The sequence below is a fragment of the Burkholderia sp. Ax-1724 genome (genome assembly GCF_011752995.1).
Lineage (GTDB): Bacteria > Pseudomonadota > Gammaproteobacteria > Burkholderiales > Burkholderiaceae > Paraburkholderia.
Genome location: NZ_VWWL01000003.1, coordinates 1 through 56,444, shown reverse-complemented (window position 1 = coordinate 56,444; position 56,444 = coordinate 1). Strand labels below are relative to the sequence as shown.

Sequence of the window (56,444 nt, the reverse complement as noted above, 5' to 3'; positions counted from 1 at the left end):
CACCAGCAACACGGTGCTCGCCTACGCGGAAACCGGATCGCACGAGATTCGCGTGTTCGGGATCGAGCAGCTCGTGAGTCCCGGCGAAGTTGCGGCGCGTCCGCTGCTGCCGTCGGTGCGCTATCACGCGGCCGAGGGCGAGCTGAGCGCGGCCGATCTGCCACTGCCGTGGTCCGCTGCGAGCGCCGCCGCAAGCCACGGCAAGGACGCCGCGCAGCCGGTCGTGGTGGGCCGGCTCGCGCGTCTGCTCGGCGCGCAGGTGCCGGGGCGGCTCGTCGCGAGCGCGAAAAGCTGGCTCTCGCATGCTTCCGTCGATCGCGTTGCGCCGATCCTGCCGTGGGGCGCGCCCGACGAGGTCCGCAAGGTCTCGCCGGTCGAGGCAAGCGCGAGCTACCTCGCGCACGTGCGCGCCGCGTGGAACCAGCAGTTCGCCCACGCGCCGCTCGAACAGCAGGACGTCGTGCTGACGGTGCCGGCTTCGTTCGACGAAGGCGCGCGCGCGTTGACCGTCGAAGCGGCGCGGCTCGCGGGTCTGCCGTCGCTGCGGCTGCTCGAGGAGCCGCAGGCCGCGTTCTACGACTGGCTGTTTCATCATCGCGAGCGCCTGGCCGGCGAACTCGCGAAGACACGGCTCGTGCTGATCTGCGACGTCGGCGGCGGCACGACCGATCTCACGCTGATCGAAGTCGCGTTGCGCGGCGACGGCGAGCCGCAGTTGACGCGCATCGGCGTCGGCAATCACCTGATGCTCGGCGGCGACAACATGGACCTCGCGCTCGCGCATCTGGTCGAGGCGCGGCTGCCGGGTGGGGCTGGCGGTGCCGCTGGCTCCGGTGACGTCAGGCAGGCGCCGCAGCGCTTGTCGGCGGCGAGCCTGTCGCAATTGGTCGAGCGCTGCCGCAGCGCGAAGGAACAACTGCTTGGCGCGCAGGCGCCGGAGTCGGCCTCGATCACGCTGCTCGGCGCCGGGTCGAAGCTGATCGGCGGGGCGCGCAGCGCGCAGGTCACGCGCGACGAGGTCGAAAAGATCATCGTCGACGGGTTCTTTCCGAAGGTCGCGGCGCACGAACGGCCGGGGCGGCCGCGCGGCGCGATTGTCGAATTCGGTCTGCCCTATGCAACCGACGCGGCCGTCACGCGCCATATCGCGGCGTTTCTTGAGCGCTTCGCGGCGCAGTCGCGCAAGGCGCTGGCCGTGGGTGCAGAAGCGGATGCGAACGCAGATGCGCTGGCGGATACGGCCAGCGCGTCGGGCCCTGGCAACGCAACCGCCCTGCCCGTGCCCGACACGCTGCTGCTCAACGGCGGCGTGTTTCGCGCCGACGCGTTGTCGCGCCGTCTCGCCGAAACGCTCGGCGACTGGCGCGGCGCACCGCTCAACGTCCTGCACAACGACAATCCCGACGTTGCGGTGGCGCGCGGCGCGGTGGCCTATTCGCTCGCGCGCGCGGGCTTGGCGCCGAAAATCGGCGGCGGTTCCGCGCGCAGCTATTTTCTCGTGCTCGACGAAACCGGCGCGGGCAAGCCGGATTCGGCACACGGCTCAACCCAGGATTGCGCGCCGAACCCGCCACACGACACCCCACCCGCATCGCGCGGCATCTGCCTGCTGCCGCGCGGCACCGAAGAAGGCCACGAGATCCTGATCGCGGAGCGTACCTTCGCGTTGCGGCTCGGGCATCCGGTGCAGTTTCACCTCGTGTCGTCGAGCGCGGACACCGTTTATCAGCCCGGCGAACTCGTCGATCTCGCGGGCGGCGACTTCATTCGTCTGCCGCCGGTCGCGACCGTCGTGCAGCCGCGCGACGGCCAGAATGCGCGCGAGACCACCGTGCGCATCGCGACGACGCTGACCGAAGTCGGCACGCTCGACGTGCACTGTCTCGCGCTCGACCACCCCGCGCAACGCTGGCGGCTCGAATTCCAGTTGCGCCGCTACGCCGCGCAGGTGGATCTGCCGGCGGATGCCGCGCACGAACGCCATCCCGCGCTCGATCGCGCGATCGAACTGATCGACCGCTGTTTCGGCTCGCGCGCGCAAAACGTCGATCCAAAGGAAATCAAACGGCTGCGCGCGCAACTCGAACAACTGCTCGGACCGCGCGATAGCTGGAACAGCGCATTGCTGCGCGAGCTGTTCGGCGCGCTCTGGGAACGCGCGCGCCGCAGACGGCGCTCGGCCGATCACGAACGGCTCTGGCTCAACCTCGCCGGCTATTGCGTGCGGCCGGGCTTCGGCTATCCGCTCGACGAATGGCGCGTCGAGCAGCTGTGGTCGCTGTTCGACGACGGCATTCAGTACGTCAACGATAGCCAGGTCTGGTCCGAATGGTGGACGCTGTGGCGCCGCGCGGCGGGCGGCCTCGGTGAGGACGCGCAACTACGCGTGCTCGAGGCGATGGACTATCTGGAGAAGGCCGCGCAAGCGCGCCACAAGCTGCCGTTCGATGTCGCCAAGACCGGTTTTGCCGATAGGGTGCGGCTGTCCGCCTCGCTCGAACGGATTCCGGCCGAGCGCAAGATCGAACTCGGCGAGGCCGTGCTCGCGCGCCTGAAGAAGCCTGCGGAAAACCACCAGAGCTGGTGGGCGGTCGGGCGTATCGGTGCGCGGCAGCCGTTCTACGGCAGCGCGCATAGCGTCGTGCCGCCCGCGGTCGCCGCGCAATGGCTCGACGCGATTCTCAAGCTCGATTGGAAGAAGATCGACCCCGCCGCATTCGCCGCCGTGCAGATCGCGCGCATGACCGGCGACCGCTCGCGCGATCTGCCTGACGATCTGCGCGCGACGGTCGTGCGGCGGCTCGAAGCGGCGAGTGCGCCGCGCGCGTGGGTCACGATGGTCAGCGAAACGGTCGCGCTCGATAACGCCGATGAAGGTCGTGTGTTCGGCGAGTCGTTGCCGGCGGGGTTGAAGCTGATCGGCACTTGAGGCTTGAGGTTGGAAGCCTCAAGCCGAGGCGTTTTTTGCGGGCAGCGCGCCTGCGCTGTTCCGCGCCGGTTTTCCCGCGCTCTATTGACGCAATCTGAAACTCAATACCGCCTGCGCCGCGTCGAGATCGCCTCGCTCCTGGAGTCTTTCCGCGAGCAGTTCGCGAAACATCGGCAGCTTGTCTGCGTCGTGTTGCTGGCTGAACTCGCGCAACACCTCGGCAATTGCCGCATGCTGGCTTTCCGGCGTCAGCGTACTCGCGACGTACGAACTGCCGCGCGCCAATTCCAGCAGATAAAGCAACCGGCAATGCGTCTTCTCGGCTTGCCGGCCAGGTTTGCGTCCACGGGGCATCGTTATTGTTCGCAGCCGTTATTCATAAGGTTATCTCAACAGTGCAAGCTTAAGAAAACCTTATGACCGTTCGTGCAGCGGCAATTTGCGCGTACGATTTTGATCGTACGCATTAACGGGGAAGTAATGGGGAATGCGTTGCCTGCGATAGGCAGGCATGGTACGCATCGCCGGCCGGAAACGGGAAAACAGCGAACAGCAAGCGCAGGCAGCGCTCAAGGCAAGCCAACTGCGTGCCCGATCGTCAGGATCGCTGATGATCGGGCACGCCGCGCCGTACTATGGTTTTACGCTTTACGCCATCGTTACGCGGTTGCGGCCGCTATGCTTCGAACGATACAACGCCTGATCCGCACTCGCGAAACCATCGCGATGCGCGGGCCGCGACGACTCCGTGATGCGCGTCAGCGACGCGCCCACGCTGACGGTCACGATGCCGAGCGGCGACGCGCCATGCTCGATCGCGAGGTCGGCGACACCACGGCGCAGCGCTTCGAGCGTGTCTTCGAGTTCGAACGCTCGCGCCTGCAGCACGAGCAGCCCGAACTCCTCGCCGCCCATGCGTCCGGCGACGATGCGCTCGTTGTCGGCGGCGGCCTGCATGACCGAGGCGACCTTGCGCAGACATTGATCGCCGGCCTGATGCCCGTACGTGTCGTTGTACTGCTTGAACCAGTCGACGTCGACCACCACCGAGCCCATTACGTCGCCCTCTTGCGCTTCTTTCCAGCGGCGCGCGATGCTGTCGAGCAGGAAGCGGCGGTTATAAAGCTGCGTGAGCGGATCGATCGCGGTGGCGGTGCGCATCTTCAGATCGTTTTCGATCATCGCGCGCAGATGGTAGAACACGCCGCGTTGCCCGGCATCGAGCCGGCCCGGCGACGGGTCCATCGCGCACAGCGCACCGACGATCTCGCCGTTCGGCGCGCGTAGCGCAATCGCCGCATAAAACCGCACGAACGGATGACGCCGCACGAGCATGCATTCGCGGAAGCGGTGGTCGTGATGCGCGTCTTCGATCACGAACAGATCGGCGTCGCGCACCGCATAGTCGGCGAGCGAGCAGGCGCGCGTGACGAGCGGCATCGCCATGCCGACTTCGGCGCGGTAATGCTCGTGCTCTTCGTCGAGCAGCACGATCGCGGTGATCGCCGCGCCGGTCACGCTCTTGAGAATCTCCGCCGCGTGCGTGAAGCATTCGCGCATTACCTGATCGTCATGCAACAGCCATTCGATGACCGAAGACTCCACCTCGGCTTCGCCGGTCGCGGGGGGCTCGATGGGCATCCGGCTGGCCAGGCGGTCGTTACTGTAAGCGAGTTGCACGGCGAGGTTCCAGAATGGGATTAGCTCATGTCAACGGCATAGGCCGGCGAAACTTGAGCGCCGATCGAGCGATCGCGAGAAAAGATGACGAGGGGGCGTGATTGAGCGAACCAGGCCTCGTTGCGAGGCGATTTCATGCCGTATTCAGCAGACAAATACGTCGTACGAAGCTGTCGTGCGGAGCCGCTTCGACGTCGCGGCGATCAGGCGGATCGGTGAGGAATTGGCGGCGGAAAAACGCAGCAGCGAGGAGGCAAAAGCACGAACGGACGGCGGAAAAAAGAAAACGGGGAAGGACATCCCTTCCCCGTTCTTCACGAGCCTGCTCCGGATTGACGCCCGGATTTACTCTCGCACGGACTCGCGCATTGACTCTGGCAGTTACTCTTTATCCGACTTCACCTGCGGCAGCGCCGAGACGTCGTTCGACGACAGCAGACCCACCTGCGAGTAGATACGCAGCTTGTCGCGCGTATCGGTGATGTCGAGATTGCGCATGGTCAACTGACCGATGCGGTCGCGCGGCGAGAACGTCGACGCGACCTTCTCCATCGACAGACGCTCGGGCTGATACGTGAGGTTCGGCGACTTCGTGCTGAGGATCGAGTAGTCGTTGCCACGGCGCAATTCGACCGTCACTTCGCCGGTGATCGCGCGCGCGACCCAGCGCTGTGCCGTTTCACGCAGCATGATCGCCTGCGGATCGAACCAGCGGCCCTGGTACAGCAGACGGCCGAGACGGCGGCCGTTTTCGCGGTACTGCTCGATCGTGTCTTCGTTATGGATGCCGGTAACGAGACGCTCGTACGCGATGTTCAGAAGCGCGAGGCCCGGAGCTTCGTAGATGCCGCGGCTCTTCGCCTCGATGATGCGGTTCTCGATCTGGTCGCTCATGCCGAGACCATGACGGCCGCCGATGCGGTTCGCTTCGAGCAGCAGCTCGACCGCGTTCGGGAACGTCTTGCCGTTCAGCGCGACCGGCTGGCCTTCCTCGAAGCGGACCGTCACTTCTTCCTTCGCGACCTGCACGTCGTCGCGCCAGAATGCGACGCCCATGATCGGGTTGACGATCTTGATGCCCGATTCGAGGCTTTCGAGGTCTTTCGCTTCGTGGGTCGCGCCGAGCAGGTTCGAGTCGGTCGAATACGCCTTCTCCGCCGACATCTTGTAGTCGAAGCCCGACTGGCGCATGAACTCGGACATTTCCGCGCGGCCGCCGAGTTCGTCGATAAACAGCTGGTCGAGCCAGGGCTTGTAGATTTTCAGGTCCGGGTTGACGAGCAGGCCGTAGCGGTAGAAACGCTCGATGTCGTTGCCCTTGTACGTGCTGCCGTCGCCCCAGATGTTGACGCCGTCTTCCTTCATCGCGGCGACGAGCATCGTGCCCGTCACGGCGCGGCCGATCGGCGTCGTGTTGAAGTAGGTGACGCCCGCCGTCGAGATATGGAACGCGCCGCATTGCAGCGCCGCGATGCCTTCCGCGACCAGTTGCGCGCGGCAGTCGATCAGGCGCGCGCCTTCGGCGCCGTATTGCGTGGCGCGACGCGGGATCGAATCGTAGTCGTCTTCGTCGGGCTGACCGAGGTTGGCCGTGTAGGCATACGGCACGGCGCCCTTCTTGCGCATCCAGTGCAGCGCGGCGCTGGTGTCGAGGCCGCCGGAAAACGCGATACCGACCTTCTGGCCGATCGGAAGACTTTCAAGGATTGTGCTCATAAGCAGTAGCGTTAAACTCGACGTACGGGGAGATTGGGGGTAATAGCTGAGTATCGGGCAAGCCTGGCGATCAGGCAAGTTCGCGGGAGTATACCGTGAACAGGCGCTCAGCCTTGGTTTTTGCCCGCCGGCGGGGGCTTGCGCGGCCCGTATCGCCGTCTGTCCGTCGCGTCGCGAGCGGCCTGCGTTGCTCGCGCTTGAAACCGCTGTGCAATCGCTTTGCAGCCGCGTTCATCGTCCCTGTCCTCACCCTCTTCCACTCGACGCCGCCATGACCACGACCGCCACGCCTCTCACGACGAACGCCTCGCTCATCACCAACGTGCGTCTTGCCGACGGCGCGCGCGTCGACGTATCGATTGCCGCCGGCCGCATCGCCGCGCTCGGTCCGGGCCTCGCGCGCGAACCCGGCATGCGGATCGAGGACGGTGCGGGCGCGCTGCTGCTGCCCGGTTTCATCGAAGGCCATACGCATCTGGACAAGACCCACTGGGGCATGCGCTGGTATCGCAACGAGGTCGGCCCGAAGCTCACCGACCGTATCGAGAACGAACGGCGCTGGCGCGCGCAAAGCGGCCACGATGCGGGTGCGCAGTCGCTTGCGCTCGCGCGCGCGTTCATGCAGGCGGGCACGACGCGTTTGCGCACGCACGTCGATATCGATACCGACGCGGGTCTGCGTCATCTCGACGGCGTGCTCGCGACGCGTCAGACCCTGCGCGACGTGTTCGACCTGCAGATCGTCGCGTTTCCGCAATCGGGGCTGCTCGGCCGGCCGGGCACCGACGCGCTGCTCGATCGCGCGCTGGCTGCCGGCGCCGACGTGCTCGGCGCGCTCGACCCGGCGCTGATCGACGGCGATCCCGTGCAGTCGCTCGACCTGACGTTCGGCCTCGCGCAGCGGCATCAGAAGCCGATCGACATTCATCTGCACGAGCCGGGGGAAATCGGTGCGTTTACGCTCGGCCTGCTGCTCGATCGCGTCGCGGCGCTCGGCATGCAGGGGCAGGTGGTAGTCAGTCACGCGTTCTGTCTCGGCGCACTGCCCGAGCGCGAACGCGATGCCCTGCTCGCGCGTCTCGCGGACCTGCGCGTCGCATTGCTGACCACCGCTCCACCGTCGGTGCCGGTGCCACCGCTCAAGGCGTGCCTCGAACACGGCGTGACACTGTTCGGCGGCAACGACGGCATCCGCGATACGTGGACGCCCTACGGTTCGCCCGACATGCTGGAACGCGCGATGCTGATCGCGATGCGCTACGGCCTGCGCCGCGACGACGACCTCGCGCTCGCGTTCGATTGCGTGAGCGGCGTGGCCGCGCGGGCGTGCGGATTCGAGTCGTATGGCTTGCAAGCCGGTGCGCGCGCCGACCTCGTGCTGGTCGAGGCGGACACGCTCGCGCATGCGATCGTCGCGCGGCCGGTGCGCAAGCTCGTCATGGCCAACGGCAAGGTGGTCGCGCGCGATGGCGCGCTGGTTGCTCAGTAGACGCGCAGCAGGTCCAGTTCAGCGCGGAGAAAACCTCAGGGCCGCTCGCCACGCGCGAGCCGCGCGTCGATTTCGTGCACGACCGGCAGCAGATCGGCCACGCTGTCGATCACGTAATGCGCGCCCGCCGCCTTGAGCTTGCCGATCGCGGCGCGACGGCGCGCGGCGAACTCGTCGGCGGACAGCGCCTTCACTTCCGCTTCGCTCATGCCGAACGCGTTGCCGCTCACCGCGACGCCGACCGCCCACGTGCCGCCGTTGATGCCCTCTTCGATGCCGACCTCGGTATCGTCGACCTTGATCGCCTCGCGCGCGCGCCATACGCCCAGTTGCGGCAAGGTCTTGTAGATCATGTACGGCGACGGCCGCCCTTCCGGCGTATCGCCGGTGCAGACGATGCTGTCCGGCGAGAAGCCCTGCGCGGCCGCGCCCGGCACGATTTGGTCGATGATCTCGCGCGTATAGCCGGTGGTCGTGCCGATGCGCACGCCGTCGTGACGCAATGCGCTCGCGACTTCGGCGACGCCGGGAATCACCGCGCTATAGCTGGCCGCGACCGCGATGTTCTTCGGCACGAACACGTCGTACACGGCATCGATATCGGCCTCGCCCGGCGCGTGGCCGTAGCGCTCGGCCCAGGCTTGCGCGACGCGCGGCAGCGCCATCAGCGCCGCGATATGCGGACGCTTGGCCATGCCCATCGGGCCGCGCGCTTCGTCGATCGTGACCGGCACGCCGAACTGCGCGAAGGTTTCGACGAATGCACCCATCGGCGCGCGCGAACCGTAATCGACCACTGTGCCGGCCCAATCGAAAATCACCGCTTTAACGTGCTTCATCTTTCCCGATCCTTTGCAATCCGAATGTGTTGCGCGAGTGCCGCACAAGTGCCTGTTGCACCTGTTGTGCCTGTTTACGCGGCCTGCGCGAGTTGCTTGCGTTCTTCGAGCGCGGCGGCCGGTGGCGCCGCATGCGGCACGCCCATCGTGCGCAGCGCCTGCGCACAGGCGTCGACGACGCGGCGCATCACGGACGCGTCGACCTGGCCGATGCAGCCGATGCGGAAACTGTCCACCACCGTCAGCTTGCCCGGATAGATGATGAAGCCCTGCTGCTTCATCAGTTCGTAAAACTGGGCGAATTCGAACGACGGATGGGCCGGCGAGAAAAACGTCACGATGATCGGCGAGCGCCAGTGCGCATTGAGCAGCGGCTCGAAGCCGAGTGTCTGCATGCCGGCGACCAGCACGTCGCGATTGTTTTCGTAGCGTGCGAGCCGCGCCGGCTGTCCGCCTTCGAGCGCGTAAAGACGCAGCGCCTCGATAAATGCCGCGACCGTATGCGTGGGCGGCGTGAAGCGCCATTGGCCCGTGCGGTTCATCACGTCCCATTGATCGTGCAGGTCGAGCGCGAGCGAATGGCTGCGGCCCTTCGCTTCCTGCAACGCGCTCTTGCGCGCGATCACGAAGCCGAAGCCCGGTACGCCCTCGATGCACTTGTTCGCCGACGAGACGAACGCCTCGCAGACGATCTGCCGCACGTCGAGCGGCACCGCGCCGAAGGCGCTCATCGAGTCGATCAGCAGCTTGCGGCCCTTCTTCGCGACGGCGGCTGCGATTTCCTCGAGCGGGTTCAGGATGCCCGAACTGGTTTCGCAATGAATCGCGACGACGTGCGTGATCGACGGATCGGCGTCGAGCATGCGCTCCACTTCGACGCCGCGCGGCGGCAGATAGTCACCCTTGTCGAGCAGCGTGCAGGCGCGGCCGAGATAGCCGAGCGTCGTCGCCGCGCGCTTGCCGTAGGCGCCGTTCGCGAGCACGAGCGCGTGGCCGTCGCGCGGGATCAGGCTGCCGAGCATCGCTTCGACGCAGTAGCTGCCGCTGCCTTGCAGCGGCACGCAGTCGTACTCGCCCGCGGTGTCGCCGGCGATTTCGAGCAGGTTCGCGCGCAACTGCGCGGTCATCGCGCGGAAGTCGCCGTCCCACGAGCCCCAGTCGCGCAGCATGGCCTGCCTGGTCGCGAGCGCCGTGGTCAGCGGCCCCGGCGTCAGCAGATAGGGCTCGCCGCCGGCCGGCGCGGCGCAGACGTTTTGAGCGCGGGTGGCCGAAGACGCTGCCGGCGTGGCCGCTGCCGTCGTGCCTGCCGGTGACGCCGGTTGTGCCGACGTGGCTGCTGCCGCTGCTGAACCGCCGATCACGCTTTCCATGTCCGCCACTCCGCTAGAACTGATGTCGATAGCCGACACAGTATAGAAAGCCTGTCCATCGGTAAAATCGATATAATTGATAGAGGTATCGCTAAAACTTATTCGATAGCGAGGCACACGTGCAATATGCGCAATTACGGGCGTTTCATGCGGTCGCGGAACACGGCGGGTTTTCGAAGGCGGCGCAGGCGCTGTCGCTGACGCAGCCGGCCGTGTCGGATCACGTGCGGCGGCTCGAACAGGATTACGGCGTCAAGCTGTTCGAGCGCGGGCCGCGCGGCGTCGCCACGACGGAACTCGGCTTGCGGCTTTTCAGCGTAACGCGGCAGATGCTCAGCTGCGAGCGCGACGCGCGGCAATTGCTCGAATCGGCGGGCGGGCTCGAATCGGGCTCGCTGTCGCTCGTCGCCGACGCGCCCGATCTCGCGGTCGCGCTGATCGGCGCGTTTCGCAAGCAGCACCCGGGCATCGTCGTGACGCTGTCGGTCGCCAATGCGGCCGAGTGCATGCAGCGCGTGCTGTCGAGCGCGGTCGACGCGGCGATCACCGCTGCGCCGCAGGTGCATAGCCGGCTCGAAGCACGCGTGTTGCGGCGCGACCCGCTCGTTGCGATGGTGCCGGCCGGCTACGCGGTCGCAAAAAAGCGCCGGCTCAGCTACGCGGAACTCGTCAGGCAGCCGATGATTTTCCGCGAGCCGCAATCGGTCACGCAGCAACTGCTCGAAATCGAACTCGTGCGCGAGTCGTTGCAGGTCGAGCCGGTGCTTTACGTCGACGGGCGCGAGGCGCTGGAAGAAGCGGTCGCGCAAGGCATGGGCGTCGGCGTGATCGCGCGCGCGGAATTCAAGGAGTCGCGGCGCATCCGGATGGTGCCGCTACAGGATTGCCAGGTGCAGATGACCGAGTCGTTGACGCGGCTCGCCGAACGGCCGGGCTCGAATCTGCTCGATGCGTTGTTTGCGGTGGAGTTGGCGGGGGTGGTCGAGGGGGAGCCGGAGTCGGTTAAGGCCGATTCCACGCGGGTGCCGCATAGTTCGTAAAATTTCTGTGCGCTGGAAAGACGGACAGCAAAAAGCCGACCCGCGAGAGTCGGCTTTTCGTTGATAGGCATGCGAATGGTGAACTACCGATACTCGTCAATCTCAAGTGTCTCGAACTCGACAGCCAACTCCGCGCCGGCCGTTGCAAGGATTATCGCGACCTGGCGCCCCGGCGTGTCAGAAAAGCGCTCGCTTTTCGAAAGCATGGCAAGTGCGAGGTCGTAATTCGTATCCTCCGGCTTGAGAAGCTTTAACTCGAAGACAATGTTATTGGATACGCTGAAATGTTCAACGGTGCAGCGACTGGTTCCGCTAAAAGTGGCGGTTGCCCGCTTCCCGTCATCTTCCAGCAGGACAATGAGTTTATGCCTGTCGCGAACGGCAAGAGCACTGATATTCCAGTCGTGGAAGTAGTTGAATTGAGTTATCTTGTCCATCAAACCAATCCCTTTTCAAGGCAGCAGGGAAAACACATCGAACGACAAACAGAAAACGCGCTAAGGCGCTGGCGTGACCGAAATGAACTGCTTCAACTCCGGCTTGTATTCAGCCAGCAGGCTCAGAATGGCCGCACCGAAACGACGTGCGAATTCGTCGTCAATGTTGAAATCGAACTCTTCCAGCAGCACGGGAATATCCAGTTTCCCCTCACACAGGGGACGTACCTCAGCCTCGGCGACAGCATTGCACACCAGCATTTTTTGCTCGGTATCGTAACGAACGACAATCGAACTGGGGGTTCTTTGCTTGCTCATATTGGTCTCGTGTATCCCATGCAAGTGTTGGCATGGCTTGACGCACATTCAACGTAACCGCTACTGCCTCGTACAACACTTGTTAGGGCAGTCAGGCTCAAACGAGATTTCAACGCGCCGACCGTTTTCGACATCGTTCTTCGAATAGACTCGTGAACTTGCCTTTACCGTTCCACGCAAGAAGCCAAATTGATCGAGCACGGCTCTACCCGCTATCAGGCGCGCTTGGGCCAATTGCGCTGGATTCCGTTCGCGTTCCTCAGCATGCCCGCTCACCCACGTTATTTCTTTGGTTTTGTGATTCGCGTAGGTAATCTTTTGATCGGCTACCCAGTTGACTAGTCGTAAAACCTCGTCGGCGGGAATAATCGCGCTATCTGGCGGGAAATAGATATCGAAATTCTCGCCAGGCATACATGCGAAAACGGATCCCGATATCAGCATCGAAAGAATGGCATAGAGCTTATGCATTGTAGGTGACATATCCGGCGATGCTGTCAGCGTTATCGATTGCTCTTTTAAAGTCATTCCGGCAAAACATGAGGACTCCGCTGCACAGCAGCTTTCGGGCGAAACGCTGATCGTAGCAGTTCATAGGCACCCAGCGGTACATCTACAACGAGCCTTGACAACTTTTAACTTCGCATAGGAATGCGATTGGTTTTTGATCTGTGCCAAGGCGAATTTGATATATCGCAAACACGCAAGGCAAACGACAGACCCAACGACAAACGGCGCGGCCTTCCCCACTTCAGGCCACGCCGCTCGCAACGAGCGTTACATCCAATCAAACCAACGCCAAATCAATACCCCGCCCCCCCACCTCACCGCAGCCCGCCACTCGCGATCAACGATTCCCCCGTCAACCAGCGCGAATCGTCCGAGGCGAGGAACGTCACGACATCGGCGATATCGTCGGGCCGGCCGATGCGTCCGAGCGGCGTTGCGCTGAGCGTCCACGTTTCGAGGTCGGAGCCGATCACGCCGGCGCTATGCGCGCCCTCGGTCTCGACCATGCCCGGATTAACCGCGTTGACGCGAATCCTGCGCGGGCCGAGTTCCTTCGCGAGCACGCCCGTGATGCCGTCGACCGCGCTCTTGGTCGCCGTATAGACCGCGCTGCCCGACGGCGTGATGCGGCTCACGATCGAGCCCACGTTGACGATGCTCGCGCCCTCGCCGAGATGCTTGACGGCCGCCTGGGTCACGAGCAGCAGACCGAGCACGTTGATATTGAAGTGGCGATGAAAATGCTCCTCGGTGATCGCTTCGATCGGCGCGAATTCGTAGACGCCCGAGTTGTTGACGAGGATATCGAGCTGGCCATACGTCTCGACGGCCGCATCGACGATGCCCTGCGCGTCCGCGGCCTTCGACACGTCGCCGCCGACGGCGACCGCCTTGCCGCCCGCCGCGGCGATGTCGGCGACCACCTTGTCGGCGCCCGCGCGGCTCGACGCGTAGTTCACCACCACCGACGCACCCTGCGCCGCCAATGCCTTCGCAATCGCCACACCGATGCCTTTCGATGCGCCCGTCACAACCGCTACCTTGCCAGTGAGCTTGCTCATGATGTGTCCTCTGAAGGGTTCGCGCCGGCGTGCCGCTGCGGGAAACCGCAGGGTCCACGCCGATGAAGCTGCAAATGCAGTGGCGCTGTCATTGAACACAATGTAGGTAGCGCGGCGAGCCGGATAAAGCGAATCGAGCCGAACAGATACGCCGGTTGCGGCGAACAATCGACCAGGCGACCAGCCGGCTTGCGCCGGATCGCGTCATTTACACGGGCCTTACGGCCATTGTTTTCCGCTTTGCGCGTCCAGCCGATGCTTCTATAATCGTCCCATCTGTAAATCGTCGTTTCACATATAAAACAAAAGACGCTTATCCCTTCGAGCCGCCATTCGGCGAATCCCATCGAATCCATCGCGCTCGCCGTCTTCTGAACGAGAACCTGTCATGTCTGCCTTGCGCCCCACCCGTGTGCGTTACTGGATGCTGTTGCTGGTGTTCGTCGGCACCGTCGTCAACTATCTCGACCGCGCGAATCTCGCCGTCGCCGCGCCGCTGATGAAAAACGAGTTCGGGCTCGGCCCGGTCGAACTGGGCTTTATCTTCTCCGCGTATTCGTGGACCTACGTGATCGCGAACATTCCGGGCGGCTGGGTCGTCGACCGTTTCGGCTCGCGCGTGATGTATGCGTGCGCGATCTTCATCTGGTCCGCATTCACGTTCGCACAGGGTTTCGCGGGACGTTTCGCGACGTTGTTCGGTTTGCGCCTCGGCGTGGGCGTCGCCGAAGCGCCGACCTTTCCGGTCAACAATCGCGTCGTCTCGATCTGGTTCGCGCAGCACGAGCGCGGCTTCGCGACGAGTGTCTATCTGGTCGGGCAGTACGTCGGCATGGCGGCGCTCACGCCGCTGCTGTTCTGGATCGCGCATCGCTTCGGATGGCGCGAGATTTTTCTGTTCACGGGCGCGCTCGGCATCGTCTGGGCCGCGGTCTGGTACGCGATGTATCGGGACCCGGAGCACAGCCGGTGCGTCAATGCGGCCGAGCTCGACTATCTGCGCGAAGGCGGCGCGCTGATCGACCGTCAGACCGGCACGCGGCAACATCACGCGTTTCCGTGGCGCAAGCTCGGTGTGCTGTTTCGCAACCGGCAGATCATCGCGATCTGCGCGGGCAAGTTCGCCTCGCTATCGTCGCTGTATTTCTTCCTGACGTGGTTCCCGACCTATCTGATCTCCGAGCGCCACATGACGATCCTGAAGGCCGGCAGCGCGAGCGCGGTGCCGTTCGTCGCGGCGTCGGTCGGCGTGGTCGCGGGCGGGCTGTTATCGGACTGGCTGCTGCGGCGTGGCGCCTCGGTCGCGACCGCGCGCAAGACGCCGATCATGACGGGCCTGCTGCTCGTGCCGACGATGACGCTCGCGGTGCTGACCGACACCAACTGGATCGTGATCGCGATCATGTCGTTCGCGTTCTTCGCGCAGGGTGTCGCGTCGGCCTCGTGGTCGCTCGTCGCCGACATCGCGCCCGAAGGCATGGTCGGCATCACGGGCGGCGCGGTCAATTTCGCGGGCAACCTGTCGGGCATCGTGACGCCGATCGCGATCGGCTTCATCGTGCGCGCGACCGGTTCGTTCGGCTGGGCGCTCGGGCTCATCAGCCTGTTCGCGATCATTGCCGTGCTGTGCTACACGTTCCTGCTCGGCGAGGTGAAGCGGATCGAGATTGGAGATGAGCGGCGCAATGCAACTGACAATGCGGGGCCGCGTGACGCCGCGCGGGATTCGGCTGATGAAACGCGTGTGTGAGGCGAGTCCACGGTGGTGAGTCAACGCGGGTGAAGTGAAGCCGGTTGAAATTGCCAGGGTATGCCAACGAGTGCCGATGCGTGCCGATACGCAACATGCGCAACGTGCGCATCGGCGCGCGGCAAACCACACCGCCGCTCACCGCCTGCGCATGAGCGCAATCTGCACGGCCACGCTCGCGAGCACCGCGAGCGCGCCGAGCGTATCCAGAATAACGGGCCACACGATCTCCCTCCTTCGATATCCACTGCGCTCCTGTCTTGTCAAACGAACGCGCGCGCGGTCAATTGAACGCCGAGGCCGAGCAGACAGACGAAGAACCAGCGCCGGAAACTCGCCGCGCCGATGCGTCCGCGCACGCGCTGGCCGAGCCACATGCCGACGAGCGCCGGCAGCACGGCGGCAAGCGAGTTGCCCAGATCGTCGAGCGCGAATGCATGCGCGCCGGCGAGTCCGATCGCGAGTGCGAGCGTCGACACCGTGAACGACAGTCCGAGCGCCTGCACGAGGTCCTCTTTTTTCAGGTCGAGCCCCTGCAGATAGGGGACGGCCGGCACGACGAACACGCCGGTTCCACCGGTCAGCACACCGGTCGCCACGCCGATCACGGGCGAGAGCCAGCGCTCGTGGCGCGCCGGCACCGGAAAGCGCCACGCGAGCAGGCCGGCCGCCGCATAGAGCATCAAGGCGGCGCCGAGTCCCGCGACCGCCCATGCGCCGCCTCCGCCCGCGATGAACGGCGCGGCCACGAGCGTGCCGACGACGATGCCGGCCATCATCGGCCAGAGGCGCTGCGCGAGCGCGCGCACGCTCGCTCCCGCGAACAGTTGCCACATGTTCGTGACGAACGACGGCAACAGCAGCAGCGCGGCCGCCTGCGCCGGCAGCATCAGCGTGCCGAGCACGCCCATCGCGACCGTCGGCAGCCCCATGCCCGTTACGCCCTTGACGAAGCCGGCCACGACGAAGGTGACGGCCACGGTGCCGACACGCGCGACGACAGGCAGGGCAAGCAGCGGCGCAAACGAAGAGGCCATCGGCGGAATTCCGTTGAAGAAGCGATGCTGGCGATTTTCAAGCGCCGCAACGCGCTCCACAATGCGTAAGATACGTAGCGTGGCTTAGTCTGGGGCTAAGGCAGAAGCTCAAGCTGAAACGCTGAAGCTTTAGCGATGCCGTGCTGAAGCCAGCGCCCCGGATCGAACCACCCCAACACTTCGAGCTTCACCCACCCTCTCTCGCGGCTTGCCCCGCCCCCTCGCCCATGCGCTTCGACCTCATCGATCTGCGGCTCTTTCTGCACATTCTCGATACCGGCAGCATCACGCACGGCGCCGCGCGCACGCATATGTCGCTGCCGTCGGCGAGCGCTCGGCTGCGCGGCATGGAAGAAACGCTCGGCATGCCGCTGCTCGAACGCGGCCGCCGTGGCGTCGAGTCGACACCGACCGGCGACACGCTCGCGCATCATGCGCGGCTCGTGCTCGGCCAGATCGACAGAATGCAGGGCGAGCTCGGCGAGCATCAGCAAGGACGCAAGGCATGCATCCGGCTGTGGACCAATACCGCGGCGATCACCGAGTTTCTGCCGTCCGCGATCGGGGTTTTTCTGCGCGAGCATCCGAACGTGCAGGTCGATCTGAAGGAGCGCCAGAGCAGCGAGACGGTCAAGGCGGTACTGAGCGGCACGGCGGAGATCGGTATCGTTTCCGATGCGGTCGAGCACGGCGCCTTGCAAACGCTGCCGTTCGCGGTCGACACACTCGTGCTCGTCACGAGCCGCGACGATGCGCTGGCCGCGCGCCGGCGCGTCGCGCTCGCGGAAGTGACGGAGCGTGAGTTCATCGGCCTGAGCGCGGACAGCGCGCTGCAAACCTATCTCGGCGAACGCGCGTTGCTGGCCGGCCAGGCGCTCGCGTTCCGCGCGAACGTGCGCACTTTCGACGGCGTTTGCCGCATGGTCGAACAGGGCGCGGGCATCGGCATCGTGCCGGCCACGGCCGCGAAGCGCTATCGTGGCACACCGGGTATTCGCACAATCGAACTGAGCGATCCGTGGGCCACGCGCCGTTTGCTGATCTGCATGCGCGACCTGAATACGATGCCGCGCGCGGAAAAAGCCTTGGTCCGGCATCTGGCGGGCATCTAGCGAACCTGCTTCGCATCGCTTCAGACGATGCGCGGCCGCGCTCGCGATTTCACGGCTATTGCTATCATTCGTTGCCGTCCCGGACCGCTGCACCGGGAGCACGGGCGGGCATGCTCAAGCGTGCTCGGGCACCAGCAGGCGTAAGCAGGCACAAGCAGGCACAAGCAGGCACGCCCAGACAGACAAAAAGGAAACACACCCGGCATGCCGTCCGGCACGCACGAGAGGTATGCATGGAATTTCGCCAGCTTCGCTACTTCATCGCGGTCGCAGAGGAAATGAACATCACGCGGGCGGCCAACCGTCTGCATATGACGCAGCCGCCGCTCTCGCGGCAGATCCAGCAGATCGAGGAGAGCGTGGGCCTGCCGCTCTTCGAGCGCGGCTCGCGGCCCTTGCGGCTCACCGAGGCCGGGCGTATTTTCTACACCCAGGCGAAACGGCTCGTCGACGAAGCCGACGAACTCGCGCCGCTCACGCGCCGGCTCGCGCAACTGGCCGAGCGCATCGTGATCGGCTTCGTGCCGTCGACGCTCTATGGCGCCCTGCCCGCCGTGATCCGCGCGTTTCGCGAGGCCGCGCCGAATATCGAGCTCTCGCTGATCGAAATGTTCACGATCGAGCAACTGGCCGCGCTCAAGGGCGGCCGTATCGACGTGGGCTTCGGCCGTCTGCGTTTCGACGACGAACAGCTCGCGCGCGAAGTGCTCGTCGAGGAACGCATGATCGCCGCACTGCCGCAAGACCATCCGCTCGCGCGGCAAAAGAAGCCGTTAACGCTCGCGGCGCTGGCTCAGGAAACGCTGATCGTCTATCCGAGCACGCCGCGGCCGAGCTATGCCGACCAGCAGCTTTCGGCGATGCACGATCAGGCGCTCGAACCGAAGGCGATTCATGAAGTGCGTGAATTGCAGACCGCGCTCGGTCTCGTCGCGGCGCAGGTGGGCGTGTGCCTCGTGCCGGAGAGCGTCGAGGGTCTGCGCGCGCATGGCGTCGCGTACCGGCAGATTCCGTCGGCCAATGCCGCGTCGCCGATCATCATGAGCCGCCGTCTGCAGGACGAATCGCCCGCGACGACGCTCATGTGCGCGCTCGCGCGGCAGTTGTTCAAGCGGAGCTAAGGGTCAACTGAGGGTCAACCGGGGGGCCGCGGCGTGGCAAGCGCGGCTCGTCAATCCGTGCCGTACTTCGGCGAACGCGGCCCATACAGCAGCCCGTTCGGCGGCCCTGCCGACAGCAGACGCGCGCTCGTCAGGCCCGCCACCTCGTGGCCTTCGTCCATCAGCGAATGCGCGACCTGCCTGACCGCCGCCTGCACGAGCATCCCGACGAGCCCGCCTCCTATGTTGACGTTCATGCCGACCTCTTTGCCGGTTGCGCTGCCGAGGCCTTGCCAGAGCACGTCGCCGGTTTTCAGATCGACGAGTTTCGCCGACGCGGCGACGACCGTCGTGCTGTCGATGATCTGGTAGACCGAGCCGTATTGCGTGATCTTCGAATACAGCACGGCGTCCGCGCCGAAGATGTCGCGCAGCTTCGCGGGCGCGACCTGCTCGATGTCATTTGGCGTCGTGAGGCCGTTCTGTTTGAAGGTCTCGTCCATCAGCGCGACCGGAATCACGTAGTAGCCGGCTTCCGCGAGCGGCAACGTCATTTGCGACAACACGCTCGACGACGCCTTCACGTCCGCCGTCTCATTCACGGGCGGCAACACGAGAATCGCGCGCGGCTGTGCTTTCTTGAACGCGGTGTAATCCGCATGATGCGGCTGGCTCGCGCACGCGGCCAGCAGGCCGAGAATCGACAGCGCCGACACGAGCTTCAGGGAAATCAGTTTCAGCATGGCGTAGCTCTTATTGTGGTTTGGACTTCTTCAACAGAAAGTCCATGTACGTCGACGATTCGGGGAACAGCTGCTCCTCGGCCACGAATTCCTGCTGCGCGTCCTGGTCCTTGCCGACGCTCGCGTACAGCATGCCCAGATGCGCATGGAAACCGGGTGGCGGCGTCTTGCCTTGGGCGCGGATCGTCTGCTGCGCTTTTTCGAGCGCGTCGATCTGCTGCTGCGGGCTCGACTGTCCCTTGAAATATTCGTAGACCTGCGGCTGATAGGCGTCCCATTGGTACAGCGGCGCGGGCCGTTGCGCCGCGCATCCGCCGAGCAGTGTCGCGGCGGCGACGAGCGGCAACCATGCGCCTTTCGTCATGAAGGTGGTTTTCATTGGATCGATGAGGTGAGTCGAAAAAAGAGTGGGCAGCGCGATGCGGAACGTGGGGAGAAATTCGGTATGAAGTGTGATTTCAAGCGTGATTTCAAGCGCGGCTTCGGACGTGAAGCGAATCGCGCGCCGCGCCGCATTGCGCTATTTGTGAGGTGTTCCGTTCTGGCGTGCGCTTATCTGGCGGCATTCAACGCGCCGGCATCGACCTGCTCGACGAGATGATTGACCGCTTCCTGAATCGCCAGATCGAGCACCTTGCCGTTCAGCGTCGAGTCGTAACCGGCGGTGCCGCCGAAGCCGATGATCTCGCGGTTCGACAGGCTGAATTCGCCCGCGCCCTGGCTCGACAGCACGACTTCGGACGTCGTCGTGTCGACGATATTGAGGTTGACCTTCGCGTAGGCGATCTGATTTTTGCCGCGGCCGAGAATGCCGAACAGTTGCTGATCGCCGACTTCCTTGCGGCCGAACTCGGTCACGTCGCCGGTCACGACGAAACGCGCGCCCTTCAGGTTCTGCGCTTTCTTCATGAACGCGGCTTCCTGCCTGATCTCGTCGAGATTGTCGCGATCGAGCACGTTGAAGCGATGCGTCTGTTGCAGACGCGTAATCAGAATTGTTTTCGCCTGGCTGCCGAGACGGTCGATACCGTCCGAGAAAATGCCGCGCATATAGCTCGAACGATTATCGAATTTGCCGAGCGAGACTTCGACCGGCTTGCCGGCATAAGGCGTTTGCGCACTGGAGACCACCGGCACCGGCAAGGTTTGCGACGATTCGGTTGCACAACCGCCCAAGGCGCCGGCGATGGAAAACAGCGCCAGCACGCCGAACTTCATAGACGTTTTCAAAGGATGGACCCCGATGGAAAGACCAGATAAACAGCTTCGCGAAGCGTCCGTTTCTTTTGCAGCGGACGTCGCCTGATCTGAATGATGAGCAATGGATCGCTTCGCAGCGGTGCTGCATGACGACGCGAACGGCAGGCGTTCGCGCGATGCCTGTCGCGCCGCCCAGCGGATCGCCACCTTATCGTGGCCGGCTGGCGCGAACTGTCACGCTTTGCAAAATACGTCGTACGTGTACAACGATTTCAGGAAATAAGCCTTGTCTGATTGATTCGAACTACTGCAAATCGGCTCGGCTTTTTATATGGTGACTCGGCGTTGGGATAGATGTTCTGGAACAGGCGAAATATGAGCCGCGCCATCGATGCTTTTAAAAACCCGATGACGCGGCCTGGCTTCTTAACCGGTTTTTCTACCGTTTTTTTCCGGCGTCCTATCTCAGTCCTATCTCAGTCTTATTTCACCTCATTGCCCCGACTTCATTTACTTCACATCGAACCCATAATCGCCATGCGTGCGATGTCCATCCGATGCGACGGCCACCCAATGCACGGTGTAGTGTCCCGCGGCGAGCATCGGCAACGGCACCGTCATCACGGCGGCCTGCTGCGCATCGACCGCGGATTTCTGCGCGTTGACCTGCTTGCCGCTCGCATCGGTGACGGTCAGCGAGCTGAACGCCGGTTCGAGCGGCCCGTCGAACGTGATCCGCACTTGCGCAGGCGAGGCGATCGTCGCGCCCGCGCCCGGCTCCTGCTTCTGCGGAAACACATGCGCGAATGCGGCGCTCGCGAGCGTGGCGCCGGCGAGCAATACGGCCGCGCGCAATGCGCGAGTCTTCAGGTTCTGTTTCATCATCGTTCTCCTGCGTTACTGAAAGAGTGGTTTGCCGAGCGTGGCGGGCGCGATATCGTCGAAGAACAGGTGCGCCTGCACCAGAATGCCGACGTGCGAGCCGCTTGCCCGGTTGAGCGGAATCTGCGCTTCGATGCCGAATTGCCCGTAGCGATTCATCCAGATGAAGCCCGGATTGACCGTGCCGGTCGTTTGTCCCTGGCTGCGCGACAGCGGAATTTCCACGAGCGGAATCAGGTTCGCGAACGGCTGCGGCAGGCCGGTGTCGTGGACGTGCTGCTGCAGATACGGCAGGCTGTACTGCACCGTGAAGCCGTAGTCGAACGCGTTCGGCTGACCCGCGCCGGTGGTCAACGCGGGGCCCGCCTCGGCCGTTACCGCGACGGGCCGCAGATAGGCGAGCGAGTCCGGCAGATCGCCCATGCCCTTGCCGACGTAGACGGTCGGCGAGATCGTCGAGAAGTTGTCGGCAATCGCGCGACTGCCGGTGCCGCCGAGTTCGGCGTTCACGCCGATCGAGGTCATCAGTTCGTGCGGCTCGTTCACGTACAGCAGGTACTTGAGGCCGACGCCGAAGTTGTCGAAGCCGCGCGCGCCCGGGTTGTTCTGCATGACGTAGCCGCCGTCGACCGAGACCGCGAGGCGCGGCGTAATCAGCTTGTCGTATTCGAAGCTGAACGTGTTGACGCTCTGGTCGCCGTTGTCGCCCGGTACGCGTTGATGGCCGTACTCGAAGTCGGCTTCGTCGCCGACGCCGGGGTCGTCGACGGCAAGCGTCGAGGGAAAGACGCGGTCGCCCGCGATTGCATGGGCATGGGCGAGCGACGGCGCGCCCAGCGCGATCAAGGCCGTGAGCAAGGCCGCCGGCATGGCAAGCGAGGCCGCGCCGACGGTTGCGTTGCAGGCCGCATTGAAGGCCGCGCCCGGCAGCCTGGCCGCGAAAGCGGCGACCGATGTGGTAACCGATACGGTAGCTGATGCGGCCGAAGCGCCGCACCGCGCCGGCGCGGCGGCCAACGCGAAAGCGGTGCGCGGCGCCGCACGCGGCGCAGAGCCGCCGCGCGTTGCTGGAGTGTGCATGTGTGATCCTGTCTGTTCGGTTGCGACGGGCCGGCGCACGTCGGCGTATGAGCGTGCGCGAGCGGACGCGCGCGGCTGGGCGCGGCGCGTCGTCGAAAATGCGAGTCAGGAAGCGAACGGCGGGGCGCGCGGTTGCGCGAAGGCGAGCGGCTCGGCACGGCGTACGCTGTCGAAGCGAACCGCGACCTGCTGCCGATGCGTAGGGATCGCGACGGCGAACAGCGTCTCGATGCCCGGCATCACGGGCAGATGCGCGAGCAGACTGCAATAGCCGCAGGCGTCGCCATCCGACATCCACGCGTGCTTGCCGGGCGCATCGCCGGGCGCGCCGTCGTGCATCGGCATCGACATCCGCATGGCCGGCATCGATGCCCTAGCGCCGATCGCGTCGGCCTCCATGCCGTCCATCGACGCCCGGCAATGCGCGCCGGACAGCGCGGCAGCGGCGTCGCGGGCCGCGAGCGTATGCGAGATCGTCGGCGCGAGCGTCGTCATCAGGATCGCGAGCAATCCAAGCCAACTGCCGATCTTCCGGTGCAAACGGGTCAACATGCGGGGTAACGTGTGCGCGGCGCCAGGCGACGAAGTGACGGTCCTCGATCGATAGACCGCGAGATGCGCGAAATTATGCCATGCAAGCCCCGCGGCTCGTCCGCGCGCCGGCCTCGTCGCCTAAGCGCCACCGACGCGCCCGGGCGCGGTCAATAGAGCAAACTGCCGACGGCAAACCCGCCGCGCGCAGGCGACAATGCCTGATCCCGGCTTCCGGCACGGAGTGTTCATGAAAGCGCAGCGCCCGCGTCCCTTGCCTCTGCCTCGCGAATCCACGCGTGCCGAATGGCGCCACCACGTGATGCCCTACTTCCTGACGGCGCTCGCGATCACGCTGGTGGTCGTGCTGATCGTCTGGATCGCGAACCCGGCGCCGCCGCGCACGATCACGATCAGCGCCGGCCCGCGCGACAGCTCGTTCATCGTCACCGCGAACCAGTACCGCAAGATCCTCGCGCGCAACGGCATCCACCTGAACGTGCTCGAATCGGAAGGCTCGGTGCAGAACCTGCAACGGCTGCTCGATCTGAAACAGCACGTCGATCTCGCGTTCGTGCAGGGCGGCGTCGCCGAGGGCGTCGATACGTCGTCGCTGGTGTCGCTCGGCAGCCTGTTCTATGTCCCGGTCGTCGTGTTCTATCGCGGCACGGGTTTGACGCAGCTCTCGCAGCTCGAAGGCAAAAAGATCGCGGTGGGCCGCGAGGGCAGCGGCACGCGGCTGCTCGCGCTGCAACTGCTCGCGGCCAACGGCATCGAACCCGGCGGCACGACCACGCTGGTGCCAAGCGACGGCCTGCAGGCCGCCACGCAACTGGTCGCGGGCAAGGTCGACGCGGCGATCCTCAGCGGCGATTCCGCGACGCGCGGGCTGATGCTGCGCCTGCTCAAGGTGCCCGGCATTTCGGTGATGAATTTCGACGAAGCGGCCGCCTATACGCGCCTCTTCCCGTTTCTCGACCAGATCGAATTGCCGCCCGGCGTGCTCGATCTGAAGCGGCGCATTCCGCCCGAGACCGTATATCTGGTCAGCCCGACCGTCGAACTCGTCGCGCGCAGCACGCTGCATCCGGCGATCTCCGATCTGCTTATCGAGGCGGCGCAGGAAGTGCATGGCCAGGCGGGGCTCCTGCAGCACGCGGGGCAGTTTCCGAATCCGGTCGCGCACGAGTATCAGATCAGCGACGACGCGCAACGCTACTACCGGACCGGCAAGGGCTTCCTGTACCGCACGCTGCCGTTCTGGATCGCCAGCATCGGCGACCGCACGCTCGTGCTGCTGCTACCGGTCGCGGTGCTGCTCCTGCCCGCGATGCGGGTGGTTCCGGCGCTCTACCGCTGGCGCGTGCGCTCGCGCATCTATCGCTACTACGGGGTGCTGATCGCGATCGAACGGCATGCGCTCGCCGGGGCCACCGAAGAAGAGCGCGCCCATCTTCTCGCGCGCCTCGATCAGATCGAGGCGGCGCTGAACCGCCTGCGCATGCCGCTGGCGTACGCGGATGCGTTTTACGTACTGCGCGAACATGTGGGCTTCGTGCGCAGCCGGTTGTCGGCGGCGCGGCCCGTGATGGAGGCCTGAGGGGGCCTGAGGGAGCCTTTTAAGTCTGAAAGTGCCGGGGGCAGTGCGTCGAAGCGGTGCCCTGACATGGGCACCTTGCCGTTCATGCGTGAAGCGGTGCCCTGCAACGGGCCCCTCGCGGTTTATGCCTCCGAGGGCGGTGCCGCCGGGGTATCGGCTTGCGTGCTTGCCGGCGCGGCTTGCTCACCGCCGGCTTGCGCGGCAGGCTGCGAACCGGCTTGCAGGCTGGTTTGATCGGCCTCGGCCGCCGCTACGGCATGGGCCTCGACCGGCGCGCTCGCCGGTTCGGCCACGGCGTCGCCGTTTGCAGCCGCCGCCGCTGCTTCGGCCTGCGGCTTGCCGGCCGCCGCATCCTGCGTGCCCGCGGCGGCATTCGCGGTTGCCGCCGCTTTCTGCGCACCCTTGGCCGCGCGATGCGCGAGCAGACGCTGCGCGCCCGCGGCTTCCTGCGCCGTGACCTTGCCGGCCTCGGTGCCCGTCAGATCGACGCGCGCGGCGCCTTCGACGAGGCTCTTCCAGTAGCGGCCGCCACGGCACCACGTCTTGATCGCGTCGCGCAGTTCGGCTTCGGTCAGCGACAGGTCTTTCGCATGCACCACGAGGTCTTCGAAAATGCCGATTTTCAGCGGCAACTTCGGCGCCGGGTTCTTCGGGAATGCCACGGGGAAGCGTTTTTGCAGACGCCCGATCGAGCGGACCACCGGGTCCACCGGTTTCGCATCCGCCGCCGGCCTCGTCTGGGCCGCGCCGCGCGATTGCGGCTGGGCTTGCGGCGGGCGCGCGGGCCGCGCGCCCGGCTTCGCATCCGGACGGGAACCGGGCTTGGCGCCCGGCTTCGAACCGGACCGCGCATCCGGCTTGGCGGCGGACTTCGAAGCGGGCCGCGCAGCCGATTTGCGATCGGGCTTGCCGCCCGACTCGGCGGCCGCACGTGCCGCCGCCAGTTGCTTCTTCAGTTCAGCGAGTTGTTCGAAACCCATAATGCACAACCAATCCGTCGATCTGTAAAAACGCGATTGTAGCAGCGTGCGCAAACGCCCTCGTGACAACCCTCAGCGGCATATGGATGGGCGCATGAGTGGGCGCACCGTCAGCTCGCGGCGGGCAGCGGCGCTTCGGCATCGTGCGCGCGCAGACCCGACACCGCGACGCTCAAACCGGGCCGCCCGGAATTGTTGCGCAGCGACAGCGACAGCCGGTGGCGACCGGCGATCCGCGAGACGATCGCGAGCCCGAGCCCGCTGCCCTCGCCCTTCGATTCCGTACCGCGATAGAAGCGGTCGAACACGCGTTCGAGTTCCGCCTCGGGAATGCCCGAGCCACTATCGACCACTTCGCAGCCGACCTGCTCGCCGGCGCGCCGGAGAATCACGTCGACGCGTCCGCCGGCCGGCGTATGGCGGATCGCGTTATTGACCAGGTTGCCGAGCAGCACACTCATGCCGTGCGGCTCGGCGAGCACCGTATACGCGTCGTTCGGCGTGCGTGCGCCTTCGCATTCGAGCCCGAGATCGATCTCGTGCAGCTCCGCGAGCAGCGAAAAGTCGCTGACCGCCTGCTCGCCGATGCGCCGCAGGCTGACCGGCACCATCGACGCGACCGGCTGCGCGTCTTCGTGCGCGAGCGTCAACAGTTGCTGCACGAGGTGAATGATGCGGTTCACGCGCTGCTCGACGCGCTCGAGCGCCTGGCCTTCGCCCTTCAAGGTGCCGTCGCGCGAGGCCGCCTGCAATTGCAGCTTCAGCGCCGCGAGCGGCGAGCGCAGTTCGTGCGCGGCGTCGGCGATGAAGGTGCGCTGCGCCTGCGACGCCGTATGCAGCCGTTGCAGCAGATCGTTGAGCGCTTCGACGAGCGGCCTGATTTCGACCGGCACGCTGCCGTCCAGACGCAACGGTTCGAGCGAATCGATCGAGCGCGTGGCGAGCGCGCGCGACAGGCCGCCGATCGGCCCGAGCCCGCGCGCCACCACCAGCAGCACCAGCACGATCGTCACCGGCAGCAGTACGCCGAGCGGCCACAGCGTGTGCAGCGCGAGCTGCAGCGCGAGATCCTCGCGTACCGAAACCGGTTGCGCGACCTGCACGTAGCGGTCGTTCTGGTCGACGCCGAAGGTGCGCCACTGGTTATCGCCGTGCCGAACGGTGTTGAAGCCCGGCGGCAGGCGTTCGAGCACCGGCGCCTGCGCGGAGTGGTAGACCGGCTGATCGCCGTGCTCCCAGATTTCGATGACGATGCGGTCGTCGGCGAGATCGCCGAGATCGGGTTCGCGCTGCTTGCCGAGCGCGACGCCGCGCAGGTTCGACGGCAACGACAGCGCGACGGTGCGCAGCTCGTAGTCGAACAGCTCGCTCGCCTCGCCCCGCGCGGTGTGAAAGATCGCGAACGCCGCGACCACCGAGGTCGCCGCCATGCCGAAGATGAGCCAGCCGAGCAGCCAGCGGCGGATCGACGTCATGCGCGACGTTATGCGCATCGCTTCAGGCGATAGCCGACGCCCCGCACGGTGACGACCTGGTCCGCGCCGATCTTGCGCCGCAAGCTGTGCACATGCACTTCGATCGTGTTGCTGCCGACTTCCTCGCCCCAGCCGTAGAGCTTTTCTTCGAGTTCGGCCTTCGTGAACACGCGCGTGGGTTCCTCGATCAGCGCCTGCAGCAGCGCGAATTCGCGCGGCACGAGCGGCACCGGCTCGCCGTTCTTCGCGACTTCGTGCGCGGCGGGATCGAGCGTGAGTTCGCCGTGCGCATAGACCGGCTGCTTCTGGCCGGTGCGCCGCCGCAGCAGCGCGCGGATGCGCGCGGCCAGTTCGTCGAGATCGAACGGCTTGATGAGATAGTCGTCGGCGCCGGCGTCGAGACCGCGAATGCGTTCGTCGATCGCGTCGCGCGCGGTCAGGATGATGACCGGCGCGGCACCGCCATTGCGGCGATAGGCGTTGAGCACGTCGATGCCGTCTTTCTTCGGCAGGCCGAGATCGAGCAGCACGAGGTCGTACACGCCGTTATCCAGCGACAGTTCGGCCGCGCGGCCGTCCTCGGCCCAGTCGATCGCATAGCCGGCGCGGCGCATCGCGCCGAGCACCGTTTCCGCGATCATCTCGTCGTCTTCGACCAATAGCAGGCGCATGGCCTCTCCTTCGTGCGGTGTGGGCCGCGGCATTATCGAATGCAGCAGCTTAACGGTTCCTTACAGGACTCCGATGAGATCGTCGGCGTGCCGCGGCGCATGGCGATGGTGCCCGCAACGTCGTGCATCGAGGCACGTTAAGCATGTCTTAAGCGCCCGTTGAGCAGAATCGGCTTCCATTTCGCGGCATCCGTTCGTGATTGTTCGTGATGGCCCCGACCTCTTTCAGGAGCCGGATTTTGCCTGTTTTTCACGCTACGGCGGCGGCTTTTGCAGCGCCCGCATCGGCGGCGACAGCTTCGGCGCCCCGCCGCTGCCCTCGCCTTCGCCCCTTGCGCCGGCTGCGCCTGCTCGCGCCGCTGTGCGCGCTGCTGTTCGGCGGCTGCGCGATCTACCATCGCGAACCGCTCGCGCCGCAAGACACCTCGACATCGACGCGCTCGCTCGAACGCATCCGCATCGATCCGGCGACGATGCCGCTGCCCGAACTGGCCGCGCATCGTTTCGATCCCGCGGACGGGCTCGATATCGACGAAGTCGCGATGCTCGCGGTCGCCAACAATCCCGATCTCAAGCTCGCCCGCGACGATCTCGGCATCGCGCGCGCACAGGCCTATTCGGCGGGACTGCTGCCCGATCCGCAACTGAGCATATCGAGCGATTACCCGGGTGCGGCCGGCACCACGCGCGCGTTCAATTATGGCCTGAGCATCGACGTGATGGCGATCGTGCTGCGCAGCGCGAATAAACAGTCCGCCGACGCGACGCTCGCGAAGACCGATCTCGGCCTGCTGTGGCAGGAGTGGCAGGTCGTCGCGCAGGCACGGCAGCTGTTCATCAAGACGCGTTTCCAGCAGGACACGCTGCCGCTGCTGCGCGAACAGCGCGATCTCGCGCGCACGCGCTACGAGCGCATGGCCGAGGCGCGCCGCGACGGCAATCTGACCGACGACGTGCTGAGCGCCGCGCTGCTCGCCTACGGCGACGCGCGCAAGCAATACACCGACGCCGAACGCGCGGCCGCGCAAACGCATCACGACCTGAACGCGCTGCTCGGCCTCGCGCCCGACGTGCAGGTGCAATTGCAAACGCAAGCAGGTGACAGCGACATCACGCCGCTCGCGGACGACACGCTCGACGCGGCGCTCGCGAGACTCGCGCAGCGCCGCCCCGATCTGATCGCGCTGCAAGCCGGCTACGAAGCCCAGGAGCAGAAATATCGCGCGGCGATTCTGAGCCAGTTCCCGAGCCTGTCGGTCGGCTTCGTGCGGGCACGCGACACCTCGAACATCTACACGAGCGGCTTCCAGATCAACCTGAGCCTGCCGATCTTCAACCGCAACCAGGGCAACGTCGCAATCGAAAAAGCCACACGTGCGCGGCTGCGCGACGAATACCAGACGCGCCTGAACGAGGCCTACGCGGACGTCGCGCATCTGCGCGAGGACAGCGCGATTCTCGCGCGGCAGTTGCAGCAGACCGAGTCCGCGTTGCCCGACGTCGAGCACGCCGCCCGGCAGGCGGCCGCGGCCTACGCCGATCACGACCTCGCTCTCGGTGCCTACACCGATGCGCAAAGCGCCGCGCTCACGAAACGTATCGACGTCGCGACGCTGCGCGAATCGCTCGCCGAACAACGTGTCGGTTTGCAGGCGCTGCTCGGCAGCGCGATTCCCGATGCCTTCTCATCCGCCCAGACATTCATCGACACTCATGCGAAATAGCCTGTTTTCACCGTTGCGGTCGTGGCCGCGCGCCGTCGCCACCGCGGCCACGGTGGCCGTCGCGGCGCCGCTCGCCTGCGCCGTGCTGTGGTACGCCTCCGCGCCTGCGGCTCATGCAGCCGACAGTAGCACCGCCGAGCCGCAACCGTCGGTGGCCGTTCAGACCGTGCGCGTGCAGCGCGCCGAAATCGCGCAACCGGTGCGCGGCTTCGGCGTCGTTGCCACCTCCGCGTCGAGCGTCACGACGATCAACCTGCCCTACCTCGCGCGCATCGTGCAGATGCGCGTGCAGGCCGGCCAGAGCGTCAGACGCGGCACGCCGCTGTTCGTCGTGCAGGCCGACCCCGCCGCCGTGCTGGCCGCCACCCAGGCGACGAGCGCGCTGACGCTCGCACAGGGCGAGCTCGCACGCACGCAATCGCTCTACGACAAGGGGCTTGCCACGCGCTCGCAACTCGCGAGCGCGAGCAAAGCCGCCGACGACGCGCGGCAGGCGCTCGCCGCGCAGCATCAAACCGGCGTCGCGAGCGGCGACAAGACCGTGAACGCGCCGTTCGACGGCGTAGTGCTGCAACTATCCGCGGCGCAAGGCGACCAGGTGCAGGCCGGCGCGGCGATCCTGCAACTCGCGAGCGGTCGCGCCGGCGATACACAAACCACCCGGCAAACCGCCCGCGCGAACCTCACGCTCGGCGTCGAACCCGCCGACGCGGGCGCGATCCATCCCGGCGACACCGTGACCTTGCGCGGCCTCTCCGCCGCGCTCGCGCAGACCACGGCCACGGGCCGCGTTGTCTTCGTCGGCGCCGCGATCGACCCGCAATCGCAACTGGTCAATATCGGCGCGGACGTGCCGCTCGCGCAGACGCCGTTCATCCCCGGCACGCGCGTCGCCGCCGATGTCGCGACGCGCGCCGGCACGCACTGGATCGTGCCGCGCGCGGCCGTGCTGAAGGATAGCCACGGCGCGTACGTGTTCCAGATCACGCCGCAACACAAGGCCCGCCGCGTCGCGGTGACGATCGCGGTCGAAAACGGCGCGAATTATGGCGTGGACGGCTCGCTCGATGCCGCGCTCGGGCTCGTGGTCAGCGGCAACTACGAGTTGACGGACGGCATGGCGGTGCGCACCGGAGGAGACGCGTCGCGATGAACTTCGGCCAATGGATGCAGACGCATCGCCGCTCGCTCCTCTTCGTGATCGCGCTGCTTGCGATCGCGGGTGCGCTCGCCGCGTTCCGTCTGCCGATCTCGCTGTTTCCGAACGTCTCGTTTCCGCGCGCGGTCGTCTCGCTCGATGTCGGCGATCGCCCCGCCGAGCAGATGGCGACGCTCGTCACGATGCCGGTCGAGGAAGCGCTGCGGCGCGTGCCGAACGTGCGCGACGTCGATTCGACGACGAGCCGCGGCGCCGCGGAAATCTCGCTGAACTTCGACTGGGGCACCGACATGGCGCAGGCGACCTTGCAGGCGCAATCGGCGATCAGCGAAATTCTCGCGACGCTGCCGCCCGGCACGACGATGCAGGTGCGGCGCATGGACCCGACCGTGTTTCCGGTGCTCGCGTACAGCCTGACCTCGACGCAGCAGTCGCTCTCGGCGCTGCGCGATCTCGCGCAGTTCCAGATGCGTCCGCTGCTGTCGTCGGTGGAAGGCGTGGCGCGCGTCGAGGTGACCGGCGGCGCGCAGGACGAATTCGAAGTCGCGGTCGATCCCGTGCGCCTCGCCGCCTACAAGCTGTCGCTCGCGGACGTCTCGAAGGCGATCGGCGCAAGCAACGTGTTGATGGCGAACGGCCGCATCGAGGATCACGACAAGCTCTACCTCGTCGTCAGCAACACGACGATCACGCAGCTCGACGAACTGCGCAACGTCGTGGTCTCCGCGAACGGCAATGCAAACGGCGCACAGATCCGCCTCGGCGACGTCGCCACCGTGCGCGCCGGCGTCGTGCCGCAATGGATGCGCGTCACCGCCGACGGCCAGGACGCGGTGCTGCTCAACATCTATCAGCAGCCCGGCGCGAACAGCGTCGCGATGGCGCGCGCGATCCGCGCGAAGCTCGCCGCGTTCGGGCCGCAGATGCCCGCGAGCGTGCATCTGTCGAACTGGTACGACCAGAGCGAACTGGTGATCGCCTCGGCCACCAGCGTGCGCGACGCGATCCTGATCGGCATCGTGCTGGCGGCGCTGACGCTGTTCGTCTTCCTGCGCAACGGGAAGATCACCGCGATCGCGGTCGCGCTGGTGCCGGTCGTGATGGCCGCGACGATCCTGCTGCTCGACGTGTTCGGCATGGGCTTCAACATCATGACGCTAGGCGGCATGGCCGCCGCGGTCGGCCTCGTGATCGACGACGCCATCGTGATGATCGAGCACATCGTGCGGCGCATGCGCGAGGCCGGCGCGCACGCGTTTCATGGCCGCGTGATGGCCGCGGCGCTCGAATTCACGCGGCCGCTCGCGGGTTCGTCGGCGGCGACATTGATTATCTTCGTGCCGCTCGCGTTTCTGTCGGGCGTGACGGGCGCGTTCTTCAAGGCGCTGTCGGTGACGATGGCAAGCGCCCTGTTCATTTCGTTTCTCGTCACCTGGCTCGCGGTGCCGATTCTGTGCGACCACTGGCTCAAGCCCGAAGACGCCGAGGAGCATGCGGAAACACGCCTCGCCGCGTGGCTGAACCGGCGCTATGCGGCGCTGGTCGCGCGCGTGATCGCACGGCCGCCGCTCGTGCTGCTCGGCGTGCTGCCGCTCGTCGTGGTGGCCGCGTTCGCGTTCACGCGCGTCGGCAGCGGCTTCATGCCAAGCATGGACGAAGGCGGCTTCGTGCTCGACTATCACACGCAGCCGGGCACCTCGATCACCGAAACGGACCGGCTCATGAAGCAGATCGAGCAGATCATCCGCGCGAATCCGAACGTCGCGACCTATTCGCGCCGCACCGGCGCGGGTCTCGGCGGCGATCTGAACGAACCGAACAAGGGCGACTTCTTCGTGCGGCTCAAGTCCGGCAAACGCGAACCGATCGAGACCGTGATGGAAGAAATCCGCGCGCGGGTCGAAACGCAGGTGCCGGGCGTCAACATCGAACTCGCGCAACTGATGGAAGACCTGATCGGCGACCTGACGGCCGTGCCGCAGCCGGTGCAGATCAAGATCTTCTCCGACGACACCAACACGCTGCAGACCACCGCGCGCAAGGTCGCGGCGCGTATCGGCCAGATTCAGGGCATCGTCGACGTCGACGACGGCATCAACCCGGCCGGCGATGCGCTCGAGCTGCATATCCTGCCCGCTGCCGCGGCGGCCGAGGGCATGGACCCGCAAGCGATCGCGCAGGCCGTCACCGACATGCTCGAAGGCAATGTCGCGACGCAGTTCCAGAGCGGCCCGAAAACGGTCGGCGTGCGGGTGCGCGTGAGCGGCGCGCGCGAACTCACCGATACGCAACTGGGCCAGTTACAGATTCGCGCGCCCGACGGGCATCTGTTTGCGCTCAAGCGCGTCGCCGATCGCGTGACCGTCACGGGCCAGCCCGAAATCAGCCGCTCGAATCTGAAGCGCATGGTCGCGGTGACCGCGCGCATCGACGGCCGCGATCTCGGCTCGACGATCGCCGACGTGCAGAAAGCGCTCGGCGACGCGAACCTGCTGCCGGCCGGCGTCTACTACGAACTGGGCGGCCTGTATCAGCAACAGCAGATCGCGTTCAAGGGGCTCCTGACCGTGTTCGGCGCCGCGCTCGCGCTCGTGTTCGGCCTGCTGCTGTTTCTCTACGAGCGCCTGCGCGTCGCGCTCGCGGTGCTGGCGATGCCGCTGCTCGCGGCGGGCGCGGTGTTCATCGGCCTGTGGGTCACCGGCATCGAGCTGAACATCTCGGCGATGATGGGGATGACGATGATCGTCGGCATCGTCACCGAGGTCGCGATCTTCTACGTGTCGGAATTGCAGGCGCTGGTGCGCGACGAGGAGATGCCGTTTCACGAAGCGCTGCAGAGCGCCGGTCGCAATCGGCTGCGCCCGATCGCGATGACGACGATTGCCGCGATTCTCGCGCTGCTGCCGCTCGCATTTGCCTTGGGGCAAGGCTCGGCGATGCAGCAGCCGCTCGCGGTCGCGATCATTTCCGGGCTGATCGTGCAGTTGCCGCTCGTGCTGTTGCTGTTGCCGGCGCTGTTGAGGCTGCTGATGAAGAAGCAGACGGTGTGAGGTGTCGCCGGGTGACGCGGCGCGCCGGGTTCATTCGTGCCGGGCGTGCCGTGCTACGAGCCGTACCTGCTGACCTGGCTGCTGCCGTGCCGTGCGTTGATATCGCGCCGGAGTCGCGCGGCATCCGCATCGAATCCGCGCCACGACGCTTCATTGCCACCTCATCGCCACCCCATCGACGCGTCAGGCGAGCACGTCCGCAAAGCCGCCGACCGGCGCGCCAAGCGCACGAATCGCGGCGGCCACCCGCGGCGACAGCAGTGCGTGCAATTCGTCGGCATGACGGTAGTCGTGCATGCCGGCGCTCAGCGCCTCGCCTTCGACCGCCGGGTGGCAGTAGATCTCGCCGACGCCATGCGGCAGATCGGCGAGCGCGGCAAGCCATGCCGCTTCGTCCATCCGGCCGCTCGCCGCGATCCCGACCACGTAGTCGTTATGCGCGATGCCGGCTCGTTCGAGACGCCTCTTCACCTGCGCGATCCACGGCCGCAGCCACAGCGGCGCATTGGCCTCGAACGGCAGGCGCATCGCCTTCATGCCGTAGTCGCGGCCGATCTCGAGAATCAGGCCGAGCACGGTCGGATGCAGATGAAAATGCTTGTGCGTGTTGACGTGATCGAGCGTGAGCCCGCTCGCGGCGAAGGCCTCGAACTGCGCGCGGATTTCGCGCGCGAGTTGTCTGCGCACGTGCGGCAGAAAGAAAAACCGCACACCGTCGCGCACCATGTTGCTGCCGAAGCGACCGTGTTCGTCGAGCAACGCGGCGATCTCCGCGCGCGGCGCGAGCGCGGCGCCGTCGGCGAGCACCAGATGCAGACCCACGCGCAACTGCGGCAATCTGCGCGCACGCTCGATCGCATCGCTCGCGGCCGGCGCGCCGACCATCAGGCTCGCCGCGCGCAGCACACCGTCGCGATGCGCGCGCTCGACCGCGCAGTTCACGCGCGGGTGCAAGCCGAAATCGTCGGCGGTCACGATCAGGCCGCGTGGCTTAGCCGCCATCCGAGGGCTCCATGGCGGGAAGCCGTCCGCCGCGCTCGGCAGCCGGCGTTTCGAGTCCCATGCGCGCGCCGCGCCACACGACGTGCGAGCCGAACGCGCTGACGAGCCATTGCAGCGCGAGCAGGGTGTCGCGCAGCGGCACGAGCGGCAGATCGCGCCAGAAGGTGCGCTCGCGCCGCGCGGCACGCAGATGCAGCAGCAAACGCGCCCCCAGGCAGACCACGCTCGCCGTCGCGCTCGCAACCACGGCGTACTGCGATGCGAACGGCGTGTGCACGCAGGCGTGGGCGGCAAACGTCGCGCTCAGCCATGCGCTCGTCAGGAGCCACGGCGTCGGAAACGTAATCAGCAACGACATGAAACCGGGCGGATTCACCGAGCGGATCGTGCGCAGCCAGCGCGTTTCACGTTGCCAGAGCGCGGCGAAGGTCGGCTCGATCACGTCGGTCGCGACCACCACATGCGAGAGCACTGTTTGCAGACCGAGTGCGCGCACGTGCTCGGCGAGCCAGTAGTCGTCGGCGAGACAGTTCTTCAGCGCGTCGAAGCCGCCGATGCGTTCGAGCGTCGCGCGCCGCAGCGCGAGCGTCGCGCCGAAGCCGAAACGGCGCGAGCCCAACGCATGCGCGACGCGCACCGACGGCGCGAACCACTCGTTGATGAAAAGCGCGCCCACGCGCGGCCAGAAACCTCCGACCCCGCGCGCAACGTAAAGACAGGTGACGACGCCGACGCCCGGGTCCGCGAGCGGCGCGGCCACGCTGTCGAGATAATCGGCGTCGACGGCGATGTCGCTATCGGCGATCACGATCACGTCGTGCCGCGCGCGCTCCGCCATGTTGATGAGATTGCTGACCTTCAGGTTGCTGCCATGCACGCGCGTGTCGATCGCGAGTTCGATGTCGTGCCGCGGATAAGCGGCCTGCAAGCGGCGCACGACCGCAATCGCGGGATCGTGCGGCGACGACACGCCGAGCACCAGCTGAAAATGCCCGTGCCGCTGCTCGCAAAACGTGCGCAGATTTTCGTAGAGACGCGGTTCGGCGCCGCACAGCGGCTTCAGTACACTGACGCCGACCTGCGCGAAATGACGGGGCGGCGGCTCGACGCACGAGCTGTTCGGGGTATGAGCGGTGTATGCAGTATCGGTGCCGCCAGCATGAGCAAGCGCCGCGCCGGCCGCGCTTCGATCATCGCCACGGGCAGCGGATCGACGGGCCCATCGATGCGCGAACCACTTCGGCGCCGCGTCGCGCCGCACGCCGAAAAACGGCATCGCGACGGCGGCCACCACCGTGTACAGCGTTGCGCCGATACAGCCTGCCAGCAGGACCCATTGGCATGCATTCAGCACCTGCGCCACCATCGCCCGTGCCCGTCAGTGCCCGGCCAGCACGAACGCCTGCCCGGTCAGGCGCAGATGAAGCACGACGAGCCAGCGCCGCGGACAGCCGGCGGCAATCGCAACCGGCGATACATGGCGGCCTGCCGTCGCGTAATCGTGCTTCACCGCGAATTCGAACGCGACCTGCGCGAATTCGCGTGCGACCACCACGCCGCCGACGATCAGCGCGAGCGCGAACAGACGGAACGACATGGAAGCGAAAAAGGTGTGGGATACAGGCAGCATCGGCAGCGTGACGCACAGCAGCGTGTCGGCGCCCATGGCCGTGACCGAGGCGACCAGCAGATGGGCTCGCAGCATGTCGATGGTGGCTGGCTTCATAACGTGCCTTGTGCGTGGCCTTGCGGCCTGAACGGATGCGCGGCGTCATCGGCGGGGGCTGCTCGAACACGTTGATCGACGCCCCGATCGGCCTGAAATATCTACCGCGTCAATCAGTCGAAGTCCTTGCGATAAGTTTTCGACAATCTGACAACCCGATGGCCTCGCGCGCATCTCGCAACCCGCGGCGACCATCCATAAATAGCGCGTCGATGGTATCGATTCAAGCTGAAGGATACCTTAAGCAAACCTATGGTATGAAGTAGCTGACGAACGGCATCGTCCCACCAGGATGCCGCGCCCCGGCGCTTGCACAAGCCGCCGGGAGTTATGCAATAAACCTGAAAAACGGAATCTCTGCCCCATGCGTGTACTCCTCGTAGAAGACGACGAGCTCATCGGCTGCGGTGTCGAAGCCGGTCTGCGCCAGGCCGGCTTCACGGTCGACTGGGCCTGCGACGGTCACAAGGCCAGCCTCGCGCTCGACACCACCCGTTATGCATTGATCGTCCTCGATCTCGGCCTGCCGCGCGTGAGCGGCATGGAGCTGCTCAAGCGGCTGCGCGACGCCGGCAACGACGTGCCGGTGCTCGTGCTGACCGCGAAAGGCAGCGTGATCGAGCGCGTCGGCGGTCTCGAAGCGGGCGCCGACGATTATCTCGGCAAGCCCTTCGATCTCACCGAGCTGATCGCGCGTTGCCGGGCCCTGCTGCGCCGCGCACAAGGTCGCAGTATCGATCTGATTCGTTACCAGAATCTGACAGTGAACCCCGCCGCGCAAACGGTGGAGATCGACGAGACGCGCGTGCCGCTCACCTCGCGCGAATGGGCCATCCTGCTGCAATTGCTGACCCATCTCGGCATTCCGCAGTCGCGCTCGCAACTCGAGGAAAGCCTGTACGGCTGGCAGGAAGAAATCGAAAGCAATGCGATCGAGGTCCACGTGTCGAACCTGCGCAAGAAACTCGGCGCGGGCCTCATCAAGACCGTGCGCAATATCGGCTATGTGATGGAGAAGCCGTGATGGGCCCGTCGATTCGCCGGCGTCTCGTGCTGCTGGTGCTCGCGAGCATCGCGCTCGTGTGGGGCATCGCGCTCGTCTCGAGCTACCGGCAGGCGTCGCGCGAAGTCGGCGAATGGGAAGAGGCGCGTCTCGCGGAACTGGCGCAGATTCTCGCGCTGCTCGACTCGACCAACCTGAGCACGCTCGCCAATGCGCGCATCGACGTGCGCGAAGAGGAAAAAGGCGGCGAGCCCGGCGCAAGCCTGCTCGACGACGACGACACGCTGCCGCGCGACGCCCTCTTCCAGGTGCGCGAGGCTAACGGCGAGGTTCTCGCGGGCAGCCCGCAACTACACGCGCTCGCCGCCTGGGACTTGCCGCTGCGCGCCGCGAGCGGCGCGCAGGACATCGTGCTGGGCGGCCAGCTCTATCACTCGTTCACGCTGCGCGACACGACGCTCGGCCATAGCGTGCGCGTATTCGAGCCGGCCAATACGCGCAGCGACCTCGTGAGCGGAGTCGCGAGCCGCATCGCGCGGCCCACGCTGATCGCGCTGCCGGTGCTCGCGCTGCTCGTGTGGATCAGCATCGGCTTCAGTCTCGCGCCGCTGAAAATCCTCTCGGTGGCGATCCGTTCGCGCGACATCAACCGCATGGAGCCGGTCGGCATCGGCCGCACGCCGATCGAGGTGCGCCCGCTCGTCGACGCGATCAACCAGATGCTGTCGCGGCTGCACCATTCGCTCGAACGCGAACGCGCGTTTACCGCCGATGCCGCGCACGAACTGAAGACGCCGCTTGCCGCGATCAAGGTGCAGGCCCAGGTCGCGCTCGCCGAACCGGACGTCGCCTTGCAGCGGCTCGCGATGAAGCGCGTCGTGCAAGGCGTCGATCGCAGCGCGCGGCTTGCCGAGCAGTTGTTGCTGCTCGCGCGCCTCGACGCGCAGGAGAAGTTGCCGACCGAGCCACTCAAGCCCGCGACGATCGCCAGAACCACGCTGCTCGCGAATCTGCGCAACGCGCAGCAGAAACACATCAACGTGATGCTGACCGGCGACCTGCTCGCGGAGATCGACGCGGAGCCGGTGCTGATCGGCATTCTGCTCGACAATCTGCTCGATAACGCGATCAAGTACGGGCGCGCGGGCGGCACGGTCGAAGTGGCCGTGCAGCATGCCGACGAGCGTGTGCAGGTGTGCGTGCGCGACGACGGCCCAGGTGTCGCGCCCGACGATCTCGCGCGGCTCACGAGCCGTTTTTTCCGCGCGCCCGGCAATCAGGCGACGGGCAGCGGGCTGGGTCTATCGATCGTCGCGCGGATCGCCGAGCACTTCGGCGCGAGCCTGCAACTGGGCGCGGGTATCGGCGAGCGCGGGTTGGCGGTGAAGGTGTCGTTTCCGGCTTACGGGGCGACGCGCTGAAGCACGCCGCACTGAAGCACGATGCACCGAGCGCGGCGCAACGCTCAGCGCCGGCCGCGTTCGAGGTTCGCTTCGCCGAGCGCCGAACCCTGCTCGGCCAGTTCCGCCCGCATGTCATGCGGCACGGTCTGGGCGGGCCGGTTGCCGGCCGACTCGGCGAACTGCCATGCGATCAACCCCGGCACGAACATCAGCAGGTCGCGAATCCGCCGCGCGGCCGCGAGCGCGAGACAAGTCGCCGGATCGATGCCGAGCGCGCCGCCGATCAGAATGAAGCCGCCCTCCTGCACGCCGAGCCCGCCTGGCACGAAGAACGCCGCGCTGCTGATCGCCTGGATCAGCGACTCGATCACGACCGCTTCGACGAGCGTCACGTGCACGCCGAGAAAATACAGCGCGAGCCAGATTTCGAGCGACGTCAGGAAGCATTGCAGCGGCTGCCAGAAGAACAGATAGCGCAGTATGACCGCGCGGCGACGCCAGATCAGCTTGATCGCCTGGTCGATCTGCGCCGACTGGCCGACGAGCTCGGCAAGCTTGCCGCTCGTCATATGGTTGAGCGCACGCGTCATGCGCTCGAACGGATTCGCGTGCTGCACGAGCGCGAACAGCACGAGCAGCGGCGTGAGCACCACAACGCCCCACGCGAGCTGTCCGGCGAGCCGCAGCGTGCCCGATTGTGCGTGGGCGAACAGGAAGCCGATACCGACCATCGTGAACAGCAACTGGCTGATGACCGTCAACTGCATATCGACGACGATGCTGCCGACCGCCGTCGACGAGCGCACGCCCCAGCGCCTCAGCATGCGGAACGAGACGAGCTCGCCGCCGATCCGCGCGACCGGCAGCATGCTGTTGACCGACTCGCGCACCCACACGAGATGCAGCATCCTGCCGAAGCTCGGACGGTTTGCGCCGCGAATCAGCGAGCGCCAGTCGCAGGCGTTGGCCATCATCGGCAGCACGTGCGCGAGCGCGGCCAGCACGAGGCCCGCGCCGGCCGCGCGCAAGGCGCCGAGCACGGCGCTGGGATCCTCGCGCCACACGAGCCACAATGAAATGAGCAGACCCGCAAGCGCGGCCGCGCGACCGAGATGCTTCATCGCGCGCCGACCTCGCAGGCCGTGGTGATGGCGGCCGGGCGCTTCGTCACGCGTGCCGCCGCGACCAGGCGGTGTTGCGAACCGCGCCCGCCTGCTTCCTTGAAAACCTTGTCGATCATTCGCTGCCCAACCTGCCGTTCGTTCGTCATTCGTCCTGTGCCGCCGACAGCAGTCCGTCGCCGTCGACCTTGAAGCTGAAGCCGCGCCAGATCACGCGCGAGGAGCGGAAGCTCATGACGAAAATCGCAAACGATACGATATCCCAGAGCGGCAGCAGCCAAAGATCGCGGTACGGCCTGCGCAACGCGCGATCGGACGACAGTTTCAACGCGAGCCGCGCGCCCATCGCGACGAGCACGAGCGGCCACGCCCAGAGCGCCGCGCCCGAAAACACCAGCGCGAGCAGCGCAAACGCGGACGGATGCACGAGCGCCGAGCCGAAATGCCCGAGTGGATCGATACGGCGAATCGTGCGGCTCCAGCGCAGTTCGTGCGTGATCAACTTCGCCGCGCTCGATTCGACGCACGCATGCGAAATCGCGAACGGCGGAATCGCGACGTCCTCGCCGATCGCGCGCACTGCCTCGCCGATCGCGTGATCCTCGGCCAGATGCCGCGCGAACGGCTTGAAGCCGCCGATCCGCTCGTAGGTGTCGCGCCGCATCGCGATGGTCTGGCCGAAGCAGGGTCGTGCGAGCCCGAGCGCGAGTCCGGTGACGACGCCGGGCAGGAACTGGTAGTTGGTCGCGATCGCCGAGAGCCGCGGCCAGAAGCCCGGATCGGGCTGGCCGCGATAGGCGCACGTGACGAGCCCGACGCCGGGCCGCTGCAATTCGCCGATCACGTTGCGCAGATAGTCGGCGCCGACGCCCACGTCGCTGTCGGCGAATACGAGCACGTCGTGACGCGCCTGCGGCAGCATGTTGAGGATATTGCTGATCTTGCGGTTCGGGCCGTAGAGACGCGCATCGGCCACCACGCTCATATCGGCGTCCGGATGCAACTGGCGTAACGCGTCGACGACTTGCAGCGCGGGGTCGGCCGAGTCGTGCACGCCGAACAGGAACTGCACCGGCCCCGGATAGTCCTGCTCGCAGAAGCTCGTCAGATTGTCGAGCAGCGCCCACTCGTTGCCATGCAAGGGCTTGACGACCGTAACGGGGGGGAAGCTCGTGGGCTCGGCCACCGCCCTCGCGAAGAAGCGCCCGATCAGCGCGCTCGCGAGCACGGTATAGCCGATGCCGACAACCGCCGCCGCCGCGCACGCATACGCGAGCGCGAGGCCCGCAAAATGCGCGACGAGATGCGCGGCGTTCACGCCTCGTGCGCGCGCAGGAAGCGGAAGAATTCGACGCCTTCGCGCAGACGCCGTTTCATCATGTCCCAGCTCGTCAGCATTTCGCGCACGATCTCCCAGATCTTCGACGGCCGGAAATAGAAGCGCTTATAGAAGTTCTCGAGCTGGTGATAGATATCCTCGCGCGACAGATGCGGATAGCCGATCGCCGCCAGCTGCACGCCTTCCTTGCTGACGAGGTTGATCACCTTGTTCTCTTCGAGCCAGCCGTTTTCGACCGCCTGGTTGTAGAGCGTCGTGCCCGGATACGGCGCGGCGAGCGACACCTGGATCGTATGCGGATTGATCTCCTGCGCGTAGGTGATCGTCTTCTGGATCGTTTCCTGGGTTTCGCCGGGCAAGCCGAGAATGAAGGTGCCGTGAATCTTGATGCCGAGCTTGCGGCAGTCGTCGCTGAAGCGGCGCGCGATGTCGGTGCGCAGCCCCTTCTTGATGTTCAGCAGGATCTGGTCGTCGCCGGATTCGTAGCCGACCAGCAGCAGGCGCAGGCCGTTTTCCTTCATGATCTTCAACGTCGAATACGGCACGTTCGCCTTCGCGTTGCACGACCACGTGACGCCGAGCTTGCCGAGACCGCGTGCGATTTCCTCGACGCGCGGCTTGAAGTCGGTGAACGTGTCGTCGTCGAACATGATCTCCTTGACTTCAGGCATGTTGTCGCGAATCCACTTCACTTCGGCGAGGACGTTCTCGACCGAGCGCGTGCGGTAGCGATGCCCGCCCACGGTTTGCGGCCACAGGCAGAACGTGCACTTCGAACGGCAGCCGCGGCCCGTGTAGATCGACACGTACGGATGCTTGAGGTAGCCGATGAAATAGTTGTCGATCTTCAGGTCGCGCTTGTAGACCGGCGCGACGAACGGCAACTCGTCCATGTTTTCGAGGATCGGGCGCGCTTCGTTGTGCTCGATCGAGCCGTCGGGCGCGCGATAGCTCAAGCCCTTGATCTGCGCGAACGGCTTGCCCTCGGCCACTTCCTGGCAGGTGAAGTCGAATTCCTCGCGGCAGACGAAGTCGATGGCCTCGCTCGCGGTCAGCGAGTTGTGCGGATCGACCGCGACCTTCGCGCCGACCATGCCGATCAGGAGCGACGACTTGCGCTTTTTCAGGTCTTCGGCGAAGAGTGCGTCGGTCGGAAAGGACGGCGTGCTCGTATGGATGACGACGAGATCGTATTGCGCGGCGATATCGAGCGTGGCTTCGACGGAGAGGCCGTCGGCGGGCGCGTCGAGCACGCGGCTATCGGCAATCAGCGCGGCCGGCTGAGCGAGCCACGTCGGGTACCAGAATGAACGGATTTCACGCTTGGCCTGATAGCGCGAACCCGCGCCACCATCAAAGCCATCGTAGGACGGCGCCTGCAAGAACAGGGTTTTCATGGATGCTCCAGCAAGCCTTTTTAGGCGCTTTCGGTTTTCGGTCGGGATCTATCTGATCCATTGCCCGCGGACATGCGCAGCGATCATGCGTTCGACCTGCACATGACAACGGCCGCGGTCCTCGAAGGCCACGGGCAGTGGCGAAGATAGTACGGAGCAAAGCTGAAGGAAACCTGAAGCATGATACTGCGTTCCGGCCCCGCGCGGCAGCGTCGCGAGGGTCGATTCAGGGGGATTTTCGTGTGATGCGATGCTTGTCGCATCGATATGGTATCGGAATGGAAAGACGTGGCTCGAAGCGCGGTGATTCACGCGGCGCGCTACATGACCCCGCGCATGAACAGATACAACAGATACATCCGCAGGCGCATGACGACTCGCGCGAACCCGCCACGCCCCGGCGGCAAGAGGCATGCCATCCACGTCGCCACAAGCCCGCGTCCGGTGAGATTGCGCGCAATCAGATAAGATAATTGGTATCGGCAGTTCAATCATGGCCGCGCAGGTCCTGTCGCTTCTTGCTTCACGACCGCGCGGCCTGTCGTTTTTCCCACTCACAGGAACCCAGCATGGCTATCCCGAGCTACACCGATACCCGACTTCTGATCAACGGCGAGTGGTGCGATGCCGCCAGCGGCAAGACCCTCGACGTCGTCAATCCCGCGACCGGCGAGGCTATCGGCAAGGTCGCGCACGCCGGCATCGCCGATCTGGACCGCGCGCTCGACGCCGCGCAGCGCGGCTTCGAAGCCTGGCGCAAGGTGCCGGCCAACGAGCGCGCCACGATCATGCGCAAGGCCGCCGCGCTGGTGCGCGAGCGCGCCGCCGACATCGGCCGCCTGATGACCCAGGAACAGGGCAAGCCGTTCGTCGAAGCGCGTCTCGAAGTACTGGCCGCCGCCGACATCATCGAATGGTTCGCGGACGAAGGCCGCCGCGTGTACGGCCGCATCGTGCCGTCGCGCAACGTCGCCCAGCACTCGCAGGTACTGAAGGAGCCGATCGGCCCGGTCGCCGCGTTCACGCCGTGGAACTTCCCGGTCAACCAGGTCGTGCGCAAGCTCTCCGCGGCGCTCGCCTGCGGCTGCTCGTTCCTCGTGAAGGCGCCGGAAGAAACCCCGGCGTCGCCGGCCGCGCTGCTGCAGACCTTCGTCGAAGCCGGCGTGCCGGCCGGCGTGGTCGGCCTCGTGTTCGGCGATCCGGCTGAAATCTCGAGCTACCTGATCCCGCATCCGGTGATCCGCAAGGTCACGTTCACGGGCTCGACGCCGGTCGGCAAGCAACTGGCCGCGCTGGCCGGTTCGCACATGAAGCGCGCCACGATGGAGCTCGGCGGCCACGCCCCGGTGATCGTCGCCGAAGACGCCGACGTCGCGCTCGCGGTCAAGGCCGCCGGCGCCGCGAAGTTCCGCAACGCGGGCCAGGTCTGCATCTCGCCGACGCGTTTCCTCGTGCACAATAGCCTGCGCGAAGAATTCGCCGCGGCGCTCGTCAAGCATGCCGAAAGCCTCAAGCTCGGCGATGGCCTCGCCGAAGGCACGACGCTCGGGCCGCTCGCCAACGCGCGCCGTCTGAGCGCAATGGCCAAGGTCGTCGACGACGCGCGCAAGACCGGCGCGACGATCGCGACGGGCGGCGAGCGCGTCGGCTCGGCCGGCAACTTCTTCGCGCCGACCGTGCTGACCGACGTGCCGCTCGAAGCCGACGTATTCAACAACGAGCCGTTCGGCCCGATCGCCGCGATCCGCGGCTTCGACAAGCTCGAAGAAGCGATTGCCGAAGCGAACCGTCTGCCGTTCGGCCTCGCGGGCTACGCGTACACGAAGTCGTTCGCCAACGTGCATATGCTGTCGCAGCAGATGGAAGTCGGCATGCTGTGGATCAACCAGCCGGCCACGCCGACGCCGGAAATGCCGTTCGGCGGCATCAAGGATTCCGGCTACGGCTCGGAAGGCGGTCCGGAAGCGATGGAAGCCTATCTCGTCACGAAGGCCGTGACGGTGATGGCGGTTTAACGACGCACTAGTAGAAAGAGACAGGCCGGCCCGCGCTTGCGCGCGGAGCCGGCCTTTTCGTTTCCGACGCCTTCGGAATGGCGCGTCAGACGTGCGCGTCGCGCTCGTTGAGCGGCGGCGCCTGCGTGGCCGCCGCGAACTCCTCGCGCAACGCGTCGCGAGCATGATGCCGGCGCACCCACAGCGCCGTGAGAATCGGCACCAGAATCGCGGTGACGAGGCAAGCCGTCGCGACCATCGCGGTCGCGGCCGGCACGAGCGGCTTGAAGCTCGGAATCATGTCGGCGATGATCGCCGGATTCGCGACCGCCGCCCCCGCCGTCGACGACGCCGCAAGCCCCGCCGCGCCATTGCCGCCCGCGATCCAGCGGTCGGCGAGAATCAGCGGAATGCCGGTCACGACGATCACGCCGAGGCCGAGCGCGATGCCGGGCAGCCCGCTCGTCACGATCACGTTCAGATCGATGCCGTTGCCGAGCGCGAAACCGAAGAACGGGATCAGCGGATGCACGCAGCGGCCGAACAGGTCGCGCAGCTCGCTATCGAGGTTGCCGAGCACGAAGCCGATCAGGAACGGCAGCACCGCGCCGACGAACAGGCGTGGCTCGAAGAACGCGACGCCGGTCGCGCCGAGAATGATCATGCTGATGAGCGGCCCCGATTCGACGGACATCAGCACGAACGCGCCCGCCTCCTCCTTCGTGCCGTACTGCTGCATCACGGCTGCGTAGAGACCGCCGTTGGTCATGTCCATCGAGGTCGTGATCGCGAGCACCGAGAGCCCCGCGAAGAGCCCGGTCTTGATGCCGTCGATCGGAATGAAGCGCGCCGCGATCAGCGTGACGATCCACGCGACCGCCATTTTGGTGGCGAGCAGCGTGCCCGATTTGCGCAGCACGGTGCCGGTCGCGCGCAGATCGATCGTCGCACCCATGCAGAAGAACCACACCGCGAGAATCGGCACCGTGCCGGTAATCAGGCCGTTGGTGAACGAGCCGAAGTATTTGCCCGCTCCGGGCGCGAACGTGTGCACGCAGGCACCGAGCAGCAGCGGCACCAGCATCAGGCCGCCAGGAATGCGGTCGATGGCCTTCTTGATCTTCATGCCTCCTCCATGGACGGTCACGTCCCGTTGACGGGTGGATTACCCGGGGTCATGTCCCGTTCTGCGCCGGGCTCTCCCTGTCCGGCGCAATATAGCACCACAAAAGGAACATCGTTCCGTTTCTTTTTGCAAACGCCGACTATCGTTTACCCGTTACGGCACTGAAACCTTTGCCAGCTTTAATGACGCAGAGCAATATTTTTCGGACCAGTGTTCCGGAATCGAAATTGTGCGTTACAGTGCTCGGGCACATGGCGCGGCACAGCGCCGATCCTGCGAGCGGAGAACGATATATGGTCTCGGCCGCATTCCGGCGGGCCGCTGGGGTATCCCGGACGATCTCGCGGGGCCCGTGGTGTTTCCGCCTCGCTGGCGTCGGACTACGTGCATGGACATACACTCGCGGTAGACGGCGGCTGGCTTGCGCGCTAGCCCGGTAAGGCGACGGCGCGGCTCGGCACAGACAGGGAATGACGGACATGGCGGCAACGGAAACACGACGCGATAAAGCGCGGGATGAGACTAACAGCAAGGCTGTCAGCAGGACTGACGAGAAGACGCGCGGCAAATTGCGCAAGCACACTGCCGACGCATCGCCCGAGGCGGACGGCGGCGAGCGCGGCGAATCCGCGTCGTCGGTGGGTCGAGTCTTCGCGATTCTCGGCGCGATCGGCGACAGCGGACAGATCGGCATCAGCGAGCTGTCTCAACGGCTCGGCATGTCGAAGACCACCGTGCATCGCGTCATTCAAACGCTAAAGGCGCTCGGCTACGTCACGCAGGAAATCGAAACCGAGCGCTACCGGCTCACGATCCGTCTGTTCGAACTCGGCGCGAAGGCGCTCGAAAGCGTCGATCTCGTGCGCGAGGCCGACACCGAAATGCGCCGCATCGGCCAGATGACGCGCGAAGCGGTTCACCTCGGCGCATTCGACGACGACGCGATCATCTACATCCACAAGATCGACGCCGACTACGGCCTGCGCATGCAGTCGCGCATCGGCCGGCGCAATCCGCTGCACAGCACGGCGATCGGCAAGGTGCTGCTCGCGTGGATGGCGCCGGCCGATGCGCGCGAGGTGCTCTCGCACGTCGAATTCCGCAAGTCGACACAGAAAACGCTGACCTGCGCCGAAGCGGTGCTGAGCATTCTGCCGCGCGTGCGCGAGCAGGGTTTCGGCGAAGACAACGAGGAGCAGGAAGACGGCCTGCAGTGCATCGCGGTGCCGGTGTTCGACCGCTTCGGCCGCGTGATCGCCGGGCTGTCGATTTCGTTTCCGACGATGCGCTGCGGCGCCGATACGAAGCAGCACTACGTCGCCCTGCTCAAGCAGGCCGGGCTCGCGATTTCAGCGCGGCTCGGTTATCGCGAGACGAGCGCGCCGGAGCCCGTGGGGACGCCGCCATAGAAGGCGTACGATGGGCTCGATGAACCTGGGGTGCTTGATGAAGTACCGCAGCGGCACCTGTGATGCGCACGTCGCGTGCTCGTATCCGATCGAAGCTTAAGAGAAGCTGATGGCGCAACACGTGCGATGTCATCGATCCGACATGCGCACGCAGGCGTCATGCGGCCTCGGATCCCCAGTCTGCAACTGAATGTATCCGCGCGATACATCCGACGCGAAACACGATTCGGCCTGCCCCGCCGTGCCCGCGAACCGTCGATGTATCGAACGCCCGCTTCATACCGATACCTCAAGGGCTCGCGCCTACGCTTCTTTTCATAGCGCGCTCAAGGGCTTGCCGATCCGCTTAACAATCCCCTGTCATTTCGACGCGTTAGGCTTGCCGTTTTTCCGTCACGTCCGTTGTCACCGTATGGCCGCGTTGCCGCGCGCGCGTATCGACACGTCCTGTTACACACAAACACACCGATAATCGCGCCGCTCAGTAGAGTTCGGTTCACACGAAACACAATGGCAACTTTTGCCAAGGGAGCAACATCATGAAGAAAATTTTCGCACTCGTCATTCTGGCCGCCACGCTCGGCGGCGCATTGAGCGGTTGCATCGTGGTCCCCGACGATCATCATCACGACCATCACTACGACCACGATCATTATTGAGCGGATGGTGCGCGCTTCATGAGGCATTCGTGAAGCCGCGCGCCGACGCGCCTGACCTCACCACACTCATCAAAACAGAGAACACACTATGAGTCACTCTCGCAGCCGCTGGATGTCGTCGGCGATCGTCGCGGCCCTCGCGATCGGCGTATCGTCGGCCGCGTTCGCGCATGTCGACGTTGGCGTTAACATCGGCATTCCGGGCGTCGTGGTAGCGCCGCCCCCGCCGGTCTATGTGCAGCCCGCGCCCGTGTACGTGGCGCCGCCGCCCGCGGTCGTGATCGCGCCGGGCTGGTACGGCGATCGCTACTACGATGGCCATCGCTATTGGGGGCGGGACGAGTGGGAGCATCATCACGAAGAATGGCACGGCGACCGGCACGATAACGGCTGGCACGGCCGCGGCCACGATCACGACGATGGCTGGCACGGGCATGGGCACGATCACGATCACTGAACGATGCCCGGCGGCGGTCCTGCCGCCGCGCCACGCCGGCATTCGCGCCACCCCTTCGACAGGAGCGACGACGTGCTACACAACGATCCCAGGCGCGTGAGCGCGCATATCGACGGCGCGCTGATCTGCGCCGAATACAGCGAGCAAACGGGCCAGCTCTGTTTGCGTCAGGACGGCATGCTGCTGCGCGAGTGGTTTCCGCCGCATTCGTGGATGGCGATCGCGTCGGTGGCCGGCGCGCGCCACTGGGGCACCCGTCCCACCGACGACGATCTGCTTGCACTGCTGCACAACGAGATGGCGTTGCTGCGCGCGTCGTGAGCGCATTGTGAGTTCATAGTGAGTTTTCACGGCAACGCTATCTCCCCCCTCATTTCAGCGCCACCGCGCCGGCCGCTTCATCCGTGGACGCATCGTCCTGCGCATCCTCGGGCGCGTCTTTGTGCGCGTCTTTGTGCAATACGCGCCGCATCATCAGATACACGCCGCTCGCCGACACCATGGCCGGCAGTGCCAGCAGGCTGAACACCGCGCCGAACTTCCAGCCGAGCCCCATCAGCGCCGCGCCGACGAGCGCGCCCGCGACACCGCCGATGCGGCCGATGCCGAGCATCCACGCGACCCCGGTTGCACGCGCACGCGTCGGATAGAAACTCGCCGCAAGCGCCGACATCGACGTGACCGCGCTCGTCGCGACCGTACCCGTGAGGAAGATCAGCGTACCGAGCCACACCTGATGGCCGACGCCCTGCCCGACCAGCAACACGAGCGCGCCGACCAGCACGAACGTGAAGGCGATCACGCGATGGCCGGCGAAACGGTCCATGATCCAGCCGACGCACAGATTGCCGAGCACGCCGCCGAGCGGAAACAGCGAGGTCATCAAGGCAGCTTTTTCGCCCGAAAAGCCGGTGTCCTTGAACAGCGTGGGCAGCCAGTTGGTGAGCAGGTAGTAGATCAGCAGCCCCATGAAATAGGCGAGCCACAGCATCAGCGTGCCGAAACGGTAGCGTGCCGACAGAATGATCGAGAGCGCGCCTTTGGTACGCGCGTTGCCTGCGCTGTGCCGCACGTCGATCGCGAAGAAATGGCAGCCGTCGAAGCGGCTCTGCGGCGCAATGCGTTGCAGGATTCCCGCGATACGTTGATCGGCCTGCTTGCGCACGGCGAGAAATTGCGCGGATTCCGGCAGCAGCACCATCAGCAGCACGGTCAGCACGATCGGGCCGACGCCGCCCGCGACCAGCACGCTCGGCCAGCCGAATTGCGGAATCAGCCACGCCGAGGCGAAGCCGCCGATCGCGAGACCGCATGAAAAGCCGCAGAACATCGCATTGACCGCGACCGCGCGAATGCGAGCGGGTGCGTACTCGGACATCAGCGTGACCGCGTTCGGCATCGCCGCACCGAGACCGAGGCCGGTGAAAAATCGCAGTAAGGTCAGCGATTCGATCGAGGTCGCGCGGGCCGCGGCGAGACTCCATAGTCCGAAGAAAAAGACCGACAGCACGAGCACCGTCTTGCGGCCGATGCGATCCGCGAACGGACCGGCCGCGAGCGCGCCGATGCCGAGTCCGACGAGCGCCGCACTCATCACCGGGCCGAGCGCGCTGCGCGCAATGCCCCACTGCTGCACGAGCGACGGTGCGATAAAGCCGACCGCAGCCGTGTCGAAACCGTCCGCCGCGACGACAAGAAAGCACAGCACGAGAATCGTCCACTGGAATGGCGAAAAGCGCTGCGCGTCGATAAAGGCCTGCACATCCACATTGCGTTCGGAGCGCGTCATTTGCATGCTCCCGTTTCAAGGCGAAAAGGCGTGGCGACGCCGTGCGGGCGTGATGCCATTGCCGGCAGGGTCGTTGGCGCCGGCGCGTTACCGCATTGCGGTCCGCTACAGGGCCAGGGTTGGCGCTTGTTCATTGCGATGTCTCCGTGAAATGACGAGATTTTTTTTATTGTTTGGATTACTACTGAAAGTGCGGACTCCTGAGCCGAACCAGAGGCCGGTTTCGGCGAGTCGATTGGAGTCCAGTCGCATGCGGCGCGGGCCGATGCGGCTCTCCGAGACAGGAAAGCCGCATCATCCGGCGCAATTCGTTACTTCTGACGCGGTATCGCGAGCCGGCCTTGCGTCAGCCGTGAGCCTGCTGGATATGCCGATCGGTTATGCGCGTACCGTGCAAACCGATCGTGCGCCGTTACGCTGGCCGGCCAATGAACGGTTCCTGCTCAGGTGCCGCTTCTCAATGCCGTGACCGGCGCGTTGTCGCGCATGCCCGCGCTGCTCCCGGCCGCGCCGTCCTGTGCTTTTGCCGCGTTGCCGCCTACGCCCACACCCGCGAGATTGCGCCCCGTGATGTAGCCGAAGGTCATGATCGGCCCGAGCGTGATGCCCGCGCCCGGATAGTTGCCGCCCATCACGCTCGCGCGATCGTTGCCGACCGCATACAGTCCGGCAATCGGCGCGCCCGCCTCGTCGAGCACTTCGCCGGTGACCTGGGTCGCGATGCCGTCGAACGTGCCGAGGTCGCCCATCAGCACCTTCAGTGCGTAATACGGTCCGTCGCCGATCGGCGCGACGCACGGGTTCGGCTTGTGCTCGGGGTCCGCGAGATAGCGGTTGAACGAGGTCGTGCCGCGGCCGAACTCGGGGTCTTCGCCGCGCACCGCGTCGACGTTGTAGCGCTGCACCGTGGCTTCGAGCGCCGCGCCGTCGAGCCCCGCGTTGCGCGCGAGTTCGGCGAGCGTGCGGCCCGTGCTCAGATAGCCGTTGCGCAGCAGCGGACCGAGCGGCACCGGTGCGGGCTTGGCAAAACCGAGCCCGTATTTGCGGATCGTCGCGTGGTCGCAGACGAGCCACATCGCGGTTTCGCGTTCGCTCTCGCACGCTTCGATCATGGCGGCGCCCACGTCGTGATACGAATTCGCTTCGTTGGTGAAGCGCTTGCCGCCACGCGTCACGCCGATCACGCCGGGCTTGTAGCGATCGAGAAGATGCGGAAACACACCGACGCTGCCGTCGCTCATCGGCACGCGCGACACCGGCATCCACGCCGCGGCTTGCGGATAACGTATCGCCACCCGCGCGCCGAGACGTTCGGCCATGCCGAGCCCATCGCCGGTATTGCCCGACGGCACCGGCGATACGTGTTCGCCGCCCCGCCGCACATGCGGATAGGCACGCGCGATACGCGCCACGTCATGCGAGAAACCGCCGCACGCGAGCACGACGCCACGCCGCGCGACGATGCGCCGCTCGCCGTCCGGCCCATTGACGAGCGCGCCGGTGACGCGCCCGTCCGTCACGATCAATTCGCGCGCGGCGGTATTCGTGTGAATCGGAATGCCGAGATCGAGCGCCGATTTCGCGAGACGCGCGGCGAGCGCATTGCCGCTCGTGATTTGCACGCCGCGCCGGTACAGCGCGAGATCCTTCAGATGGCTCGCGAGACGCTTCGCGACGTACAGCGCGGACTTGAGCGAACGCGTCGCGTTGAAGAAGTGCTTGAGGTCCGCATTCGACGAGTTGAACATCATGCCGATGAACGTGATCGTCTTGAGCGGCGGACGCAGCCGCGCGATGTCCTTGCCGAGCGCGCGCGCATCGAACGGCGCGGCCACGACCGAGCGGCCGATATCGACACCGCCGCCCACGTCCGGGTGATAGTCCGGGTATAGCGTCGGCACGAATTTGACCGTGGTCTCGCGCTCGAAGAAATCGAGCATTTCCGGGCCCGTGTCGAGAAAGGCCTCGACGCCGGCGGCATCGAAGAACGCGCCGGTTTCGTTGCGCATATAGGTCAGCGCCGCTTCGCGCGTATCGCTGACACCATTGCTTTGCGCGTGACGGTTGCCGGGAATCCAGAGCACGCCGCCGGAAAACGCGGTCGTGCCGCCGAAAAACGGCGCTTTTTCGATCACGACGACGTCGAGCCCATGCTTGCGCGCGGTGATGGCCGTCGAAAGGCCGCCCGCGCCCGAGCCGATGACGAGCACGTCGCAGGTCAGCGCAGCGCTCTGCGTTGCATTGGTCATGGTATCGCTTCCTTGTATGAGAACTTGGCGAGAACTTAGCGGGCGGCTTGCACGGCCTCGAAGCCGGGACGCGGCACGAGATCCATCAGCATGCTTTCGAGGCCGCCGTCGACGGTGATTTCCGCGCCGTTCACATAGGCGGCGCGCGTGCTCGCGAGAAACGCGACCACGTCGGCGATATCGTTCGGCTCGCCGATGCGGCGACTGGCCGTCATCGCACTGCGGCGGCGTTCGATATCGCCCTGCTCATAGAACGTGGCAGAGAGCGGCGTGCGGATCATGCCCGGACACACGGCATTGCTGCGAATGCCACGCGGCCCCCACTCCGCCGCGATCTGCTTCGATAGCAGCGTCACGCCCGCTTTGCCCGCGCTGTATGCGCCGCTATAGGTTTGCGGATGATGCGCGGCCACCGAGGCGACGTGCACGATAGCGCCGGAACCGCGCTTCAGCATGCCGTGGCCGAACTGCTGCGAGCACAGCATGTAGCCAGTCAGATTCACGCGCAGCATCGCGTTCCAGACGTCGAGTCCGATCTCTTCGATACCCCCCGGCCGCAGCAGACCCGCGTTGTTCACGAGCACGTCGGCGGCACCATAGGCAGTTTCGACGGCCGTTACCGCGCCGCGCACGCTGTCGATATCGCCGATATCGCACGTCAACGCGAGCGCGTCGACGCCGCTTGCGTTCAGCGTTTGCGCCAGCGCCCGGCACTTCTCATCATCGCGATCGAGCAGCGCGAGACGCGCGCCGGCCCCGGCGAGCACCTGAGCGATCGCGCCGCCGATTCCGCCCGCCGCTCCGCTCACAACGCACACGCGCCCTTCGAGACCGAGCCAGTGCCGTGAGTGTGCATCTCCCTGGTGCGGCTTTGCCTGCGTTTCCGTGTTATTAGTCATCCGAATCTCCATGGTTCTGATCGTGACGGCGATGCGCTGTCGCGGCCTGAGCGCCGCGCTATCCACCGTATCTTTCATGGCAAAAAGTATAGCGACGCGGCTTGCGCGGAAATTGGACAAAGACGGCGCATCGCAGGACAATTCGAACATAGGAGACGAAACGGCATGAGGAATATCCCTAACTACGATCTGTACGGCGAGTCGGCACGGCCGCCGTGGTACGACGCGTTCAATTTCGAATGGATCGTCGAGCGTAGCCGGCCGAACGACTGGCATATCGCCGCGCACCGGCACGATGCGTTACTGCAGATTCTCTATATCCGCAGCGGCACGGGGCACGTGCTGGTCGAAAGCGAAAAGCTCTCGATCGAACCGCCCTGCCTCGTGCTGCTTCCCGCACAAACGGTGCATGGATTCGTGTTTTCGCCGGAGATCGACGGGCTCGTGATTACGGCCGCGCAGCGGGCGCTGGAGTCGATTTCGAAGGTAGTGTCGCCGGGACTGTTGCCGGTGCTGCAGCGGCCCGCACTGATTCCCGTGCGGCGCGAAATCGGCGAGCACACGCTGATGCCGTTATTCGGTTTGCTGGAGCAGGAATTTCGCGGCAGCGCACGCGGTCACATCGCCGCGGGCATGTCGCTGATGATTGCACTTTTTGTGCAAGTAGCGCGCCTGGCCGATGCCGTATCGAGCGCCGGCGCGACGACCGGCTCGACGATCAACGACCGGCGCGCGGCGCAGCTCAAGCGGCTACGCGAACTGATCGCCGCACACGTGCGCGAACATCAGCCGATCGATTTCTATGCGGAAAAACTCGGCGTTACGGTGGCGCAACTGGGCCGCATCTGCCGCGAGGAACTCGGCCATTCCCCGTTGTCGCTCGTCAACGATCAACTGATACGCGAGGCGCAGCGCGATCTTGTCTACTCGGGATCGAGCATCAAACAGATCGCGCATGCGCTCGGTTTCGAAGATGCCGCTTATTTCAGCCGCTATTTCCGTAAGCAGACCGGCGTCACGCCCAAGGAATTTCAGTCGGCGGCGCATCGGGACCTGTCGATCAATTAGGGTTCCCGAGCGCCGCGCGAGGCGCATCGCTTATAGCATGCCTTGCATCTGCGCGCCGGCCACGCCGACGTAGTTCTCCGCGAGCACCGTGGCCGCCGTGCGCGAGGTCGTCACATACTCGAGTTCGGCAACCTGCAACTGCTGCTCGAACGCCGAAGCGCCTTCGATACGATGCATCATGCTCGTCATCCAGTACGAGAAGTGCTCGGCGCGCCAGATGCGCTTGAGCGCGGTTTCGCTGTAGCGCTCGAGCAGATCGGTGCGGTTTTCCTTGTAGAACGCGTTCAGCGCCTGGCTCAGCACGTTCACGTCGGCGACCGCGAGGTTCATGCCCTTCGCGCCGGTCGGCGGCACGATATGCGCGGCGTCGCCCGCGAGGAACAGGCGCCCGTGCTGCATCGTCGTCGAAACGAAACTGCGCATGCCGACGATGTTCTTCTGGAAAATCTGGCCGTCGACAATCTGCTGGCCGTCGTGCGAATCGGCACGCGCATGCAGTTCCGCCCAGATGCGATCGTCGGACCAGTTATCGACCGAGTCTTTCGGGTCGCACTGGAAGTACATGCGCTGCACGTTCGGCGAGCGCGTGCTGATCAGCGCGAAGCCGCGCTCGTGACGCGCGTAGATCAGTTCCTCCGACGACGGCGGCCCTTCGCTCAGGATGCCGAACCAGCCGAACGGATAGACCCGTTCGAAGTCCTTGCGGAGTGCCTGGGGAATCGCCGCGCGCGACACGCCTTGCGAGCCGTCGCAGCCGATCACGAAGTCGCATTGCAGTTCGTGATCGGCGCCCTCGTGGCGATAGCGGATCGACGGCGTGTCGGTGTCGATGCCCTGGATCGACGTGTCCGTCACGCCGAAACGCAGCTCGGCATTCGCGGCGACGCGTGCCGCGACGAGGTCCTTGATCACTTCGTGCTGGGCGTAGACGGTGATCGCTTTACCGGTGAGGTCCATCAGATCGATGCGGCGGCGCTTGCCTTCGAAGGCAAGTTCGAAACCGTGATGCAGCGCGCCTTCCGCTTTCATGCGTTCGCCGAGGCCGGTTTCGGTCAGCAGGTCCATCGTGCCCTGTTCGAGCACGCCGGCGCGGATGGTGGATTCGATCTGGTCGCGGGTACGCGTTTCGAGCACGACGGACTCGATGCCGCGCAGGTGAAGCAGGTGGGAAAGAAGCAATCCGGCGGGCCCGGCGCCGATGATGCCGACTTGAGTGCGCATGCTGTGTCTCCTGAATGTGGCGATGAATTGGCGCACAGTGTGACGATCACGACCGGTATCCCGCAACGCGATAAATTGGATAGGCTGTATCGCCTCAGGAGATAGAAGGCTGATGGCGAAGACGCTCGTGGCGCCCTCGCATCGACCGAAAACGCACGCCAGGCGGGGCTTTCCGCCGAGCGCAGGAATTCACGGCGCGGTGCGTCGATGTGACGCACCCCTCAGGTAAACCCCGATGCGTTCAACTAGACAAGAAACAGCCGATACACGGGGTTGTGTGTCTCTTCCCAGTACGGATAGCCGAGTGTCTCGAGAAAACGATCGAACTCCGCGTTCTCGCTTGCGGGCACCTGGATGCCGACGAGAATCGAGCTACAGTCCGCGCCCTGGTTGCGATAGTGGAACAGGCTGATGTTCCAGTTCGGCGCCATCGACGAGAGGAATTTCATCAGCGCGCCCGGGCGCTCCGGGAATTCGAAGCGGAACAGGCGTTCATCGAGAGCGAGCGGCGAGCGTCCACCGACCATGTAGCGGATGTGCTGCTTCGAGAGTTCATCGAGTGTGAGATCGACGGTGGCAAAACCGTGGGCTTCGAATGCGCTCGCGATCTGCGCCGACTCGCTGCGGTTGCGGATCTGCACGCCGACGAAGATGTGCGCCGAATTGGCATCCGCGATCCGGTAGTTGAATTCGGTGACGCTGCGCGTGCCGACCAGTTCGCAGAAGCGTTTGAAGCTGCCGCGTTCTTCGGGAATCGTCACCGCAAACACCGCTTCGCGCGCTTCACCGACTTCGGCGCGCTCGGCGACGAAGCGCATGCGGTCGAAGTTCATGTTCGCGCCCGAGGTGATCGCGATCAGCGTCTGATTTTCGATGCCCTCCCGTTCGGCGTACTGCTTGGCACCGGCCACCGCCAAGGAACCGGCCGGTTCGAGCACGCTGCGCGTGTCCTGGAACACGTCCTTGATCGCCGCGCACAGTGCATCGGTATTCACGAGCAGCACTTCGTCGAGATACTCGCTGCACAGGCGGAAGGTTTCCTCGCCGACGAGCTTGACCGCCGTGCCATCGGAGAACAGGCCCACTTCGTTCAGCGTCA

51 protein-coding genes and 1 pseudogene (1 of these 52 running past the window's edge) are annotated in these 56,444 nt (G+C 65.5%); 18 read left to right on the top strand and 34 right to left on the bottom strand.

What is annotated here, in order from left to right; all coding sequences use genetic code 11:
- Window positions 1–2,929, top strand: partial view of an Hsp70 family protein gene (locus tag F3J19_RS04260; protein WP_167038147.1) — the 3' portion only. 32 nt of this gene lie to the left of the window's left edge; the window shows 2,929 of its 2,961 coding nt (coding positions 33–2,961); its start codon lies beyond the left edge, outside the window; its stop codon occupies window positions 2,927–2,929.
- Window positions 2,930–3,010: 81 nt separating this feature from the next.
- Here F3J19_RS04260 and F3J19_RS04255 read toward each other — a convergent pair whose 3' ends face one another.
- The 4 genes from F3J19_RS04255 to argG all read right to left on the bottom strand — a co-directional run bounded on the left by F3J19_RS04255 (window position 3,011) and on the right by argG (window position 6,325).
- Window positions 3,011–3,283: a hypothetical protein gene (locus F3J19_RS04255; RefSeq protein WP_167038145.1), complete on the bottom strand. Its 273-nt coding sequence runs from the start codon at window positions 3,281–3,283 to the stop codon at window positions 3,011–3,013.
- A 294-nt stretch (window positions 3,284–3,577) separates the two neighbouring features.
- Complete coding sequence (locus F3J19_RS04250) at window positions 3,578–4,570, bottom strand: sensor domain-containing diguanylate cyclase (protein ID WP_167038143.1); 993 nt, start codon at window positions 4,568–4,570, stop codon at window positions 3,578–3,580.
- A gap of 183 nt (window positions 4,571–4,753) precedes the next feature.
- Window positions 4,754–4,927, bottom strand: a complete 174-nt coding sequence (locus F3J19_RS04245; RefSeq protein WP_167038142.1) for a hypothetical protein — start codon at window positions 4,925–4,927, stop codon at window positions 4,754–4,756.
- 63 nt (window positions 4,928–4,990) lie between these two features.
- Window positions 4,991–6,325 carry an argininosuccinate synthase gene (gene argG, locus F3J19_RS04240; protein WP_167038140.1) on the bottom strand — a complete coding sequence of 445 codons (1,335 nt, stop codon included), beginning with the start codon at window positions 6,323–6,325 and terminating at the stop codon, window positions 4,991–4,993.
- 271 nt (window positions 6,326–6,596) lie between these two features.
- Between argG and F3J19_RS04235 the strand changes: the two genes are divergently transcribed.
- The gene (locus tag F3J19_RS04235) at window positions 6,597–7,814 is read left to right on the top strand and encodes an amidohydrolase family protein (protein WP_167038138.1); all 1,218 of its coding nucleotides are present in this window, start codon (window positions 6,597–6,599) and stop codon (window positions 7,812–7,814) included.
- A 35-nt stretch (window positions 7,815–7,849) separates the two neighbouring features.
- On the opposite strand, the gene phnX is transcribed toward F3J19_RS04235, so the two are convergent.
- Together phnX and F3J19_RS04225 are read right to left on the bottom strand one after the other, a co-directional pair.
- Window positions 7,850–8,653, bottom strand: a complete 804-nt coding sequence (phnX, locus tag F3J19_RS04230; protein WP_167038136.1) for a phosphonoacetaldehyde hydrolase — start codon at window positions 8,651–8,653, stop codon at window positions 7,850–7,852.
- A 74-nt stretch (window positions 8,654–8,727) separates the two neighbouring features.
- A complete protein-coding gene (locus F3J19_RS04225) occupies window positions 8,728–10,023 on the bottom strand; it encodes a 2-aminoethylphosphonate--pyruvate transaminase (protein ID WP_167038134.1) in 1,296 nt (431 codons plus the stop codon).
- A gap of 119 nt (window positions 10,024–10,142) precedes the next feature.
- Between F3J19_RS04225 and F3J19_RS04220 the strand changes: the two genes are divergently transcribed.
- Entirely contained in the window at window positions 10,143–11,063 is a 921-nt protein-coding gene (locus F3J19_RS04220; protein ID WP_167038132.1) for a LysR substrate-binding domain-containing protein, read from the top strand.
- Window positions 11,064–11,146: 83 nt separating this feature from the next.
- Here the strand turns inward: F3J19_RS04220 and F3J19_RS04215 are convergent, their stop codons facing one another.
- The 5 genes from F3J19_RS04215 to F3J19_RS04195 form a co-directional block, all read right to left on the bottom strand.
- On the bottom strand, window positions 11,147–11,500 hold the full coding sequence (locus F3J19_RS04215) for a hypothetical protein (protein ID WP_167038130.1): 354 nt from the start codon (window positions 11,498–11,500) through the stop codon (window positions 11,147–11,149).
- Window positions 11,501–11,560: 60 nt separating this feature from the next.
- A complete protein-coding gene (locus tag F3J19_RS04210; protein ID WP_167038128.1) occupies window positions 11,561–11,818 on the bottom strand; it encodes a hypothetical protein in 258 nt (85 codons plus the stop codon).
- 60 nt (window positions 11,819–11,878) lie between these two features.
- The gene (locus tag F3J19_RS04205; RefSeq protein ID WP_167038126.1) at window positions 11,879–12,289 is read right to left on the bottom strand and encodes a hypothetical protein; all 411 of its coding nucleotides are present in this window, start codon (window positions 12,287–12,289) and stop codon (window positions 11,879–11,881) included.
- A gap of 353 nt (window positions 12,290–12,642) precedes the next feature.
- On the bottom strand, window positions 12,643–13,389 hold the full coding sequence (locus tag F3J19_RS04200; RefSeq protein WP_167038124.1) for a glucose 1-dehydrogenase: 747 nt from the start codon (window positions 13,387–13,389) through the stop codon (window positions 12,643–12,645).
- Window positions 13,386–13,745: a hypothetical protein gene (locus F3J19_RS04195; protein WP_167038122.1), complete on the bottom strand. Its 360-nt coding sequence runs from the start codon at window positions 13,743–13,745 to the stop codon at window positions 13,386–13,388. The genes F3J19_RS04200 and F3J19_RS04195 overlap by 4 nt, the downstream gene beginning before the upstream one ends.
- A 32-nt stretch (window positions 13,746–13,777) precedes the next feature.
- On the opposite strand from F3J19_RS04195, the gene F3J19_RS04190 reads away from it, so the two are divergent.
- The gene (locus F3J19_RS04190; protein ID WP_240158737.1) at window positions 13,778–15,139 is read left to right on the top strand and encodes an MFS transporter; all 1,362 of its coding nucleotides are present in this window, start codon (window positions 13,778–13,780) and stop codon (window positions 15,137–15,139) included.
- A gap of 263 nt (window positions 15,140–15,402) precedes the next feature.
- Here the strand turns inward: F3J19_RS04190 and F3J19_RS04185 are convergent, their stop codons facing one another.
- Entirely contained in the window at window positions 15,403–16,176 is a 774-nt protein-coding gene (locus F3J19_RS04185) for a sulfite exporter TauE/SafE family protein (protein ID WP_167038120.1), read from the bottom strand.
- Window positions 16,177–16,403: 227 nt separating this feature from the next.
- Between F3J19_RS04185 and F3J19_RS04180 the strand changes: the two genes are divergently transcribed.
- Together F3J19_RS04180 and F3J19_RS04175 are read left to right on the top strand one after the other, a co-directional pair.
- Window positions 16,404–17,288 carry a LysR family transcriptional regulator gene (locus F3J19_RS04180; RefSeq protein WP_167038118.1) on the top strand — a complete coding sequence of 295 codons (885 nt, stop codon included), beginning with the start codon at window positions 16,404–16,406 and terminating at the stop codon, window positions 17,286–17,288.
- Between the two features lie 233 nt (window positions 17,289–17,521).
- Window positions 17,522–18,409 carry a LysR family transcriptional regulator gene (locus F3J19_RS04175; protein ID WP_167038116.1) on the top strand — a complete coding sequence of 296 codons (888 nt, stop codon included), beginning with the start codon at window positions 17,522–17,524 and terminating at the stop codon, window positions 18,407–18,409.
- 50 nt (window positions 18,410–18,459) lie between these two features.
- Here F3J19_RS04175 and F3J19_RS04170 read toward each other — a convergent pair whose 3' ends face one another.
- The 6 genes from F3J19_RS04170 to F3J19_RS04145 all read right to left on the bottom strand — a co-directional run bounded on the left by F3J19_RS04170 (window position 18,460) and on the right by F3J19_RS04145 (window position 22,845).
- Window positions 18,460–19,131 (bottom strand): DUF799 domain-containing protein, encoded by a 672-nt coding sequence (locus F3J19_RS04170; protein ID WP_167038114.1) that lies wholly within the window; start codon window positions 19,129–19,131, stop codon window positions 18,460–18,462.
- A 10-nt stretch (window positions 19,132–19,141) separates the two neighbouring features.
- Window positions 19,142–19,510, bottom strand: coding sequence for a DUF4810 domain-containing protein (locus F3J19_RS04165; protein WP_167038112.1), 369 nt, complete (start codon window positions 19,508–19,510; stop codon window positions 19,142–19,144).
- A 173-nt stretch (window positions 19,511–19,683) separates the two neighbouring features.
- Window positions 19,684–20,349, bottom strand: coding sequence for a CsgG/HfaB family protein (locus F3J19_RS04160; protein ID WP_167038673.1), 666 nt, complete (start codon window positions 20,347–20,349; stop codon window positions 19,684–19,686).
- Between the two features lie 492 nt (window positions 20,350–20,841).
- Window positions 20,842–21,216 carry a copper resistance protein CopC gene (locus tag F3J19_RS04155; RefSeq protein WP_167038110.1) on the bottom strand — a complete coding sequence of 125 codons (375 nt, stop codon included), beginning with the start codon at window positions 21,214–21,216 and terminating at the stop codon, window positions 20,842–20,844.
- A 12-nt stretch (window positions 21,217–21,228) separates the two neighbouring features.
- A complete protein-coding gene (locus F3J19_RS04150) occupies window positions 21,229–22,083 on the bottom strand; it encodes a hypothetical protein (RefSeq protein ID WP_167038671.1) in 855 nt (284 codons plus the stop codon).
- A gap of 315 nt (window positions 22,084–22,398) precedes the next feature.
- Window positions 22,399–22,845, bottom strand: coding sequence for a DUF2946 domain-containing protein (locus tag F3J19_RS04145; protein WP_167038108.1), 447 nt, complete (start codon window positions 22,843–22,845; stop codon window positions 22,399–22,401).
- 229 nt (window positions 22,846–23,074) lie between these two features.
- On the opposite strand from F3J19_RS04145, the gene F3J19_RS04140 reads away from it, so the two are divergent.
- Window positions 23,075–24,424, top strand: a complete 1,350-nt coding sequence (locus F3J19_RS04140) for a TAXI family TRAP transporter solute-binding subunit (RefSeq protein WP_167038106.1) — start codon at window positions 23,075–23,077, stop codon at window positions 24,422–24,424.
- A 122-nt stretch (window positions 24,425–24,546) separates the two neighbouring features.
- On the opposite strand, the gene F3J19_RS04135 is transcribed toward F3J19_RS04140, so the two are convergent.
- The 3 genes from F3J19_RS04135 to F3J19_RS04125 all read right to left on the bottom strand — a co-directional run bounded on the left by F3J19_RS04135 (window position 24,547) and on the right by F3J19_RS04125 (window position 27,550).
- Window positions 24,547–25,404, bottom strand: a complete 858-nt coding sequence (locus tag F3J19_RS04135) for a ProQ/FinO family protein (protein ID WP_167038104.1) — start codon at window positions 25,402–25,404, stop codon at window positions 24,547–24,549.
- Window positions 25,405–25,514: 110 nt separating this feature from the next.
- Complete coding sequence (locus F3J19_RS04130) at window positions 25,515–26,879, bottom strand: ATP-binding protein (RefSeq protein WP_167038102.1); 1,365 nt, start codon at window positions 26,877–26,879, stop codon at window positions 25,515–25,517.
- A gap of 8 nt (window positions 26,880–26,887) precedes the next feature.
- Window positions 26,888–27,550: a response regulator gene (locus F3J19_RS04125; protein ID WP_167038100.1), complete on the bottom strand. Its 663-nt coding sequence runs from the start codon at window positions 27,548–27,550 to the stop codon at window positions 26,888–26,890.
- A 332-nt stretch (window positions 27,551–27,882) separates the two neighbouring features.
- Here F3J19_RS04125 and F3J19_RS04120 point away from each other — a divergent pair, with 332 nt between their 5' ends.
- Genes F3J19_RS04120 through F3J19_RS04110 form a run of 3 tightly spaced genes read left to right on the top strand, consistent with a single transcriptional unit; the run spans window position 27,883 to window position 33,483 of the window.
- Window positions 27,883–29,274: a TolC family protein gene (locus F3J19_RS04120; RefSeq protein ID WP_167038098.1), complete on the top strand. Its 1,392-nt coding sequence runs from the start codon at window positions 27,883–27,885 to the stop codon at window positions 29,272–29,274.
- Complete coding sequence (locus F3J19_RS04115; RefSeq protein ID WP_167038096.1) at window positions 29,264–30,427, top strand: efflux RND transporter periplasmic adaptor subunit; 1,164 nt, start codon at window positions 29,264–29,266, stop codon at window positions 30,425–30,427. Before F3J19_RS04120 ends, F3J19_RS04115 begins: the two co-directional genes overlap by 11 nt.
- Window positions 30,424–33,483, top strand: a complete 3,060-nt coding sequence (locus tag F3J19_RS04110) for an efflux RND transporter permease subunit (RefSeq protein ID WP_167038094.1) — start codon at window positions 30,424–30,426, stop codon at window positions 33,481–33,483. The genes F3J19_RS04115 and F3J19_RS04110 overlap by 4 nt, the downstream gene beginning before the upstream one ends.
- 183 nt (window positions 33,484–33,666) lie before the next feature.
- Here F3J19_RS04110 and hpnK read toward each other — a convergent pair whose 3' ends face one another.
- The 3 genes from hpnK to F3J19_RS04095 are packed head-to-tail and all read right to left on the bottom strand — an operon-like array spanning window position 33,667 to window position 36,211.
- Window positions 33,667–34,485: a hopanoid biosynthesis-associated protein HpnK gene (hpnK, locus tag F3J19_RS04105; RefSeq protein WP_167038092.1), complete on the bottom strand. Its 819-nt coding sequence runs from the start codon at window positions 34,483–34,485 to the stop codon at window positions 33,667–33,669.
- Complete coding sequence (gene hpnI, locus F3J19_RS04100; RefSeq protein ID WP_167038090.1) at window positions 34,475–35,851, bottom strand: bacteriohopanetetrol glucosamine biosynthesis glycosyltransferase HpnI; 1,377 nt, start codon at window positions 35,849–35,851, stop codon at window positions 34,475–34,477. The genes hpnK and hpnI (F3J19_RS04100) overlap by 11 nt, the downstream gene beginning before the upstream one ends.
- 12 nt (window positions 35,852–35,863) lie before the next feature.
- Window positions 35,864–36,211 carry a hypothetical protein gene (locus F3J19_RS04095; RefSeq protein WP_167038088.1) on the bottom strand — a complete coding sequence of 116 codons (348 nt, stop codon included), beginning with the start codon at window positions 36,209–36,211 and terminating at the stop codon, window positions 35,864–35,866.
- Between the two features lie 364 nt (window positions 36,212–36,575).
- Between F3J19_RS04095 and F3J19_RS04090 the strand changes: the two genes are divergently transcribed.
- Window positions 36,576–37,235: a response regulator transcription factor gene (locus F3J19_RS04090; RefSeq protein WP_167038086.1), complete on the top strand. Its 660-nt coding sequence runs from the start codon at window positions 36,576–36,578 to the stop codon at window positions 37,233–37,235.
- Window positions 37,232–38,635, top strand: coding sequence for an ATP-binding protein (locus tag F3J19_RS04085; protein ID WP_167038084.1), 1,404 nt, complete (start codon window positions 37,232–37,234; stop codon window positions 38,633–38,635). The genes F3J19_RS04090 and F3J19_RS04085 overlap by 4 nt, the downstream gene beginning before the upstream one ends.
- Before the next feature lie 44 nt (window positions 38,636–38,679).
- Here the strand turns inward: F3J19_RS04085 and F3J19_RS04080 are convergent, their stop codons facing one another.
- Genes F3J19_RS04080 through hpnJ form a run of 4 tightly spaced genes read right to left on the bottom strand, consistent with a single transcriptional unit; the run spans window position 38,680 to window position 42,474 of the window.
- A complete protein-coding gene (locus F3J19_RS04080; RefSeq protein WP_167038082.1) occupies window positions 38,680–39,738 on the bottom strand; it encodes a lysylphosphatidylglycerol synthase domain-containing protein in 1,059 nt (352 codons plus the stop codon).
- Window positions 39,735–39,857, bottom strand: coding sequence for a hypothetical protein (locus tag F3J19_RS32950; protein WP_275692051.1), 123 nt, complete (start codon window positions 39,855–39,857; stop codon window positions 39,735–39,737). Before F3J19_RS32950 ends, F3J19_RS04080 begins: the two co-directional genes overlap by 4 nt.
- A 26-nt stretch (window positions 39,858–39,883) precedes the next feature.
- On the bottom strand, window positions 39,884–41,056 hold the full coding sequence (gene hpnI, locus F3J19_RS04075; protein WP_167038080.1) for a bacteriohopanetetrol glucosamine biosynthesis glycosyltransferase HpnI: 1,173 nt from the start codon (window positions 41,054–41,056) through the stop codon (window positions 39,884–39,886).
- Complete coding sequence (hpnJ, locus tag F3J19_RS04070; RefSeq protein WP_167038078.1) at window positions 41,053–42,474, bottom strand: hopanoid biosynthesis associated radical SAM protein HpnJ; 1,422 nt, start codon at window positions 42,472–42,474, stop codon at window positions 41,053–41,055. Before hpnJ ends, hpnI (F3J19_RS04075) begins: the two co-directional genes overlap by 4 nt.
- Before the next feature lie 569 nt (window positions 42,475–43,043).
- On the opposite strand from hpnJ, the gene F3J19_RS04065 reads away from it, so the two are divergent.
- Window positions 43,044–44,489 carry an NAD-dependent succinate-semialdehyde dehydrogenase gene (locus F3J19_RS04065; protein ID WP_167038077.1) on the top strand — a complete coding sequence of 482 codons (1,446 nt, stop codon included), beginning with the start codon at window positions 43,044–43,046 and terminating at the stop codon, window positions 44,487–44,489.
- 85 nt (window positions 44,490–44,574) lie between these two features.
- Here the strand turns inward: F3J19_RS04065 and kdgT are convergent, their stop codons facing one another.
- The gene (gene kdgT / locus F3J19_RS04060; protein ID WP_167038075.1) at window positions 44,575–45,594 is read right to left on the bottom strand and encodes a 2-keto-3-deoxygluconate transporter; all 1,020 of its coding nucleotides are present in this window, start codon (window positions 45,592–45,594) and stop codon (window positions 44,575–44,577) included.
- 298 nt (window positions 45,595–45,892) lie between these two features.
- Here kdgT and F3J19_RS32530 point away from each other — a divergent pair.
- The 4 genes and pseudogenes from F3J19_RS32530 to F3J19_RS32525 form a co-directional block, all read left to right on the top strand.
- Window positions 45,893–46,026 (top strand): annotated as a pseudogene (locus F3J19_RS32530) (SDR family oxidoreductase); the annotation flags it as partial.
- 38 nt (window positions 46,027–46,064) lie between these two features.
- A complete protein-coding gene (gene kdgR, locus F3J19_RS04050; protein ID WP_167038073.1) occupies window positions 46,065–47,003 on the top strand; it encodes a DNA-binding transcriptional regulator KdgR in 939 nt (312 codons plus the stop codon).
- A 747-nt stretch (window positions 47,004–47,750) separates the two neighbouring features.
- A complete protein-coding gene (locus F3J19_RS04045; protein WP_167038071.1) occupies window positions 47,751–48,119 on the top strand; it encodes a hypothetical protein in 369 nt (122 codons plus the stop codon).
- A 72-nt stretch (window positions 48,120–48,191) separates the two neighbouring features.
- Complete coding sequence (locus F3J19_RS32525) at window positions 48,192–48,440, top strand: hypothetical protein (RefSeq protein WP_167038069.1); 249 nt, start codon at window positions 48,192–48,194, stop codon at window positions 48,438–48,440.
- A gap of 49 nt (window positions 48,441–48,489) precedes the next feature.
- Here the strand turns inward: F3J19_RS32525 and F3J19_RS04035 are convergent, their stop codons facing one another.
- The 3 genes from F3J19_RS04035 to F3J19_RS04025 form a co-directional block, all read right to left on the bottom strand.
- Window positions 48,490–49,908 (bottom strand): aromatic acid/H+ symport family MFS transporter, encoded by a 1,419-nt coding sequence (locus tag F3J19_RS04035; RefSeq protein WP_167038067.1) that lies wholly within the window; start codon window positions 49,906–49,908, stop codon window positions 48,490–48,492.
- 443 nt (window positions 49,909–50,351) lie between these two features.
- The gene (locus F3J19_RS04030; RefSeq protein ID WP_167038065.1) at window positions 50,352–52,157 is read right to left on the bottom strand and encodes an FAD-dependent oxidoreductase; all 1,806 of its coding nucleotides are present in this window, start codon (window positions 52,155–52,157) and stop codon (window positions 50,352–50,354) included.
- A 35-nt stretch (window positions 52,158–52,192) separates the two neighbouring features.
- Window positions 52,193–53,056: an SDR family oxidoreductase gene (locus tag F3J19_RS04025; protein WP_167038063.1), complete on the bottom strand. Its 864-nt coding sequence runs from the start codon at window positions 53,054–53,056 to the stop codon at window positions 52,193–52,195.
- A 165-nt stretch (window positions 53,057–53,221) separates the two neighbouring features.
- On the opposite strand from F3J19_RS04025, the gene F3J19_RS04020 reads away from it, so the two are divergent.
- Window positions 53,222–54,124: a helix-turn-helix domain-containing protein gene (locus F3J19_RS04020; RefSeq protein ID WP_167038061.1), complete on the top strand. Its 903-nt coding sequence runs from the start codon at window positions 53,222–53,224 to the stop codon at window positions 54,122–54,124.
- 30 nt (window positions 54,125–54,154) lie between these two features.
- On the opposite strand, the gene F3J19_RS04015 is transcribed toward F3J19_RS04020, so the two are convergent.
- Window positions 54,155–55,345, bottom strand: a complete 1,191-nt coding sequence (locus F3J19_RS04015; RefSeq protein ID WP_167038059.1) for a 4-hydroxybenzoate 3-monooxygenase — start codon at window positions 55,343–55,345, stop codon at window positions 54,155–54,157.
- A gap of 245 nt (window positions 55,346–55,590) precedes the next feature.
- A partial coding sequence (gene ilvA / locus F3J19_RS04010; protein WP_167038056.1) for a threonine ammonia-lyase, biosynthetic occupies window positions 55,591–56,444 on the bottom strand: 854 nt, incomplete at its 5' end.

Excerpts from the sequence above, each read along its gene's own strand:
- F3J19_RS04035 (WP_167038067.1), bottom strand. The coding sequence starts at position 49,908 with ATGACGCGCTCCGAACGCAATGTGGATGTGCAGGCCTTTATCGACGCG.
- hpnJ (WP_167038078.1), bottom strand. The coding sequence starts at position 42,474 with ATGAAAACCCTGTTCTTGCAGGCGCCGTCCTACGATGGCTTTGATGGT.
- F3J19_RS04200 (WP_167038124.1), bottom strand. The coding sequence starts at position 13,389 with ATGAGCAAGCTCACTGGCAAGGTAGCGGTTGTGACGGGCGCATCGAAA.
- phnX (WP_167038136.1), bottom strand. The coding sequence starts at position 8,653 with ATGAAGCACGTTAAAGCGGTGATTTTCGATTGGGCCGGCACAGTGGTC.
- F3J19_RS04150 (WP_167038671.1), bottom strand. The coding sequence starts at position 22,083 with ATGCCGGCGGCCTTGCTCACGGCCTTGATCGCGCTGGGCGCGCCGTCG.
- F3J19_RS32950 (WP_275692051.1), bottom strand. The coding sequence starts at position 39,857 with ATGATCGACAAGGTTTTCAAGGAAGCAGGCGGGCGCGGTTCGCAACAC.
- F3J19_RS04095 (WP_167038088.1), bottom strand. The coding sequence starts at position 36,211 with ATGAAGCCAGCCACCATCGACATGCTGCGAGCCCATCTGCTGGTCGCC.
- F3J19_RS04155 (WP_167038110.1), bottom strand. The coding sequence starts at position 21,216 with ATGATGAAACAGAACCTGAAGACTCGCGCATTGCGCGCGGCCGTATTG.
- F3J19_RS04180 (WP_167038118.1), top strand. The coding sequence starts at position 16,404 with ATGCGCTTCGACCTCATCGATCTGCGGCTCTTTCTGCACATTCTCGAT.
- argG (WP_167038140.1), bottom strand. The coding sequence starts at position 6,325 with ATGAGCACAATCCTTGAAAGTCTTCCGATCGGCCAGAAGGTCGGTATC.
- F3J19_RS04250 (WP_167038143.1), bottom strand. The coding sequence starts at position 4,570 with ATGCCCATCGAGCCCCCCGCGACCGGCGAAGCCGAGGTGGAGTCTTCG.
- hpnK (WP_167038092.1), bottom strand. The coding sequence starts at position 34,485 with ATGGCGGCTAAGCCACGCGGCCTGATCGTGACCGCCGACGATTTCGGC.
- F3J19_RS04175 (WP_167038116.1), top strand. The coding sequence starts at position 17,522 with ATGGAATTTCGCCAGCTTCGCTACTTCATCGCGGTCGCAGAGGAAATG.
- F3J19_RS04170 (WP_167038114.1), bottom strand. The coding sequence starts at position 19,131 with ATGCTGAAACTGATTTCCCTGAAGCTCGTGTCGGCGCTGTCGATTCTC.
- F3J19_RS04205 (WP_167038126.1), bottom strand. The coding sequence starts at position 12,289 with ATGCATAAGCTCTATGCCATTCTTTCGATGCTGATATCGGGATCCGTT.
- F3J19_RS04130 (WP_167038102.1), bottom strand. The coding sequence starts at position 26,879 with ATGACGTCGATCCGCCGCTGGCTGCTCGGCTGGCTCATCTTCGGCATG.
- F3J19_RS04165 (WP_167038112.1), bottom strand. The coding sequence starts at position 19,510 with ATGAAAACCACCTTCATGACGAAAGGCGCATGGTTGCCGCTCGTCGCC.
- F3J19_RS04190 (WP_240158737.1), top strand. The coding sequence starts at position 13,778 with ATGTCTGCCTTGCGCCCCACCCGTGTGCGTTACTGGATGCTGTTGCTG.
- F3J19_RS04215 (WP_167038130.1), bottom strand. The coding sequence starts at position 11,500 with ATGGACAAGATAACTCAATTCAACTACTTCCACGACTGGAATATCAGT.
- F3J19_RS04020 (WP_167038061.1), top strand. The coding sequence starts at position 53,222 with ATGAGGAATATCCCTAACTACGATCTGTACGGCGAGTCGGCACGGCCG.
- F3J19_RS04115 (WP_167038096.1), top strand. The coding sequence starts at position 29,264 with ATGCGAAATAGCCTGTTTTCACCGTTGCGGTCGTGGCCGCGCGCCGTC.
- F3J19_RS04110 (WP_167038094.1), top strand. The coding sequence starts at position 30,424 with ATGAACTTCGGCCAATGGATGCAGACGCATCGCCGCTCGCTCCTCTTC.
- F3J19_RS04195 (WP_167038122.1), bottom strand. The coding sequence starts at position 13,745 with ATGGATTCGATGGGATTCGCCGAATGGCGGCTCGAAGGGATAAGCGTC.
- F3J19_RS04160 (WP_167038673.1), bottom strand. The coding sequence starts at position 20,349 with ATGAAGTTCGGCGTGCTGGCGCTGTTTTCCATCGCCGGCGCCTTGGGC.
- F3J19_RS04065 (WP_167038077.1), top strand. The coding sequence starts at position 43,044 with ATGGCTATCCCGAGCTACACCGATACCCGACTTCTGATCAACGGCGAG.
- kdgT (WP_167038075.1), bottom strand. The coding sequence starts at position 45,594 with ATGAAGATCAAGAAGGCCATCGACCGCATTCCTGGCGGCCTGATGCTG.
- F3J19_RS04125 (WP_167038100.1), bottom strand. The coding sequence starts at position 27,550 with ATGCGCCTGCTATTGGTCGAAGACGACGAGATGATCGCGGAAACGGTG.
- F3J19_RS04030 (WP_167038065.1), bottom strand. The coding sequence starts at position 52,157 with ATGACCAATGCAACGCAGAGCGCTGCGCTGACCTGCGACGTGCTCGTC.
- kdgR (WP_167038073.1), top strand. The coding sequence starts at position 46,065 with ATGACGGACATGGCGGCAACGGAAACACGACGCGATAAAGCGCGGGAT.
- F3J19_RS04145 (WP_167038108.1), bottom strand. The coding sequence starts at position 22,845 with ATGTTGACCCGTTTGCACCGGAAGATCGGCAGTTGGCTTGGATTGCTC.
- F3J19_RS04225 (WP_167038134.1), bottom strand. The coding sequence starts at position 10,023 with ATGGAAAGCGTGATCGGCGGTTCAGCAGCGGCAGCAGCCACGTCGGCA.
- F3J19_RS04015 (WP_167038059.1), bottom strand. The coding sequence starts at position 55,345 with ATGCGCACTCAAGTCGGCATCATCGGCGCCGGGCCCGCCGGATTGCTT.
- F3J19_RS04025 (WP_167038063.1), bottom strand. The coding sequence starts at position 53,056 with ATGACTAATAACACGGAAACGCAGGCAAAGCCGCACCAGGGAGATGCA.
- F3J19_RS04210 (WP_167038128.1), bottom strand. The coding sequence starts at position 11,818 with ATGAGCAAGCAAAGAACCCCCAGTTCGATTGTCGTTCGTTACGATACC.
- hpnI (WP_167038090.1), bottom strand. The coding sequence starts at position 35,851 with ATGGTGGCGCAGGTGCTGAATGCATGCCAATGGGTCCTGCTGGCAGGC.
- F3J19_RS04140 (WP_167038106.1), top strand. The coding sequence starts at position 23,075 with ATGAAAGCGCAGCGCCCGCGTCCCTTGCCTCTGCCTCGCGAATCCACG.
- F3J19_RS04135 (WP_167038104.1), bottom strand. The coding sequence starts at position 25,404 with ATGGGTTTCGAACAACTCGCTGAACTGAAGAAGCAACTGGCGGCGGCA.
- F3J19_RS04235 (WP_167038138.1), top strand. The coding sequence starts at position 6,597 with ATGACCACGACCGCCACGCCTCTCACGACGAACGCCTCGCTCATCACC.
- F3J19_RS04090 (WP_167038086.1), top strand. The coding sequence starts at position 36,576 with ATGCGTGTACTCCTCGTAGAAGACGACGAGCTCATCGGCTGCGGTGTC.
- F3J19_RS04080 (WP_167038082.1), bottom strand. The coding sequence starts at position 39,738 with ATGAAGCATCTCGGTCGCGCGGCCGCGCTTGCGGGTCTGCTCATTTCA.
- F3J19_RS04185 (WP_167038120.1), bottom strand. The coding sequence starts at position 16,176 with ATGGCCTCTTCGTTTGCGCCGCTGCTTGCCCTGCCTGTCGTCGCGCGT.
- F3J19_RS04255 (WP_167038145.1), bottom strand. The coding sequence starts at position 3,283 with ATGCCCCGTGGACGCAAACCTGGCCGGCAAGCCGAGAAGACGCATTGC.
- F3J19_RS04045 (WP_167038071.1), top strand. The coding sequence starts at position 47,751 with ATGAGTCACTCTCGCAGCCGCTGGATGTCGTCGGCGATCGTCGCGGCC.